At 73.5% G+C, this 56,498-nt stretch carries 49 protein-coding genes (2 of these 49 only partly in view); 19 read left to right on the top strand and 30 right to left on the bottom strand.

Translation table 11 applies throughout. From position 1 onward, the window contains the following. The 5 genes from ACIQVI_RS02040 to ACIQVI_RS02020 form a co-directional block, all read right to left on the bottom strand. Window positions 1-124 carry the 5' end (the start) of a CocE/NonD family hydrolase gene (locus tag ACIQVI_RS02040; RefSeq protein ID WP_403589955.1) on the bottom strand. It extends 1,658 nt beyond the left edge of the window, so 124 of the gene's 1,782 nt are visible here — the first part of the coding sequence; its start codon is at window positions 122-124; the stop codon falls past the left edge of the window. Between the two features lie 208 nt (window positions 125-332). Next, entirely contained in the window at window positions 333-1,292 is a 960-nt protein-coding gene (locus ACIQVI_RS02035) for an LD-carboxypeptidase (protein ID WP_403589953.1), read from the bottom strand. Beyond that, entirely contained in the window at window positions 1,289-3,286 is a 1,998-nt protein-coding gene (locus tag ACIQVI_RS02030) for an LpqB family beta-propeller domain-containing protein (protein WP_403589951.1), read from the bottom strand. Before ACIQVI_RS02030 ends, ACIQVI_RS02035 begins: the two co-directional genes overlap by 4 nt. Before the next feature lie 69 nt (window positions 3,287-3,355). Beyond that, the gene (locus ACIQVI_RS02025; RefSeq protein WP_351972106.1) at window positions 3,356-4,690 is read right to left on the bottom strand and encodes a M20/M25/M40 family metallo-hydrolase; all 1,335 of its coding nucleotides are present in this window, start codon (window positions 4,688-4,690) and stop codon (window positions 3,356-3,358) included. Beyond that, complete coding sequence (locus tag ACIQVI_RS02020; RefSeq protein ID WP_403589949.1) at window positions 4,683-5,516, bottom strand: M55 family metallopeptidase; 834 nt, start codon at window positions 5,514-5,516, stop codon at window positions 4,683-4,685. The genes ACIQVI_RS02025 and ACIQVI_RS02020 overlap by 8 nt, the downstream gene beginning before the upstream one ends. Window positions 5,517-5,731: 215 nt before the next feature. Between ACIQVI_RS02020 and ACIQVI_RS02015 the strand changes: the two genes are divergently transcribed. After that, window positions 5,732-6,979, top strand: coding sequence for a hypothetical protein (locus tag ACIQVI_RS02015; RefSeq protein ID WP_403589947.1), 1,248 nt, complete (start codon window positions 5,732-5,734; stop codon window positions 6,977-6,979). Between the two features lie 28 nt (window positions 6,980-7,007). Here ACIQVI_RS02015 and ACIQVI_RS02010 read toward each other — a convergent pair whose 3' ends face one another. Continuing rightward, window positions 7,008-9,611 carry an MFS transporter gene (locus ACIQVI_RS02010; protein ID WP_403589945.1) on the bottom strand — a complete coding sequence of 868 codons (2,604 nt, stop codon included), beginning with the start codon at window positions 9,609-9,611 and terminating at the stop codon, window positions 7,008-7,010. Window positions 9,612-9,891: 280 nt separating this feature from the next. After that, window positions 9,892-10,335: an SRPBCC family protein gene (locus tag ACIQVI_RS02005; RefSeq protein ID WP_121829080.1), complete on the bottom strand. Its 444-nt coding sequence runs from the start codon at window positions 10,333-10,335 to the stop codon at window positions 9,892-9,894. 147 nt (window positions 10,336-10,482) lie between these two features. Between ACIQVI_RS02005 and ACIQVI_RS02000 the strand changes: the two genes are divergently transcribed. Together ACIQVI_RS02000 and ACIQVI_RS01995 are read left to right on the top strand one after the other, a co-directional pair. Beyond that, on the top strand, window positions 10,483-11,532 hold the full coding sequence (locus ACIQVI_RS02000) for an Rv2578c family radical SAM protein (protein WP_403589943.1): 1,050 nt from the start codon (window positions 10,483-10,485) through the stop codon (window positions 11,530-11,532). Window positions 11,533-11,716: 184 nt separating this feature from the next. Then, window positions 11,717-13,345 (top strand): alpha/beta hydrolase, encoded by a 1,629-nt coding sequence (locus tag ACIQVI_RS01995; protein WP_403589941.1) that lies wholly within the window; start codon window positions 11,717-11,719, stop codon window positions 13,343-13,345. Between the two features lie 44 nt (window positions 13,346-13,389). Here ACIQVI_RS01995 and ACIQVI_RS01990 read toward each other — a convergent pair whose 3' ends face one another. Further along, entirely contained in the window at window positions 13,390-14,028 is a 639-nt protein-coding gene (locus tag ACIQVI_RS01990) for a HEAT repeat domain-containing protein (protein ID WP_403589939.1), read from the bottom strand. A gap of 328 nt (window positions 14,029-14,356) precedes the next feature. On the opposite strand from ACIQVI_RS01990, the gene ACIQVI_RS01985 reads away from it, so the two are divergent. The 9 genes from ACIQVI_RS01985 (at window position 14,357) to pssA (ending at window position 25,290) form a co-directional block, all read left to right on the top strand. After that, window positions 14,357-16,138 carry a 3-hydroxybutyryl-CoA dehydrogenase gene (locus ACIQVI_RS01985; protein WP_351972942.1) on the top strand — a complete coding sequence of 594 codons (1,782 nt, stop codon included), beginning with the start codon at window positions 14,357-14,359 and terminating at the stop codon, window positions 16,136-16,138. 115 nt (window positions 16,139-16,253) lie between these two features. Further along, window positions 16,254-17,099 carry a TetR family transcriptional regulator gene (locus tag ACIQVI_RS01980; RefSeq protein WP_403589936.1) on the top strand — a complete coding sequence of 282 codons (846 nt, stop codon included), beginning with the start codon at window positions 16,254-16,256 and terminating at the stop codon, window positions 17,097-17,099. Window positions 17,100-17,508: 409 nt separating this feature from the next. After that, window positions 17,509-18,870: a crotonyl-CoA carboxylase/reductase gene (gene ccrA / locus ACIQVI_RS01975; protein ID WP_403589934.1), complete on the top strand. Its 1,362-nt coding sequence runs from the start codon at window positions 17,509-17,511 to the stop codon at window positions 18,868-18,870. A 14-nt stretch (window positions 18,871-18,884) separates the two neighbouring features. Continuing rightward, entirely contained in the window at window positions 18,885-20,897 is a 2,013-nt protein-coding gene (locus ACIQVI_RS01970) for a protein meaA (RefSeq protein ID WP_351972945.1), read from the top strand. Further along, window positions 20,894-21,868, top strand: a complete 975-nt coding sequence (locus tag ACIQVI_RS01965) for a CoA ester lyase (protein WP_351972946.1) — start codon at window positions 20,894-20,896, stop codon at window positions 21,866-21,868. Before ACIQVI_RS01970 ends, ACIQVI_RS01965 begins: the two co-directional genes overlap by 4 nt. A 5-nt stretch (window positions 21,869-21,873) precedes the next feature. Then, window positions 21,874-22,398 (top strand): MaoC family dehydratase, encoded by a 525-nt coding sequence (locus tag ACIQVI_RS01960; RefSeq protein WP_351972947.1) that lies wholly within the window; start codon window positions 21,874-21,876, stop codon window positions 22,396-22,398. Window positions 22,399-22,400: 2 nt separating this feature from the next. Then, window positions 22,401-23,606, top strand: coding sequence for an acyl-CoA dehydrogenase family protein (locus tag ACIQVI_RS01955; protein WP_121829070.1), 1,206 nt, complete (start codon window positions 22,401-22,403; stop codon window positions 23,604-23,606). A 168-nt stretch (window positions 23,607-23,774) separates the two neighbouring features. Continuing rightward, window positions 23,775-24,431, top strand: a complete 657-nt coding sequence (locus tag ACIQVI_RS01950; RefSeq protein WP_121829069.1) for a phosphatidylserine decarboxylase — start codon at window positions 23,775-23,777, stop codon at window positions 24,429-24,431. Continuing rightward, window positions 24,424-25,290, top strand: a complete 867-nt coding sequence (pssA, locus tag ACIQVI_RS01945; RefSeq protein WP_121829103.1) for a CDP-diacylglycerol--serine O-phosphatidyltransferase — start codon at window positions 24,424-24,426, stop codon at window positions 25,288-25,290. Before ACIQVI_RS01950 ends, pssA begins: the two co-directional genes overlap by 8 nt. A 64-nt stretch (window positions 25,291-25,354) precedes the next feature. Here pssA and ACIQVI_RS01940 read toward each other — a convergent pair whose 3' ends face one another. From ACIQVI_RS01940 to ACIQVI_RS01915, 6 genes are all read right to left on the bottom strand, one after another. After that, window positions 25,355-26,410: a GNAT family N-acetyltransferase gene (locus ACIQVI_RS01940; protein WP_403589930.1), complete on the bottom strand. Its 1,056-nt coding sequence runs from the start codon at window positions 26,408-26,410 to the stop codon at window positions 25,355-25,357. A 147-nt stretch (window positions 26,411-26,557) separates the two neighbouring features. Further along, the gene (locus ACIQVI_RS01935) at window positions 26,558-27,823 is read right to left on the bottom strand and encodes an ABC transporter substrate-binding protein (RefSeq protein WP_351969242.1); all 1,266 of its coding nucleotides are present in this window, start codon (window positions 27,821-27,823) and stop codon (window positions 26,558-26,560) included. Then, window positions 27,820-28,923 carry a branched-chain amino acid ABC transporter permease gene (locus ACIQVI_RS01930; protein WP_403589928.1) on the bottom strand — a complete coding sequence of 368 codons (1,104 nt, stop codon included), beginning with the start codon at window positions 28,921-28,923 and terminating at the stop codon, window positions 27,820-27,822. The genes ACIQVI_RS01935 and ACIQVI_RS01930 overlap by 4 nt, the downstream gene beginning before the upstream one ends. 107 nt (window positions 28,924-29,030) lie before the next feature. Beyond that, window positions 29,031-29,921, bottom strand: a complete 891-nt coding sequence (locus tag ACIQVI_RS01925) for a branched-chain amino acid ABC transporter permease (protein ID WP_383402505.1) — start codon at window positions 29,919-29,921, stop codon at window positions 29,031-29,033. Further along, window positions 29,918-30,742 carry an ABC transporter ATP-binding protein gene (locus ACIQVI_RS01920; protein ID WP_403589925.1) on the bottom strand — a complete coding sequence of 275 codons (825 nt, stop codon included), beginning with the start codon at window positions 30,740-30,742 and terminating at the stop codon, window positions 29,918-29,920. The genes ACIQVI_RS01925 and ACIQVI_RS01920 overlap by 4 nt, the downstream gene beginning before the upstream one ends. Continuing rightward, window positions 30,739-31,557, bottom strand: coding sequence for an ABC transporter ATP-binding protein (locus ACIQVI_RS01915; protein WP_351969246.1), 819 nt, complete (start codon window positions 31,555-31,557; stop codon window positions 30,739-30,741). The genes ACIQVI_RS01920 and ACIQVI_RS01915 overlap by 4 nt, the downstream gene beginning before the upstream one ends. 198 nt (window positions 31,558-31,755) lie before the next feature. On the opposite strand from ACIQVI_RS01915, the gene ACIQVI_RS01910 reads away from it, so the two are divergent. Continuing rightward, window positions 31,756-32,955, top strand: coding sequence for a helix-turn-helix domain-containing protein (locus ACIQVI_RS01910; RefSeq protein WP_351969247.1), 1,200 nt, complete (start codon window positions 31,756-31,758; stop codon window positions 32,953-32,955). 31 nt (window positions 32,956-32,986) lie between these two features. Here the strand turns inward: ACIQVI_RS01910 and ACIQVI_RS01905 are convergent, their stop codons facing one another. Then, window positions 32,987-34,135 carry a glycerate kinase gene (locus ACIQVI_RS01905; RefSeq protein ID WP_403589923.1) on the bottom strand — a complete coding sequence of 383 codons (1,149 nt, stop codon included), beginning with the start codon at window positions 34,133-34,135 and terminating at the stop codon, window positions 32,987-32,989. A 112-nt stretch (window positions 34,136-34,247) separates the two neighbouring features. Between ACIQVI_RS01905 and ACIQVI_RS01900 the strand changes: the two genes are divergently transcribed. Continuing rightward, window positions 34,248-35,939, top strand: coding sequence for a BCCT family transporter (locus ACIQVI_RS01900; RefSeq protein WP_403589921.1), 1,692 nt, complete (start codon window positions 34,248-34,250; stop codon window positions 35,937-35,939). A 22-nt stretch (window positions 35,940-35,961) separates the two neighbouring features. On the opposite strand, the gene ACIQVI_RS01895 is transcribed toward ACIQVI_RS01900, so the two are convergent. The 6 genes from ACIQVI_RS01895 to ACIQVI_RS01870 form a co-directional block, all read right to left on the bottom strand. Next, window positions 35,962-36,165 carry a type II toxin-antitoxin system VapB family antitoxin gene (locus ACIQVI_RS01895; RefSeq protein WP_403589919.1) on the bottom strand — a complete coding sequence of 68 codons (204 nt, stop codon included), beginning with the start codon at window positions 36,163-36,165 and terminating at the stop codon, window positions 35,962-35,964. 59 nt (window positions 36,166-36,224) lie between these two features. After that, window positions 36,225-36,725, bottom strand: a complete 501-nt coding sequence (locus ACIQVI_RS01890) for a methylated-DNA--[protein]-cysteine S-methyltransferase (RefSeq protein WP_403589918.1) — start codon at window positions 36,723-36,725, stop codon at window positions 36,225-36,227. Between the two features lie 12 nt (window positions 36,726-36,737). Then, the gene (locus ACIQVI_RS01885; RefSeq protein ID WP_403589916.1) at window positions 36,738-38,213 is read right to left on the bottom strand and encodes an AlkA N-terminal domain-containing protein; all 1,476 of its coding nucleotides are present in this window, start codon (window positions 38,211-38,213) and stop codon (window positions 36,738-36,740) included. Window positions 38,214-38,292: 79 nt separating this feature from the next. Further along, window positions 38,293-38,913, bottom strand: a complete 621-nt coding sequence (locus ACIQVI_RS01880; RefSeq protein ID WP_383402482.1) for an L-threonylcarbamoyladenylate synthase — start codon at window positions 38,911-38,913, stop codon at window positions 38,293-38,295. A gap of 10 nt (window positions 38,914-38,923) precedes the next feature. Beyond that, complete coding sequence (locus ACIQVI_RS01875; RefSeq protein ID WP_403592193.1) at window positions 38,924-40,342, bottom strand: phytoene desaturase family protein; 1,419 nt, start codon at window positions 40,340-40,342, stop codon at window positions 38,924-38,926. A gap of 33 nt (window positions 40,343-40,375) precedes the next feature. Further along, window positions 40,376-41,260: an inositol monophosphatase family protein gene (locus ACIQVI_RS01870; protein WP_403589914.1), complete on the bottom strand. Its 885-nt coding sequence runs from the start codon at window positions 41,258-41,260 to the stop codon at window positions 40,376-40,378. Between the two features lie 111 nt (window positions 41,261-41,371). Here ACIQVI_RS01870 and ACIQVI_RS01865 point away from each other — a divergent pair, with 111 nt between their 5' ends. From ACIQVI_RS01865 to ACIQVI_RS01855, 3 genes are all read left to right on the top strand, one after another. Beyond that, window positions 41,372-42,427, top strand: coding sequence for a biotin/lipoate A/B protein ligase family protein (locus tag ACIQVI_RS01865; RefSeq protein WP_403589912.1), 1,056 nt, complete (start codon window positions 41,372-41,374; stop codon window positions 42,425-42,427). Between the two features lie 53 nt (window positions 42,428-42,480). After that, window positions 42,481-43,368, top strand: coding sequence for a hypothetical protein (locus ACIQVI_RS01860; protein ID WP_403589910.1), 888 nt, complete (start codon window positions 42,481-42,483; stop codon window positions 43,366-43,368). 175 nt (window positions 43,369-43,543) lie between these two features. Then, complete coding sequence (locus ACIQVI_RS01855; RefSeq protein ID WP_351969256.1) at window positions 43,544-44,353, top strand: serine protease; 810 nt, start codon at window positions 43,544-43,546, stop codon at window positions 44,351-44,353. On the opposite strand, the gene ACIQVI_RS01850 is transcribed toward ACIQVI_RS01855, so the two are convergent. The 8 genes from ACIQVI_RS01850 to ACIQVI_RS01815 all read right to left on the bottom strand — a co-directional run bounded on the left by ACIQVI_RS01850 (window position 44,307) and on the right by ACIQVI_RS01815 (window position 53,094). Then, window positions 44,307-45,836 carry an NCS1 family nucleobase:cation symporter-1 gene (locus tag ACIQVI_RS01850; RefSeq protein ID WP_403589908.1) on the bottom strand — a complete coding sequence of 510 codons (1,530 nt, stop codon included), beginning with the start codon at window positions 45,834-45,836 and terminating at the stop codon, window positions 44,307-44,309. The two genes, ACIQVI_RS01855 and ACIQVI_RS01850, sit on opposite strands and share 47 nt — an antisense overlap. Before the next feature lie 164 nt (window positions 45,837-46,000). After that, window positions 46,001-47,002: a TIGR03842 family LLM class F420-dependent oxidoreductase gene (locus ACIQVI_RS01845; protein WP_351969258.1), complete on the bottom strand. Its 1,002-nt coding sequence runs from the start codon at window positions 47,000-47,002 to the stop codon at window positions 46,001-46,003. An 11-nt stretch (window positions 47,003-47,013) separates the two neighbouring features. Next, window positions 47,014-48,417: a dihydropyrimidinase gene (gene hydA, locus ACIQVI_RS01840; protein WP_403589906.1), complete on the bottom strand. Its 1,404-nt coding sequence runs from the start codon at window positions 48,415-48,417 to the stop codon at window positions 47,014-47,016. Window positions 48,418-48,466: 49 nt separating this feature from the next. After that, window positions 48,467-49,747, bottom strand: coding sequence for an aspartate aminotransferase family protein (locus ACIQVI_RS01835; RefSeq protein WP_403589904.1), 1,281 nt, complete (start codon window positions 49,745-49,747; stop codon window positions 48,467-48,469). Then, entirely contained in the window at window positions 49,744-50,586 is an 843-nt protein-coding gene (locus ACIQVI_RS01830) for a nitrilase-related carbon-nitrogen hydrolase (protein ID WP_403589902.1), read from the bottom strand. The genes ACIQVI_RS01835 and ACIQVI_RS01830 overlap by 4 nt, the downstream gene beginning before the upstream one ends. A gap of 229 nt (window positions 50,587-50,815) precedes the next feature. After that, complete coding sequence (locus ACIQVI_RS01825) at window positions 50,816-52,312, bottom strand: UL36 very large tegument protein (RefSeq protein ID WP_403589900.1); 1,497 nt, start codon at window positions 52,310-52,312, stop codon at window positions 50,816-50,818. Between the two features lie 113 nt (window positions 52,313-52,425). Next, window positions 52,426-52,809: a PPOX class F420-dependent oxidoreductase gene (locus ACIQVI_RS01820; RefSeq protein ID WP_403589898.1), complete on the bottom strand. Its 384-nt coding sequence runs from the start codon at window positions 52,807-52,809 to the stop codon at window positions 52,426-52,428. Window positions 52,810-52,842: 33 nt separating this feature from the next. After that, a complete protein-coding gene (locus tag ACIQVI_RS01815) occupies window positions 52,843-53,094 on the bottom strand; it encodes a helix-turn-helix domain-containing protein (protein ID WP_121833151.1) in 252 nt (83 codons plus the stop codon). 33 nt (window positions 53,095-53,127) lie between these two features. Here ACIQVI_RS01815 and map point away from each other — a divergent pair, with 33 nt between their 5' ends. Then, the gene (gene map / locus ACIQVI_RS01810; protein ID WP_351969265.1) at window positions 53,128-53,895 is read left to right on the top strand and encodes a type I methionyl aminopeptidase; all 768 of its coding nucleotides are present in this window, start codon (window positions 53,128-53,130) and stop codon (window positions 53,893-53,895) included. Window positions 53,896-53,979: 84 nt separating this feature from the next. On the opposite strand, the gene ggt is transcribed toward map, so the two are convergent. Next, complete coding sequence (gene ggt / locus ACIQVI_RS01805) at window positions 53,980-55,782, bottom strand: gamma-glutamyltransferase (RefSeq protein ID WP_403589895.1); 1,803 nt, start codon at window positions 55,780-55,782, stop codon at window positions 53,980-53,982. Window positions 55,783-55,898: 116 nt separating this feature from the next. On the opposite strand from ggt, the gene ACIQVI_RS01800 reads away from it, so the two are divergent. Continuing rightward, on the top strand, window positions 55,899-56,498 hold the 5' portion of the coding sequence (locus ACIQVI_RS01800) for a hypothetical protein (RefSeq protein WP_351969267.1). Its footprint extends 153 nt past the window's final position; the window shows 600 of its 753 coding nt (coding positions 1-600); the start codon lies at window positions 55,899-55,901; the stop codon falls past the right edge of the window.

The following is a 56,498-nucleotide window of genomic DNA, read 5'->3' as shown; positions in this document are numbered from 1 at the left end:
CGGCCTCCCCGGCGCCGGCGGGCGCCGCGAGGGCGGGGGGTACGAGGGCGAGGGGCGCGGCCAGCGCCGTCGCACCGGCCAGGAAGGCGAGGAGTTTGCGGGACCGGGGCACGGCACGGGACACAGGGACCTCCACGCTGAGGACGACACCGGGCGGCCCACGGGCACGTACCGACTGGTCAGTACCAGGGCAGCGCGCCCATGGTGTGGCACGCCTCACAGACCCGTCAACGCGCGCGTCAGAGGTTGTTGACGGAGATTCAGTGAAGGCGGGCGGCTTGTGGAGGGCCGCGGTCCGTGGAGGGCCGTGGCCCGGGGAGGGGCCTCGGGCCTCAGCGCAGGGCCGGTATGTCCAGGGTGAGCGTCCCCGCGTCCGCGTCGAGCACCGCCGGTACGCCGAGGGGCACGGTGAGCGCGGTCGTGCCGTGCCCGAAGCCCAGCTCCTCCACGACCGGCACCCCGAGACCGCCGAGCCGGTCGGCGAGCACCGCCCGGACCTCCTCGTACGGGCCGCACTCCGCCCAGGAGCCGAGCGCGACGCCCGCGACCCCGTCGAGCCAGCCGGAGCGCAGGAGTTGGGTGAGGATCCGGTCGAGGCGGTACGGCTCCTCCCCCACGTCCTCCAGGACCAGCAGCCCGCCGCGCGCCGAGGGCCGGGCGTGCGGGGTGCCCAGGTCGGCGGCGAGGAGGCTGACGCAGCCGCCGAGGGTCACGCCCCGGGCCCGGCCCGGCACCAGCGCCCGCGCCGTCTCCAGGCCCAGGGTCCGTACGGACTCGGGCGCGAACAGGGTGGCCCTCAGCGACTCCCGCGTGCGCGGGTCCGAGAGGAAGGTGCCTGCGGCGGTCATCGGCCCGTGCAGGGTGGCGAAGCCCGCGCGGACGGCGAAGGCCTCGTGCAGGGCGGTGACGTCGCTGTAGCCGACGAAGGCCTTGGGCCCGGCCGCCCTGACGGCCGCCCAGTCGACGAGGTCCACCATGCGCTGGGCCCCGAACCCGCCGCGCGCGCAGATCACGGCGGAGACCGAGGGGTCGCACCAGGCCTGGGTCAGGTCCCGGGCCCGCGCCCGGTCCGCGCCCGCGAGGTACCCGAGGCCGGGGTGGACGTCCAGGACGTGCGGGGCGACCACCGGCTCCAGGTCCCAGCCGCGCAGCACGTCGAGCCCCGCCCGCAGCCGCTCCTCGGCGACGGGCCCGCTGGGGGCGACGACGGCGACCCGCGCCCCGGCCCGGAGCCGGTCGGGCCGCTCCAGGGCGCCGACGGCGAGCGGCTCCCCCGCCCCGCGACCGGTCACGTGCGGTACTCCAGGGCGGGAATGTCCGTGCGGTCGATGCCGAACACCTTCGCGTACAGGGACAGTTCGGCCTCCAGGGCGCGGACCAGGGTGTCGGCCCCCCGGAAGCCGTGGCCCTCCCCCACGAAGGCGAGGTAGGCGTGCGGGACGCCCCGGCCGGCCGCGCGGGCGAGGAGGCGCTCGGCCTGCGCGGGCGGGCAGATGACGTCGTCGAGGCCCTGGAGCAGCAGGAACGGGGCCGTGATCCGGTCGACGTGCTCGACGGGCGCGCGCTCCTTGTACCGGCCGGGCACCCGGTCGAAGGGGCCGATCAGCCCGTCGAGGTACCGGGACTCGAAGTCGTGGGTCTCGCCGGTGACCCAGCCCCGGGGGTCGAGGACGGGGTAGAGGATCGTGCCGCAGGCGTACACGTCCGTGCCGGCGAGGGAGGCGGCGGCCGTCCAGCCGCCCGCGCTGCCGCCGCTCACGGCGAGCCGCGCCGGGTCGGCCGTGCCCTCGGCGGCGAGCGCCGTCGCGACGGCCGCGCAGTCCTCCACGTCGACCACGCCCCACTGCTCGCGCAGCCGCTCCCGGTACTCGCGGCCGTAGCCGGTCGAGCCGCCGTAGTCGACCTCGGCGACGCCGATGCCCCGCGAGGTGAAGTAGGCGATCTCCAGGTCGAGGCCGAGCGGGGCGCGCCCGGTGGGCCCGCCGTGGGCCCGGATCACGTACGGGGGCAGTTCCCCGGCGGGGCCGGTGAAGCCGGGGTGGCGGGGCGGGTACACCTGGGCGTGGATCTCCCGGCCGCCGGGCCCGGCGAAGGTGCGGAGGCGGGGCTCGGGGTAGTACGCGGGGTCGACGGCGTCGGTGTGGGCGGCGCCGACCACGCGGGCGCGGCCGGTGCGGGTGTCGAGCTCGACGAGTTCGTGGGAGTGGCGCGGTCCGGCGGCGACGCCGACGACCCGGGTGCCGTGGACGGCGAGGGCCGGGGCCCACTCGGTCCAGGGGCCGACGGCGTCGACGAGTTCGCCGCGCTCGGGGTCGAGGATGCCGAGGGAGGTGGTGCCCGTGCCGTGGACGACGGCGACGAGCCCGTTCTCCAGGGGCGCGAACCAGGTGAGCCCGATCTTCCAGAGCGCGCCGCCGAACTCCTCGGGGCGGGGGCAGAGCGCGACCGGTTCGGACAGGGCGCCGTCGGCGTCGACGGCGGCCCGGTAGAGGTTCCACCAGCCGGTGCGGTCGCTGACGAGGAGCAGCCGGCCGGCCGCGTCCCAGTCGACCTGCGGGATCGACTCGGCCGGCCCGCCGGCGACGGTCCTGGCGTCCCGGAAGGTGCCGTCGGGGGCGACCTCGGCGAGCAGGACCTCGGTGCCGTCCCACGGCATCCGGGGGTGGTCCCAGCCGATCCAGGCCGCCCGGGTGCCGTCCGGGGAGAGCCGGGGGCCGGTCACGAACCGGTGCCGCTCGCCGGTGAGTTCGCGCACGGCGGTGCGGTCCCCGGCGGCCGAGCCGTCGAGCGGTACGGCGGCGGGCACCCGGCGCACGTCGGTCGGCGCGGGGCCGGTGAACTCCTCCAGGACGCACCACACCTCGCCCCGGTCCGGGTGGACCACCGGGTCGGCCCAGCGCAGTCCGCCGCCGACCGGGGAGACGGGGGTGAGCGGCCGGGGCTCCGCGCCGGGCCCGGCGTCGGGCTCGTACGCGTACAGCCGCTGGTCGGGGAAGTGGCAGAAGACCACGAGCGGTCCGCCGTCCGGGCGGTCGGCCGCCGCCCAGGGCCGTCCGCCGTACTCGACGACCCGGCTGCGGACGTTCCACGGGGCGGGCAGCGCGGTCTCCTCCGTGCCGTCGGCGCGCCGCCGCACCAGGGCCCGGCGGCCGCCCTCGGCGGGCCGTGGCGCGGTCCACCACAGCTCGTCGCCGACGGCGCCGGGATACTCGGGCCGTCCGTCGTGCGCGGCGGCGAGCGCCGCGTCGACGGGCGAGGGCCAGCTGCCGTAGGCGGCCGTGTCCATGGTGTCCGCTCCCCCTGTCACAGGTCCGTTCCCCCTCGTGTCGTTCGTGTGCCGGACGTCCCGCACGCCCTAGGCGGTCTTCAGATAGTGGTCGAGCACCCGGACGCCGAAGTGGAGGGCGTCCACGGGGACCCGCTCGTCGACGCCGTGGAAGAGCGCCGCGTAGTCGAGGCCCGGGGGCAGCTTCAGCGGCGAGAAGCCGTAGCCGGTGATGCCGAGCCGGGAGAACTGCTTGGCGTCGGTGCCGCCGGACATGGTGAACGGCACGACGTGCCCGTCCGGGTCGAAGCGCTCGACGGCGGCCCGCAGCTTGGCGAAGGTCGGCGAGTCGACGGGGGCCTCCAGGGGCACCTCGCGGTGGTGGAACTCCCACTCCACGTCCGGTCCGGTGAGCCGGTCCATCGTCTCGGTGAACTCCTCCTCGCCGCCCGGCAGCATCCGCCCGTCCACGTAGGCGACGGCGGTGCCCGGGATGACGTTGACCTTGTAGCCGGCGTCGAGCATCGTCGGGTTGGAGCTGTTGCGGACGGTCGGCGCGACGAGGGCGGCGGCGGGTCCGAGCTTGTCGAGGAGGAGGTCCGTGTCGAAGTCGGGGGCGTGGGTGTCGACCTCGATCCCGTACAGCGCGGCCAGCTCGGTGAGGGCGGCGCGGACGGTGGTGGTGAGCCGGACGGGCCAGGTGTGGGCGCCGATCCGGGCGACGGCGGCGGCGAGGCGGGTGACGGCGTTGGCCGTGTTCACCTTGGAGCCGTGGCCGGCGCGGCCGTGGGCGGTGAGCTTGAGCCAGGCGGTGCCCCGCTCCCCCGCCGCGATCGGGTAGAGGGTGGTGCCGGGCTCCGGGTGGAAGCTGAACGCCCCGGACTCGCTGATGCCCTCCGTACAGCCCTCGAAGAGCGCCGCGTGGCGGTCGGCGAGGAAGCCGGAGCCGTCGGCGGCGCTGTCCTCCTCGTCGGCGGTGTAGGCGAGGACGACGTCCCGGCGCGGCCGGACGCCCTGCCGGGCCCAGGAGCGGACGACGGCCAGGACCATCGCGTCCATGTTCTTCATGTCGACGGCGCCGCGCCCCCACACGAGGCCGTCGCGGACCTCGCCGGAGAAGGGGTGGACGCTCCACTCGGCGGGGTCGGCGGGCACCACGTCCAGGTGGCCGTGGACGAGGAGCGCGGGGGCCGTGGGGTCGGTGCCGGGGACGCGCGCCACGACGTTGGTGCGGCCGGTGGTCCGCTCCAGGAGGGTGGGCTCGATCCCGGCGGCGGCGAGCCGCTCGGCGACGTACTCGGCGGCGGGGCGCTCGCGGCAGTCGCCGCCGCCCCGGTTGGTGGTGTCGATGCGGATGAGCTCGGAGGTGAAGGTGACCACCTCGTCGAGCGCCGTCGCGTCCGGTTCCCGGACCTCCTCAGCCATACTGCTCCTCCACGGCGGCGGAGACGATGGTCGTGACCGCCTTGAACGTACGGATTGCCTCGTACATGGTCCCGCTCGTGTACGCGACGCGCCGCTCCCCGCTGCGCGCCACGCCGGGGACCACCGTGGCGGCGGCGCCCAGGTGCTCGGCGTCGAACTCGACCTCCACGGTGAAGGGGCCGCCCCGGACCGGGTCGTACCGCACGGCGAGCGCGGCGCCGGCCTTCGCCGCGGCCCGGATGTCGGCGGCGGTCCTGGCCGGGGGGCGGCACACCGCCGCGTACCGCGAGACGTGGTCCTTGACGGCGACCTTGGGCGCCTCGGGGGCGTAGCCGAGGGCGTCCTCGCAGGTCAGGTCGTCGCCGGTGACGAGGACGACGGGGACGCCGTACTCCGCGACCACCCGCGCGTTGAGCAGGCCCTCGCTCGCCCGCTCGCCGTTGAGCCAGACCCCGGTGAGGGAGTTGGCGAGGTAGGTGTGGGCGAGGACCCCTTCGGTGCCCGCGCCCGTGTGGTAGCCGACGAACGCGATGCCGTCGACGTCGCCGTGCTGCACGCCCTCGACCATGGAGAGGGACTTGTGGCGGCCGGTGAGCATCTCGGCCCGCTCGTCCAGTCTCTCCAGGAGCAGGTTCCGCATGGTCCAGTGCGCCTCGTTGATCAGCACCTCGTCGGCGCCGCCGTCGAAGAAGCCGAGCACCGCCGCGTTCACGTCGGACGTGAACATCGAGCGGCACCGCTCCCACTGGGGCGTGCCGGGCAGCACGTCGGCGGGCCAGGTCACACCGGTCGCGCCCTCCATGTCGGCGCTGATGAGGATCTTCATGCCTGGCACCGTACGCGCCGCCCGGCACCCGTACCACCCCTGTGGATAAGCACCGTTGGAGTGGACCAATGGCACGGACCGGGCGGTGGCAGGGGTCGCCCGGGGGGTTCCGGTTGCCTCCTGTGCGCCGGACCGCTGAAACGGGTGAAACTTCGCCAAGGGGTGTGTATAGGCTGTCGGCCGCAGTTCTCGTACCCGACCCTCGGAGAGCCCCGGTGACCATCGCCTTCACCCCGTCCGACACCACGCCCGCCGAGGCCGGGCCCGCCGTCCCGGAGTCCGTCGCCCCGGAGTCCGTCGTTCCCGAGTCGGTCGTCCCCGAGCCCGCCGGGCCCGTCATGACCGAGGAGCCCGAGTTCTGGGAGCCGTCGGCGCCGGAGCCCCGGGACGAGCAGGACACCGAGGACGCGCAGGACGCCGAGGGCGGGGAGACGGACCAGGACGGGGAGGCCGACCAGGACCCCGGAGAGGTCGACCCCGTCGTCGTCCGTGACGCCCACGACTTCGGCGTCTACGCCCGTACCGGCGGCTGGGCCTTCGCGCTCAAGGTGGCACGGAGCGTGCGGCCCGGTGGCCAGGCCGCCGAGGGCGACGCCCGGAGGAAGGTCTCCGCGAAGGCGTTCGCGGAGCTCGCGGGGTGCTCGCCCGAGCGGGTCATGCGCCACTACAAGGCCTGGGACATGGCGGCCGACGACGGTCTGGTCCCGCAGTTCGAGGTCCTGGTCCCCGGCGAGGACGTCGACCTGCCCGACGCGGACGTCTGGATCTCGTACTACTCCTCCCGCAACAGCGCGGCCTCCGTGCGCGGGCAGGCGATCAGCGCGGCGGCCGAGGCCGAGGGCATCCGGCCGACCAAGGCCCTGGAGGTCGCGGAGAACCCGACCGCGCTGCGGGCGGCGATCCTCGCGGACCCCGGGACGGCGGAGGCGGCGCGCGGCGCGCTGCTCGACCGGATGAAGGAGGACCCGGCCCTCCAGACGGAGATGGCCCGCGCGATCGCCCGCACCGGCGACCTGAAGAAGGCGGTGGCGAGCGAGGCGAAGGCCGCCGACCGCATCGGGTACGTCCGGCAGATCGCGGAGAAGGGCCAGTTCAAGACGCCCGCCGGGCAGACCGTGGAGGCGCCGCCCGAGCTGCGGGCCGAGGCCGAGCGGCACCTGTCGCTGCTCGACGAGCTGGACGACGCGGAGGAGGCCGGCGAGTGGGCCGGCGAGGCGTACGACGCGGTCAAGGGCCTGGCGGCCAAGGCCGTCGAGGAGGATCCGGCGCTGCGGGTCCAGGAGCGGCGGACGAAGTTCTACAACAGCCTGCAGAAGGCGACGAAGGTCTTCGAGGAGCTGACCCTGGACGAGGTCCTGGAGGAGGAGATCTTCGAGGACGACATGCTCCAGCGCCTGGAGGCCCTCCAGGAGGCGATCGGCTCCTGCATCAGCACGCTGCGCAGGGCGTCGACCGCCTCCTGACCCTCCGGGGAGGGACCTCAGTCCTGCCTCAGTCCTGGTGGCCGAGCTGGAGGTCGCGCTCGGTGCGGCCCCCGCCGGCCACCTGGAGGACGGTCGCGACGGGCGGGTACCCGGCGGCGATGACCGTGTACTCGCCGGAGGACAGGTCGATGAAGCGGAAGGTGCCGTCGGGCCCGGTGGTGAGGGTGTCGACGACGTTCCCGGCCGCGTCGAGCAGGGTGACCCGGGCGTCCTCCACCGGGCGCCCGCCGCCGGCCCGCACCGTCCCGCGCAGCACGGCCCCGCCGGCCAGTTCGATGTCCTGGCGGGTCTCCCGGGAGGCCTGGACGCTGACCGGGAGCGCGGCGGGCCGGAAGGCGGGGGCGCTGGCGGCGAGCGTGTACTCGCCCGCGACCAGTTCGGTGATGACGTACCCGCCCTCGCGTCCGCTGCGGGTGGAGGCGACGACCTCGCCGCGCACGTCGGTGAGGGTGACGGCCGCGTCCCGCACGGGCGTGCCGTCGGCGGTGACGACGCTGCCCGCGAGCCGCCCGGCGCCGCCGAGGACGACGTCGAGCTCCACCGGGCGGTCCCCGACGGTCACGGAGACGGCCTGCGGCTGGTGTCCGCCGGCCGCCGCGATCAGGACGTAGGCGCCGCCGCCGGGCACGCTCAGCGCGTACCGGCCGTCCTCGCCGCTCGCGCCGCGCCCGATCTGCCGCCCCTGGACGTCGATGAGGGTGAGGGCGGCCCGGGGGACGCGGCTGCCGTCGTGGTGCTGGACGGTGCCGCAGACCGGGAGTCCCGCGTGCGGCGGGGCGGCGGCCGGAGCGGGCTCGGGGGCGGCGTGCCGGGCGTGCGGGACCGCCCGGGTGGCGGGGTCGGTGGCCTCGGTGGTGGGGGTGGGGTGGGACACCAGCGGTTTCTCCTTGAGGAAGAAGGCGAGGACGAGGCCGAGCACGAGGACCGGCACGAGGTAGAGGAAGATGCGCGGCATCGCGTCCGCGTACGCCTGGACGTACGCGTCGCGCAGGGCGGGCGGCAGGGTGTGCACCGTCTGCGGGGTGATCGACTCGGCCGGCGGGAGCGCGGCGGGGCCGCCCTGGGGCAGGACGCCGGCGAGCCGGTCGCCGAGGGCGTCGTCGAGCCGGGAGGCGAAGAGGGTGCCGAAGATGGCGGCGCCGACGCTGCCGCCGATCTGGCGGAAGTAGTTGTGGGCGCTGGTGGCGGTGCCGAGGTCGGCGGGGCGCACGGAGTTCTGCACGGCGAGCACGAGCACCGGCATGACCAGGCCGATGCCGGTGCCGAGGACGGCCTGCCAGAGGCTGTGGTGGAGGCGCGGGGTGTCGGCGTCCATGTGGGAGAGCAGCCACATGCCGAGGACGGAGAGGGCTCCGCCCGCCACCGGATACGCCTTGTAGTGGCCGGTGCGGCTGATGAGCTGGCCCGAGACGACGGAGGCGACGACGATGCCGCCCATGAGGGGCAGCATCAGGAGGCCGGACTCGGTGGCGGTGGCGCCCTCGACCATCTGGAGGAAGCTGGGGAGGTAGCTGGCGGCGCCGAAGAGCGCGATGCCGACGACGGCGCCGACGAGGGCCGTGACGGTGAAGACGGAGTCGCGGAAGAGCCGGAGCGGGATGAGGGGCTCGGGCGCGAAGTGCTCGACGACCAGGAAGAGCAGGGTGGTTCCGGCGGCTCCGCAGGCGAGGGCGAGGACGACCCGGGAGTCCCAGGCGTACTCGGTGCCGCCCCAGCTGGTGAGCAGGACCAGGCAGGTGGAGGCGGCGGCGAGGAGCAGGGCGCCGAGGACGTCGAAGCGCGCGCGTGCGGCGGGCTTGGGGAGCTTGAGGACGGCGGCGACGACGGCGAGGGTGACGAGCCCGAAGGGCACGTTGAAGTAGAAGCACCAGCGCCAGGAGACGTGGTCGGTGAAGAAGCCGCCGAGCAGCGGTCCGGCGACGGAGGCGAGGCCGAAGGCGGCGCCGATCATGCCCATGTACCGGCCGCGTTCCCGGGGCGGGACGATGTCGGCGATGATCGCCTGGACGCCGATCATGAGGCCGCCGGCGCCGATGCCCTGGATGGCGCGGAAGGCGATGAGCTGGTCCATCGTCCTGGACCAGCCGGCGAGGCCGGAGCCGATGACGAAGACGACGATGGCGAAGAGGAAGACGCCCTTGCGGCCGAGGAGGTCGCCGAGCTTCCCGTAGATCGGGAGGCCGATGGTGGAGGTCAGCAGGTAGGCGGTGATCGCCCAGGACATCCGGTCCAGGCCCTGGAGTTCGCCGACGATCTTCGGCAGGGCGGTGGCGACGATCATCTGCTCCAGGGCGGCGAGGAGCAGGGCGAGCATGAGGCCGCAGAAGACGAGCCGGACGCGGCGGGGGTCGAGATCGGCCGCTCCGGGCCCGGGCGCGGGCGCGGTACCGGCGGACGGGACGGGGGACTGCGCGCCCCCGGCCCCCGCGATCCCCCCGGCCCCGGCGATCCCTCCGGCCCCACCGACGCTCACGGCGCCGTCGGCATCCCCGGCCCCGCCGGCGCCGTCGACACCTCCCGCACCACCGACGCCGTCGACGCCTCCGGTGCCTCCCGCACCCCCGGCGCCCGTGGCGTCCTCGGTGTTCTTCACCACGGTGACCGCACCCACGTGTCTGCTCCCCTCGTCACGGCGTCTGCGCCGCGCCATTCTTCGCATTGGGCGCGAAGGGGGAGCAAGTCGGGCGGTACGGGAGGTCAGTGGGGTCCCGGGCGGCGAACGGCCCCGGAAGGCGGCGCACTTGGGTCGCTCATCAGCGCGTTTACGAGAGGGCCCGCGCCCCCGGCGCGCGCGGGCGCGGTCACGGGAGGCGCGGGCGATCCACTCGAACCGGTGAACGCTCCGGGCGTTACTTCTCGCGCTCCGGGCGTTGTCCGTTCCGCTCCGGGTCCTACTTCTCGACCTCGGCCGCGAGCTTGGCGAGGACGAGGTCGTAGATGCGGCCGAGCCCCTTGGGCGCGAAGGTCTTCTCGAAGAAGCCGCCGATGCCCCCGGCGCCGTTCCAGACGGTGGTGACGACGGCGCGGGACTTGCCCTCGCCCGCGGGGGTGACGGTCCAGGTGGTGACCATGGAGGAGTTGCGGTCCTTCTCGACGAGCTGCCCGTCGGTGGGCTCGCTCACCTCCAGGAGGCAGTCGCGGACGCGCTTGCTGGTGGCCTGGAGCTTCCAGTGGACGAGGGTGCCCTCGCCGTCGCCGCCCTCGCGCACCTCGTACTCGCTGAAGTGCTCGGGGAGCAGCTTCGCGCGCGTGCCGCTGTAGTCGGCGAGGGCGTCGAACACCGTCTCGGCGTCCGCGGCGATGATCCGTTCCGTCGTGGCCTCGACCTGCGCCATTGACTTCCTCCAGCTCGTGGTTGCTCGGGGTTGCGGGCCAAGCGAACCACGTGGGCTCCGGCGCGCGAAATCCGGGTTGCGGCGATCAAGGGAACAAGTGTTCTATTCTGAGCGAACGGCCGGATCCGAGCGATCGAGGAGGCGTCCATGCGCTGGGACAACCTGGGTGAAAATCCCGCGAATCCCCCGGCTCTCGCCGACCTCTCCTTGTTCGGCGCGGACGCGGTCACCACCCGGACGTTCGACACCCCCGAGTTCCGGGGCGTCACCTTCCACGAGGTGCGGGCCCGCTCGATCCTGAACCGGGTCCCCGGCGCCTCCCGGATGCCGTTCGAATGGACGGTCAATCCCTACCGGGGCTGCACGCACGCGTGCGTGTACTGCTTCGCCCGCAAGTCCCACGCCTACCTCGACCTCGACACCGGCCTCGGCTTCGACTCCCAGATCGTCGTCAAGGTCAACGCCCCCGAACTGCTCGCCCGCCAGCTCGCCTCCCCCCGCTGGCAGGGCGCGCACATCGCCGTGGGCACCAACGTCGACTGCTACCAGCGGGCGGAGGGGCGGTACGGACTGATGCCGGGCGTCCTCACCGCCCTGCGCGACCGCGCCAACCCCTTCTCGATCCTCACCAAGGGCACCCTGATCCTGCGCGACCTGGAGCTGCTCGCCCAGGCGGCCCGGGTCACCGAGGTCGGCGTCTCCGTCTCCGTCGGCTTCACCGACCGGGAGCTGTGGCGCACGATCGAGCCCGGCACCCCCTCCCCGCAGAGCCGCCTCGACGTCGTCCGCGCGCTCGTCGGCAACGGCATCGACTGCGGGGTCCTGATGGCCCCTGTGGTGCCCTTCCTGGGCGACCGGCCGGAGCAGCTGCGCGCGACGGTCCGCGCGATCGCCGAGGCCGGGGCGAGCTCGGTCACCCCGCTCGTCCTGCACCTGCGGCCGGGCGCCCGCGAGTGGTTCGCGGAGTGGCTGGGGCGCCACCACCCGGGCCTGGTGCGGCGGTACGAGCGGATGTACGCGGACGGGGCCTACGCGCCGACCTGGTACCAGCGCCGGATCACCCGTCAGGTGCACGAACTGGCGGCCGAGTTCGGCATGGGACCGGCGGGCCGGGGCGGGACGCGCCGGACCGCCGCGCAGGAGGAGCCGGAGGAGCCGGGCGCGGCGACCGTCCCGGAGCAGCTCACCTTCCTCTGATTCCTCTGAGCCGCCGAAACCTCCGAAGCCCCGAAGCCTCCCGGCATCTTCAAAGCCCCGAAGCCCCCGCAGGCCAAACGGATCATCGGACCGGCCCGTCTGACACGCCGTCCGATCCCCTCCTTTCGGGTCAACTCCGGGCGGAACGGGTCCCGCCGGGGCCCGTTCGAGGCACAAAGGCCCTATGACCCCACGCGCAGGAATGCTGATCGCCGCTGGAGCGCTGGTGGCCGGGACGGTCGCCGCGCTGCCCGCCGCGCCCGCGGACGCCGTCGAACCGGCCCCCCGCCCGCTCCCCCGGCTCGCCTGGACCGACTGCGCCACCAAGGCGTACCCGAAGCTCCAGTGCGCCACCCTGGAGGTGCCGCTCGACCACGACGACCCGGCCGGGCGGAAGGCGACGCTCGCCCTGACCCGGGTCCCGCACACCGCCGAGACCTTCCAGGGTCCGCTGCTCGTGAATCCGGGCGGCCCCGGCGGCAGCGGGCGCGGCATGGCGGGGTACGTGGCGGCCTCGCTGCCCGCGGAGGTGGCCGCCCAGTACGACGTGATCGGCTTCGACCCGCGCGGGGTCGGGAAGAGCGAGCCCGCGCTCGACTGCCGGCCCGGCCACTTCGCCTCGGTGCGCCCCGACTCGGTGCCGCGCGGCTCGCGGGCCGAGCGGACCGGGGTCGACCGGGCGCGGGCCTTCGCGGAGGCCTGCGGCGAGAAGTACGCGGACGTGCTGCCGTACATCGACACCGTGAGCGCGGCCAAGGACCTGGACCTGATCCGGGAGGCGCTCGGCGCGCCGAAGCTCAACTACCTCGGCTACTCGTACGGCACCTATCTGGGCGCCGTGTACGCGCGCCTGCATCCGGACCGGGTGCGGCGCATGGCGCTCGACTCCGTCGTCAATCCGCACGGGGTCTGGTACGAGAGCAACATCGGGCAGAACTTCGCCTTCGACGCGCGGCACAAGGACTTCATGGCGTGGGTGGCCCGCTACGACGCCACGTACCGACTGGGCACCGACCCGGCGGCGGTCGAGGCCGCCTGGTACCGGATGCGCGACGCGGTGCGCGCGGAGCCGGCCGGCGGGAAGGTCGGGCCGGGCGAACTGGAGGACACCTTCCTGCCCGGCGGGTACTACGACGGCTACTGGCCCAAGCTGGCGAGCGCCTTCTCCGCGTTCGTCAACGAGGGGGACTCCGGGCCGCTGGTCGAGGCGTACGAGCGGTACGGGGAGGCCGACGCGGCCGGTGACAACGGCTACTCGGTCTACGCGAGCGTGCAGTGCCGGGACGCGGGCTGGCCGCGCGACTGGAACGTCTGGCGCAAGGACGCGTGGGAGACGCACGCCAAGGCGCCGTTCTCGTCCTGGAACAACACCTGGTACAACGCGCCGTGCGCGTTCTGGCCGGTGGAGTCCCTGACCCCGCCGGACGTCTCCAACGACCAGGTGCCGCCGGTCCTCGTCCTCCAGGCGACGGACGACGCGGCGACGCCGTACGAGGGCGGGGTGGCCCTGCACCGGCTGCTGCGCGGCTCCCGTCTGGTCGTGGAGGAGGGCGGCGGCAACCACGGCGTGACGCTGGCCGGGAACGACTGCCTCGACGGCCACCTGGCCTCCTACCTGGCCACGGGCGAGGTCCCGCGCGGCGAGGAGGGCGCCGAGGCGGACGCGGTCTGCGCCGCGCTCCCGGAGCCGGAGCCGGATCCCGTCGTCACGACCGGGTCGACGGAATCGGAGAGGAGCGGCGCGCGCGCGACCTCCGCGCGCCCGGAGCCGGCCGGCGCCACGCTGCACGGCCTCCTGGGCCACGTGCGCTGAAAGAGCCGAAAGGAGGGGCTCCGCAGAGCCGGACTTTCCTTCTCTCAGGCGCGTTCGGCCGCGCGCTCCGGGCCGAGCAGGCCCAGGGAGCGCGCGGCCGCCGCGCCGAGGCGGGGGTGGGGCAGGGCGGACTCCAGGGCGGGGCGGGCCCGGGGGTCACCGAGGGCGCCGAGGCCCTCGACGCAGGCGAGGCCGACCCGCCAGTGCGGGTCGGCGGCCGGAAGGCGCCGTTCGAGGACGGCGATCAGGGCCGGTACGGACTCGGGGGCGCGCAGCTCGGCGAGCAGCCGGACCGGCAGCAGGGCGTAGGCGGCCCGGAGTTCGTTGGTGGCGAGGGCGGCGGCCGCGCGGGCGGTGCGGGGGTCGCCGAGCCGGGCCAGGGCGTGGGCGGCGGTGACGCAGCGCTCGGGGTCGCGGTGGTTGAGGAACAGGACGAGGGCCTCGAAGGCGCGCGGGTCCCCGGCGACGCCGAGCGCGTAGGCGGCGATCTCGCGGGCCCAGAGCGGCTGTCCGGGCGCGGTGAGGACGCGGTGCAGTTCCTCGGGGTCGGCGGGCAGTTCCCCGGGGTCGCCGGTTTCCGCGAGCCGGCCGAATGCCGCCGGGACTTCTCCGGTGCCATTCCCGATCTCGTCGCGCAATCGATCGATCATCGAGCAGAATTCCGGATCCTCGGTGTATTCCATGAAACCGAGCCTATCCGCGATCCAGATCACATTTTCTCGACTTCCCGGGACTGGCGCGCTCGTTACCCGCCGGTTAATCTCAGGTGAGCGGGTCAACCCCCGCTTCTCACAACGGCCTGGTGACGCAGCCGTGGTGAGCGCACGTCGGTTCGGCAGTTTCGACGCGGCTCCGGGACAGAGCCCGTCACCCCTCTTCCACCGGGCGCCGCCCTTTTCCACGGGCCCCTTCCCGTGTGTTTCCCGCGCTTCTCCTCGCGCCCGCGCAATTCAGCGGCACCACCCGCACGCACTGCCCTCAGTCGTCACTCTTCCTCTCTGGAGTCCCCTGATGGACACCCCTCTCTCCACCATCGCCGTCGTCGGTCTCGGCACCATGGGCGCGGGTATCGCCGACGTCCTCGCCCGGGCCGGCCGCGAGGTCATCGGCATCGACGTCAGCGACACCGCCGCCGCCCGGGCCGTCGCCGCCCTGGAGGCCTCCACCGCCCGCGCCGTGGCCCGCGAGCGGATCACCGAGGAGGAGCGGCAGGACGTCCTGGCCCGCTTCCGCACCTTCTCCGACCTCCAGGCGGCCGCCGCGGCCGACCTGGTGATCGAGGTCGTGCCGGAGTCGTACGAGGCGAAGCACGAGGTCTTCCGGGCCCTGGACGGCATCGTCCGGCCCGACGCGATCCTGGCGACCGGCACCAACGCGCTCTCCGTCACCCGGCTCGCGGCCGACTCGGCGCACCCCGAGCGGGTGCTCGGCCTGCACTTCTTCACCCCGGTCCAGGCCATGAAGCTGGTCGAGGTGGTCTCCTCGGTGCTGACCGACCCGCGGGCCGTCGACGCCGTCACCCGGCTCGCCCAGGACCTCGGCAAGGAGCCGGTGGCGGTCGGGGACCGGGCCGGCTTCATCGCGGACGGGCTGCTCTTCGGCTACCTCAACCAGGCCGCCGCCATGTACGAGGCCAAGTACGCCTCCCGCGAGGACATCGACGCGGCGATGAAGCTGGGCTGCGGCCTGCCGATGGGCCCGCTCGCGCTGCTCGACCTGATCGGCGTGGACACGGCCCGTACGGTCCTGGAGGCCATGTACGCCTCCTCGCACGACCGGCTGCACGCCCCGGCCCCGATCCTCAAGCAGCTCAGCGAGGCGGGCCTGACCGGCCGCAAGGCGGGCCGCGGCTTCTACACGTACGCGGCGCCGGGCTCCGACGAGGTGGTGCGCGACGCGCTGACCCCGCTGACCTCGGCGGAGAGCGCCGGCGGGCGCGAGGTCCGCTCGGTGGGCGTCGCCGGTTCGGGCACCATGGCCTCGGGCATCGCGGAGGTCTTCGCCAAGGCCGGGTACGAGGTCGTGCTCGCCGCCCGCTCCCAGGAGAAGGCGGACACCGCCAAGGCGCGGATCGGCAAGTCCCTGGAGCGTTCGGTGTCCAGGGGCCGGATGACGGCCGAGGCCCGTGACGCCGTGCTCGCCCTGATCACCCCGGCCGGCACCCTCGACGCCTTCGCCGAGGTCGACCTGGCGGTCGAGGCGGTCGCGGAGGACCTGGAGGTCAAGCAGGACCTGTTCGCGCGGCTCGACAAGATCTGCAAGCCGGGCGCGGTGCTCGCCACCACGACCTCCTCGCTGCCGGTCGTGGCCTGTGCGCGGGCCACCACCCGCCCGCAGGACGTCATCGGGATGCACTTCTTCAACCCGGCGCCCGCGATGAAGCTGGTGGAGATCGTCCGCACGGTCCTGACCGGCGACGACGTCCACGCCACGGTCCGCGAGGTCACCGCCAAGATCCGCAAGCACCCGGTGGACTGCGGCGACCGGGCCGGCTTCATCGTGAACGCGCTGCTCTTCCCGTACCTGAACAACGCGATCAAGATGGTCCAGGAGCACTACGCGACCCTGGACGACATCGACGCCGCCATGAAGCTGGGCGGCGGCTACCCGATGGGCCCGTTCGAGCTGCTCGACGTGGTCGGCCTGGACGTCTCGCTCGCGATCGAGCAGGTCCTGCACCGCGAGTTCCGCGACCCCGGCCTCGCCCCGGCCCCGCTCCTGGAGCACTTGGTGGCGGCCGGCTGCCTGGGCCGCAAGACGGGTCGCGGCTTCCGCGAATATGCCCGACGCTGAGCCCCGCACCCCCGGTTGGGGCGGGCTCCTGAGCCCCTCGGGCACCCCCGGTGCCCCGGCGGGCTCCCCGCCCCCACCTGGGCACACTCCTCCCCCGATGCAGTACGTTCGGACCATGCCCAAGGCCGCGAAGTCACCCCGTGCCACCTCCCCGTCCGACGCTCCGGAGAGCGCGGCGGGCACCCGTGCCGCCGCACAGCGGCTCAAGATGCGCCGGGAGCTCGCCACCGCCGCGATGGAGCTCTTCGCGACCAAGGGGTACGAGGCCACCACGGTGGACGAGATCGCGGCCACGGCCGGGGTCGCGCGGCGGACCTTCTTCCGGCACTTCCGGTCCAAGGAAGAGGCGATCTTCCCCGACCACGACGACACCCTGGTGCGGGCGGAGGCGGTGCTGAACGCGGCGCCGCCGCACGAGCACCCGCTCGACACGGTGTGCCGGGGCATCAAGGAGGTCATGAAGATGTACGCGGGCTCCCCCGCGGTCTCCGTGGCCCGCTACCGGCTCACCCGCGAGGTGCCGACCCTGCGGGAGCGGGAGATCGCCTCGGTGGCCCGCTACGAGCGCCTCTTCACCCGGTACCTCCTCGGGCACTTCGACGAGCGGGACCACCACGACGGCAACGACGACCCGCTGCTCGCCGAGGTGGCCGCCTCCGCGGTCGTCACCGCCCACAATCACGTGCTGCGCCGCTGGCTGCGGGCGGGCGGCCGGGGCGACGTGGAGGCCCAGCTCGACCACGCCTTCGCGATCGTCCGGGAGACCTTCGGCTCGGGCATAGGCGCGGGCCGGCCGGCCCCGTCCGCCGCCTCCGCCGCCACGGCCCCGGAGGCGCGGGAGGAGACCGCCCCCGCCGTCCGGGCCTCCACCACCGGTGACGTGGTGGTCGCGGTGGCACGCACGGACGCGCCCCTCGACGAGGTCATGCGCACCATCCAGAAGGCGCTCGGCACCGCCTGAGCCGCTTCCCACCGCATGGGCCGTTCCCGGGATCCGGGGACGGCCCTCGTCGTGTTTGCCCAGCTCGGAGCGCGTTTGAGGGCATGATTCGATCGATCATCGCTCATGTGTGACCGCCGGATTGCATCTGAGTGAAATTGTTGGCACCGAGTGCCTTGTCAGGTGACACGGCGTGCCATACGTTGATGTTGTCCGGGCGGCCGGCGCGCAGAGACCAACCTCGTGCGCCGGCTGTCCCCACAAGCCGACGGCTCGTGTGCCCGGACGCCTGCGTCACAGGCAACCCCGCGCCCGACCGGCGCCGCGCCACCGCACCACCCAGCCGAACCGACGGCACACCTCCACAGCAGCATTCACCGCCGTAACCCTCAGGCGTCCTCCCTCGGACGCTCACCGCCGGAGGCAACCCGTGAAGGAAATCCTGGACGCGATCCAGTCCCAGACTGTGACATCGAGCGGCTCCGCCGCGGTCACGTCCGCCGACTTCGCGAACATCAAGCTCCCCGAGTCGTACCGCGCCGTCACCGTCCACAAGGACGAGGCGGAGATGTTCACCGGACTCGCCAGCCGCGACAAGGACCCGCGCAAGTCGCTCCACCTGGACGACGTCCCGCTGCCCGAGCTCGGCCCGGGCGAGGCGCTCGTCGCCGTCATGGCCTCCTCGGTCAACTACAACTCGGTGTGGACCTCGATCTTCGAGCCGGTGTCGACCTTCGGCTTCCTGGAGCGCTACGGCCGCCTCTCCGAGCTGACCAAGCGCCACGACCTGCCGTACCACGTCATCGGCTCCGACCTCGCGGGCGTCGTCCTGCGCACCGGCCCGGGCGTCAACTCCTGGAAGCCGGGCGACGAGGTCGTCGCGCACTGCCTCTCGGTCGAGCTGGAGTCCTCGGACGGCCACAACGACACCATGCTCGACCCCGAGCAGCGCATCTGGGGCTTCGAGACCAACTTCGGCGGCCTGGCGGAGATCGCCCTCGTCAAGTCCAACCAGCTGATGCCGAAGCCGGACCACCTGAGCTGGGAGGAGGCGGCGGCCCCGGGCCTCGTCAACTCCACCGCGTACCGCCAGCTGGTCTCCCGCAACGGCGCCGGCATGAAGCAGGGCGACAACGTCCTGATCTGGGGCGCCAGCGGCGGCCTCGGCTCGTACGCCACCCAGTTCGCCCTGGCCGGCGGCGCCAACCCGATCTGTGTCGTCTCCTCCCCCGAGAAGGCCGACATCTGCCGGTCCATGGGCGCCGAGGCGGTCATCGACCGCAACGCCGAGGGCTACAAGTTCTGGAAGGACGAGCACACCCAGGACCCGAAGGAGTGGAAGCGCTTCGGCAAGCGCATCCGCGAGCTCACCGGCGGCGAGGACATCGACATCGTCTTCGAGCACCCGGGCCGCGAGACCTTCGGCGCCTCCGTGTACGTCACCCGCAAGGGCGGCACCATCACCACCTGCGCCTCGACCTCCGGCTACATGCACCAGTACGACAACCGCTACCTGTGGATGTCGCTCAAGCGGATCATCGGCTCGCACTTCGCGAACTACCGCGAGGCGTGGGAGGCCAACCGCCTGATCGCCAAGGGCAAGATTCACCCGACCCTGTCGAAGGTCTACTCCCTGGAGGAGACCGGCCAGGCGGCCTACGACGTCCACCGCAACCTCCACCAGGGCAAGGTCGGCGTCCTCGCCCTCTCGCCCGAGGAGGGCCTGGGCGTGCGCGACCCGGAGCTGCGGGCCCAGCACATCGACGCCATCAACCGCTTCCGCAACATCTGAGCCCGGGACCATAGATGACTGAGCGCCAGAAGGACCGTCCGTGGCTCATGCGGACGTACGCCGGTCACTCGACCGCCGAGGCGTCCAACGAGCTGTACCGGCGCAACCTCGCCAAGGGTCAGACCGGCCTCTCGGTCGCCTTCGACCTGCCGACGCAGACCGGATACGACCCCGACCACATCCTCGCCCGCGGCGAGGTCGGCCGGGTCGGGGTCCCCGTCTCGCACCTCGGTGACATGCGCCGGCTGTTCCAGGACATCCCCCTGGAGCAGATGAACACCTCGATGACGATCAACGCCACGGCGATGTGGCTCCTGGCGCTCTACCAGGTGGTGGCGGAGGAGCAGGGCGCGGACGTCACCAGGCTCCAGGGCACCACCCAGAACGACATCGTGAAGGAGTACCTGTCGCGCGGGACGCACGTCTTCCCGCCCGGCCCCTCCCTCCGCCTCACGACGGACATGATCACCTACACGGTGAACAGCATCCCGAAGTGGAACCCGATCAACATCTGCAGCTACCACCTGCAGGAGGCCGGGGCCACTCCGGTCCAGGAGATCTCCTACGCGATGTCCACCGCCATCGCGGTGCTGGACGCGGTCCGGGACTCCGGCCAGGTCCCGGAGGACCGCTTCGGCGAGGTGGTCGCCCGCATCTCGTTCTTCGTGAACGCGGGCGTCCGCTTCGTCGAGGAGATGTGCAAGATGCGCGCCTTCGGCCGCATCTGGGACAAGGTCACCCTGGAGCGGTACGGCATCGAGAACGCCAAGCAGCGCCGGTTCCGCTACGGCGTGCAGGTCAACTCGCTCGGCCTGACCGAGGCCCAGCCGGAGAACAACGTCCAGCGGATCGTCCTGGAGATGCTGGCCGTCACCCTCTCCAAGGACGCCCGCGCGCGGGCCGTCCAGCTCCCCGCCTGGAACGAGGCCCTGGGCCTGCCCCGGCCCTGGGACCAGCAATGGTCGCTCCGCATCCAGCAGGTGCTCGCCCACGAGTCCGACCTGCTGGAGTACGAGGACATCTTCGCCGGCTCGCACGTCATCGAGGCCAAGGTCGACGCCCTCGTCGAGGAGTGCCTGGCCGAGATCGACCGGATCCAGGAGATGGGCGGCGCGATGGCCGCCGTCGAGTCCGGCTACCTCAAGTCGCAGCTCGTCTCCTCGCACGCCGAGCGGCGCGCCCGGATCGAGGCCGGCGACGAGAAGATCGTCGGCGTCAACATCTTCCAGTCGACCGAGGAGAACCCCCTCACCGCCGACCTGGACACCGCGATCATGACGGTGGACCCGGCGAACGAGGCGCGGGTCGTCGCGGCCCTCCACGAGTGGCGCGACAACCGCGACGAGAACCGCGCCCAGGAGTCCCTGGCGGCGCTGAAGGCGACGGCGGCCGGCGACGGCAACCTCTTCGCCGCCACCCTGGAGTGCGCGCGTGCGGGCGTCACCACCGGGGAGTGGTCCTGGGCGCTGCGGGACGTCTTCGGCGAGTTCCGCGCCCCGACAGGCGTCTCCTCCGCCCCGGTCGCGGTGACGGCCGAGGCGGGCACGCCGCTGGCCCTGGTGCGCGAGAAGGTGGCGCGGACCGCCGAGGAGCTGAACGCCGGACGGCTGCGGCTGCTCGTCGGCAAGCCCGGTCTCGACGGGCACTCCAACGGGGCCGAGCAGATCGCCGTACGCGCGCGTGACGCCGGTTTCGAGGTGGTCTACCAGGGGATCCGGCTGACCCCCGAGCAGATCGTCAACGCGGCCCTGGCCGAGGACGTGCACTGCGTGGGCCTGTCGATCCTCTCCGGCTCGCACGCCGAGCTGGTCCCGGACGTCCTGGAGCGCCTGCGCGAGGCGGGCGCCGCCGACATCCCGGTCATCGTCGGCGGGATCATCCCGAACGCCGACGCCGCAGAACTGAAGCGCGCGGGTGTGGCCGCCGTCTTCACACCGAAGGACTTCGGTATCACGGAGATCATCGGCCGTATCGTCGACGAGATCCGGAAAGCGAACAAGCTCGATCCCCTGGAGGTCCCCGCATGACCAGCCCCGCGTCCCCCGTGAACCGGCTGCGCCCCCGCCGTTCCTGCCTGGCGGTCCCCGGCTCCAACCCGCGCTTCCTGGAGAAGGCCCAGGGCCTCGCCGCCGACCAGGTCTTCCTGGACCTGGAGGACGCCTGCGCCCCGCTGGCCAAGCCCGAGGCCCGGCACACCATCGTGAAGTTCCTGAACGAGGGCGACTGGACCGGCAAGACGCGCGTGGTCCGCGTGAACGACTGGACGACCCACTGGACGTACCGGGACGTCGTCACGGTCGTCGAGGGCGCCGGCCAGAACCTCGACTGCATCATGCTGCCGAAGGTCCAGGACGCGCAGCAGATCGTCGCGCTCGACCTGCTGCTCACCCAGATCGAGAAGACCATGGGCTTCGAGGTCGGCAAGATCGGCATCGAGGCGCAGATCGAGAACGCCCAGGGCCTGACCAACGTCAACGCGATCGCGCAGGCCTCCCAGCGCGTCGAGACGATCATCTTCGGCCCGGCCGACTTCATGGCCTCCATCAACATGAAGTCGCTGGTCGTGGGCGAGCAGCCGCCCGGCTACCCGGCGGACGCGTACCACCACATCCTGATGAGCATCCTGATGGCCGCCCGCGCCAACAACCTCCAGGCGATCGACGGCCCCTACCTCCAGATCCGCAACCAGGAGGGCTACAGGGCCGTGGCCCAGCGGGCCGCCGCCCTGGGCTTCGACGGCAAGTGGGTGCTGCACCCGGACCAGGTCGCCGCCGCGAACGAGATCTTCTCGCCCTCGCAGGAGGACTACGACCACGCCGAGCTGATCCTCGACGCGTACGACTACTACACGTCCGAGGCCGGCGGGAAGAAGGGCTCCGCGATGCTCGGCGACGAGATGATCGACGAGGCCTCCCGCAAGATGGCCCTGGTCATCTCCGGCAAGGGCCGCGCCGCCGGTATGCAGCGCACCAGCAAGTTCGAGATCCCGGAGGCCTGAGTCCCATGCAGTTCGGCCGCACGTACGAGGAGTTCGAGGTCGGTGCCGTCTACAAGCACTGGCCCGGGAAAACGGTCACCGAATACGACGACCACCTCTTCTGTCTGCTCACGATGAACCACCATCCGCTGCACATGGACGTGAACTACGCGGAGAACACGACGGACTTCGGCAAGAACGTCGTCGTCGGCAACTACATCTACTCGCTGCTGCTCGGCATGTCCGTGCCGGACGTCTCCGGCAAGGCCATCGCCAACCTGGAGATCGAGTCGCTGCGGCACGTGGCGCCGACCTTCCACGGCGACACGATCTACGGCGAGACGACGGTCCTCGACAAGACCCCGTCGAAGTCGAAGAACGACCGCGGCATCGTCTACGTCGAGACCAAGGGCTACAAGCAGGACGGCACCCTGGTGTGCGTCTTCCGCCGCAAGGTGATGGTCCCCACCGAGACGTACATCAAGGAGCGCGGCGGGGAGCAGCCCGGCCGCCCCACGCTCGTCGAGCCCTCCAAGAAGACGGAGAAGTAGTCATGGCGCGACTCGCCCAGACCCACGGTCTGACCGACGTCCAGCAGGAGATCCTCGCCACCGTCCGGGACTTCGTCGACAAGGAGATCATCCCGGTCGCGACGGAGCTGGAGCACCGCGACGAGTACCCCCAGCAGATCGTGGACGGGCTCAAGGAGCTCGGCGTCTTCGGCCTGATGATCCCCGAGGAGTACGGGGGCCTGGGCGAGTCGCTGCTCACCTACGCGCTGTGCGTGGAGGAGATCGCCCGCGGCTGGATGTCGGTCTCCGGCATCATCAACACCCACTTCATCGTGGCGTACATGCTCAAGCAGCACGGCACCCAGGAGCAGAAGGAGTACTTCCTTCCGCGGATGGCGGCCGGCGAGACGCGCGGCGCGTTCTCGATGTCGGAGCCGGCCCTCGGCTCGGACGTGTCGGCCATCACGTCGAAGGCGGTGAAGGACGGCGACGAGTACGTCCTCAACGGCCAGAAGATGTGGCTGACGAACGGCGGTACGTCCTCGCTGGTGGCCGTTCTGGTCCGGAGTGACGAAGGACACCCCGAGGGCACCGCGCCCCACAAGTCGATGACGACCTTCCTCGTGGAGAAGGAGCCCGGCTTCGGAGAGGTCCGCCCCGGCCTCACCATCCCCGGGAAGATCGACAAGATGGGCTACAAGGGCGTCGACACGACCGAGCTCATCATGGACGGACTGCGCATTCCGGCCAATCGTGTACTCGGCGGGGAAACCGGCCGAGGGTTTTACCAAATGATGGACGGTGTCGAGGTCGGGCGCGTGAATGTCGCGGCCCGTGGCTGCGGCGTCGCTCAGCGTGCGTTCGAGCTGGGTGTCTCGTATGCCCAGCAGCGTCACACTTTCGGCAAGCCGATCGCCCAGCACCAGGCGATCCAGTTCAAGCTGGCCGAAATGGCTACCAAGGTCGAGGCCGCTCATGCGATGATGGTCAACGCAGCACGCAAAAAGGACTCCGGAGAACGAAACGACCTCGAAGCGGGGATGGCGAAGTACCTCGCCTCCGAGTACTGCAAGGAGGTCGTCGAGGACGCCTTCCGCATCCACGGTGGATACGGGTTCTCGAAGGAGTACGAGATCGAGCGCCTCTACCGCGAGGCGCCGATGCTGCTCATCGGCGAAGGTACCGCCGAGATCCAGAAAATGATCATTGGTCGTCGGCTGCTCGAGGAGTACCGATTCCAGGGATGATTGTCGCTTTTGAGCCGGTAAGGCCGCGAAGAAGATCACACCCTGTGTTCGTCTTCCGGCCTCCGACTCGGTTCCTGGCTTGCCCAGTTGCGCCCCGCAACCGATAGCATCGCCGGAAAGCCGCCGTCCCCGTTGCCTGCGCGGCATCATCCGCTACGAAGGTCATCCATGCCCCACAGCCAAACCTCTGCACACCGCGACAGCCTCAAGGGCGTACGCCTCGCGCGCGGAGCATCGCCGTGGCTCCTGCCGACCGTCGCCACCGCGGCGCTCAGCCTCGTGCGCGCCCGCGGCTCGCGGCGCGCCGCGGCCATCGCCGTGCCGACCACCGCTCTCGCGGCCGGCATGTTGTGGTTCTTCCGCGACCCCGAGCGCGAGATCGCTCAGGGCCGGGTCATCTCCCCCGCCGACGGCGTGGTGCAGAGCATCATGCCGTGGAAGGACGGGCGCACCCGGGTCGCCATCTTCATGAGCCCGCTGAACGTCCACGTCAACCGCGCGCCGCTGGCCGGCACGGTGACGTCCGTGGAGCACGTCCCCGGTGGGTTCGTCCCGGCGTTCAACAAGGAGAGCGAGAACAACGAGCGCGTCGTCTGGCACTTCGACACCGAGCTCGGCGACATCGAGATGGTGCAGATCGCGGGCGCCGTCGCCCGGCGCATCGTGCCGTACGTCCCGCAGGGGACGAAGGTGGAGCAGGGTGACCGCATCGGCCTGATCCGCTTCGGCTCGCGCGTCGACATCTACCTCCCCGAGGGCGTCGAGGTCGCGGTCGAGGTCGGTCAGGTCACCACGGCGGGGGTGACTCGCATTGACCGTGATTGACCCCGACACACGGGCGGCCGACTGGGCCGCCGACACCGGGACCGAGTCGGCCGAAGAGGCCGAGGAGATGCCGCTGTCGCTGAGGCTGTCCATAGCGGACGCCCTCACGCTCGGTAACGCCACGTGCGGCTTCATGGCGGTGTACTTCACCACCACGGGCATCCTCATCCCGCACCTGACGGGCAGCAGCGAGACCGGCATGGCGCGCAACAGCGCCGCCACCGCCGTGATCCTCATGCTGTGCGCGGCGATCTTCGACCTCTTCGACGGGATCGTGGCGCGCAAGCTCCGCTCGTCCCCGATGGGCGCCGAGCTGGACAACCTGTCGGACCTGATCAGCTTCGGTCTGGCCCCGGCCTACTTCGTGCTCGTGTACGGGATGGTCGCGGACGACGCGCAGCAGAAGGTCTCGGCGGTGGCCGCGATCGTGGTGCTGCTCGCGGTGGTCCTCAGGCTGGCGAGATTCTCCTGCGTGACCATGAAGGACGGCATGTTCCAGGGGATGCCGAGCCCCTTCGGCGCGCTGACGGTCGTCTCGATCGTGCTCCTGGAGCTCCCGTTCATCCCGACGCTGCTCGCGATCATCGGGGTGGCCTGGCTGATGGTGAGCCGGGTCGAGTACCCGAAGCCGCGCGGCGTGCTCGCGGTGGCGATGCTCAGCTGGATCGTCGGCGCGATGGGGATGCTGGCGGCCTGGGCGTTCGACGCCCCGGGCGGGCAGTTCCTGCTCCAGACCGGCTGCGCGCTCCAGGTCGTGATGGGCGCGGTCATCCCGCTCTTCGCGACGGCCCGCCGGGTGAACACCTTCCGCGGCAACCGGCGCGAGAGCCGGGAGGCGCGGGCGGCACAGCTGCCGTAGCGGACGGTACGCGTACGAAGGGCCCCGGGAGGCGATACGGCCTCCCGGGGCCCTTTCGCGTGCCCTAGGGCCTGCCCGGCCCCGATCCGCCGGACAGGCCCTGGCCGAGCCGCTTGTAGTACAGCGTGGTCGCGCGGAGGACCCCGGCCGGGTCGGCGGCGTACTCCGGGACCGTCCCGGCGGCGGTCCAGCCCGCGCCCCGGTAGAGGCGCTCGGCCGGGCTGCCGGTCTGCGTGTCCAGGACGAGCAGGGTCAGGCCGGTGGCGGCGGCGTGCGCCTCGGCCGCGGCGAGCAGCCGCCGTCCGAGGCCCCGGCCCCGGGCGGAGCGGCGGACCAGGAGCCGGGCGATCTCGCCCCGGTGCCGACCGTTGGCGGCGCCGGTACGGACGAGGGTGACGGCTCCGGCCGGGCGCCCGTCGCCGTCCAGGGCCGCCCAGACATCCCGTACGCCCTCCTCGGCCTCCTCGGCGGCCCTGAGCCACCAGGAGGCCGCCTCTGCGGTGTCCAGGGGCGCGAGGAAGCCGACGGAGGCCCCGCCGTCCACGGCGTCCACGAGGAGCGCGGCGAGGCCGTCGGGGGCGTGGGCGCGGACGGCGTCGGGGGTGAGGCGCGCGACGCGGTCGGCCGCGAGCGGCTTCTCCAGGCAGAGGAGGTCGGGGCGGGCGTCCCAGGAGGGGACGGTCTCGAAGCCGAGGCTCCGGTAGAGGGCCAGCGGCTCCCGCCGCCAGTTCCAGACCGTGAGGCGCACGGCGGGCGCTCCGAGGGCGGCGGCCCGGCGCAGGGCCTCGGCCACGAGGGCCCGCGCGAGGCCCTTCCGGCGGGCCCCGGGCTCGACCCAGAGGCGCTTGACCTCGGGCGCGCGCCCCTCGCGGGGAGCCTTCAGGACGACGCAGCCGACCGGCCCGTCCCCGCCGGGCGGAATGACGAGCAGGACCGTGTCGGCGGCGAACGCGGCGGCCGGGTCCTCGGCCTCCCCCCGGTATACGGCCGGGAGCTCGGCGACCGCCGCCACGGGCGTGCCCTTCTCCGCCTGGTTGGCCAGGTGGTAGGCGCCCAGCAGGCCGGCGAGGCGCGGGTGGGAGCGGTTCTCCTCGATGAGCGGAGCGATGTGCGACTTCATGGGCCCGAGCTTCACACCCGTGTGTTTCCGGGAGGTGACGGTCCGCCCGGGGCTTCGGGGCCGGCGCCCGTGCGCGTACGGGTCGCGGACGCGGTGGGCCCGGGGCGCGGTGGACGCCCCGGGCCCGGGTGCGCGGCCGGACGGGCCCTACGGGGTGTAGCTCTTCGCCGCGTCCGAGACGAAGGGCTGCCGGACCGTGCGCATCCCGCCGGGGACGGACTTGTCCGGCTGGATGATGACGGACTCGCGGGACGAGGGCGCCTTCGGGTCGCCGAGGTCGTGGGTCATGCCGAAGCCGGCGTCGTGGGCGGTCAGGGTGAGCAGGGCCTTGCCGACGCCCTCGCGGGTGAGGTCCTTGTCGGCGCAGGCCTTCTTCAGGGCCTCGCCGAAGACGCTCGCGGCGGTCCAGCCGGCGACGACGCCGTTGTCGAGGGCCTCGCCCGGGTAGGCCGCCCCGTAGTCGGTCACCAGCTTCTTCGCGGTCGGGGTGTCCGCGCCGACGGGCAGGCTCGGGGAAGCGAACCAGTACATCTTCTCCAGGGCGGGTCCGGCCTGGGTGCCGAGGAGCTGCGGGGCGAAGGCCGAGTTGTTGCCGACGACCGGGACCCTGAGGCCGGTGGCGGCGGCCACGCCGACGAGGGAGGCGGCCTGGCGGGGGCCCGCGCTGATGACGACGGCCTTGACCCCGGCCTGCTTGAGCGCCGCGACCTGCGCGGACATGTCGTTGTCGGTGGGCTTGATCTTCTGCTCGACGACGGTCAGGCCGGCCTTCCCGGCCGCGTGCTTCGAGCCCTTGAGGGCGTTCTCGCCGTAGTCGCCCTCGAAGTAGACGTGGCCGAGCTTGTCCCCGGCCTTGAGGCCCTTCTCCGTCAGGAGGAAGTCGACGGCGTTGATCGTCTCGACGTCGTACGTGGCGCCCAGGACGCGGATGTACGGCGAGCCGAGCAGCGAGGCGGACCAGGCCTGCGGGAGGACGAGGCCCTTGTCCTGGGAGTCGACGCGCTGCTTGACGGCGGCGACGAACGGGGAGCCGATGAACTGGGCGTAGCCGACGACCTTGGGCTCCAGCTCGGTGTAGGCGGCGAGCGCCTTCTGCGGGTCGTAGCCGTGGTCGCGGACCGTGAGCTCCAGCTGCCGGCCGCAGATCCCGCCGGCGGCGTTGACCTGCTTCACGTACAGCTGCTGGGCCTGGGTGACGCTCTTGCCGAGGGTGGCGTACACGCCGGTCATGTCGGTGAGCGCGCCGACCGCGATCGTCTTGTCGGTGACGCCCTCGCCGGTCTTCACCCCGCCCGCGCCGGTCTGCTCGCCGCCGCCGGTCTTCGCCTTGGAGCTGCATCCGGCGGCGGTGAGGGCGACCAGGGCGGCGAGCGCGGCGGCCAGGCCCCGCACGGCCTGTCGTCTGTGGTTCATCGTGTCTCCCCTGAGGGTTCGGTGGACGTGGGGGTCTTCGGTGCCCGGGGCGTCCGGGCGGCCAGGCGGGCCAGGCCGCCGGGCAGGAACAGCACCACCGCGACGACGGCGGCGCCGTACAGGTAGCGGGCGGCCTCCCCCGGCGCGATCCCGCCCGTGCCCGGGGCGGAGACCAGGGGCAGGGCGTCGCTGTAGCGGGTGAGGAGCTGGGGCAGGAGGGAGACGAAGACGCCTCCGGCGACCGCCCCGGCGACCGAGCCGAGGCCGCCGATGACGATCATGGCCAGGTACTCCAGGGAGAGCGCCATGCCGAAGTACTCGGGGACGGTCCGCTGGAAGACCAGGGCGAGCAGGACGCCGGCCAGGCCCGCGTACATCGAGGACAGGACGAAGACGGCGGCGCGGTGGCGGGCCACCGGGATGCCCATCACGCCGGCGGCGATCCGGTGGTCCCGGATGGCGTTCATGGCGCGCCCGGGGCGGCCCCCGAGGACTCCCCTGGCGAAGAGGACCCCGCCGAGGAGCAGGGCGAGGCCGAGGTACCAGAGCTTCTCGACGGCGCCGAAGGGGACCTGGGCGACGAGCAGCTCGCTGTCGTCGAAGGTGAGGCCGAAGAGGGAGAGCGGCGGGACGGCGCGGCCGTTGTAGCCGCCGGTGAGGTCGTGGGCGTTGAAGAGGACGTGCTGGCCGATGAAGATCAGCGCGAGGGTGGCGATGCCGAGGTACGCGCCGTGCAGCCGTCCCGCGATCGGGCTGAACACCCCGCCGGCCAGGCCCGCGAGGGCGACCGCGAGGACGGCGGCGAGCCAGCCGGGCAGGCCGAGTCCGGCGAGGCCGTCGGTGCCGTCCCCGGCGAAGGCGCAGTAGCCGTAGGCGCCGACGGCCAGGAAGAAGGCGTGTCCCATGGAGAGCTGGCCGGTGGCGCCGGTCAGCAGGTTGATCCCGATGGCGCCGAGGGCGGCGGCCATGGCGAACAGGCCGGCCTGGAGCCAGAAGCGGTCCAGGTAGAAGGGCAGGGCGAGCAGGACGAGTCCGGCGGCGGCCCCTCCGTACACCGCGGGGCGGACCCGGAGGCCGGGGCGGGCGAGGGTCTCAGACACGGGCGGGCTCCTTCGGGCCACCGGGGTGGACGGGCTCCCCGGACGCGGACGCGGACCGGTTGTCTGGGACCTCCGGGCGGGCGGCGGCGTGCGGAGGGGCGGGGATCTCAGACACGGGCGAGCTCCTTCGTGCCGAAGAGGCCGGCCGGGCGGATCAGGAGCACCGCGACCATGACGAGGTACGGGGCGAGGTCGCCGATCCCCCGGCCGAGGAACGCCAGGTCGCCCTGGTAGCCGGTGGCGAGGGACTCGGTGACGCCGACCAGGAGGCCGCCGACGAGCGCGCCCGTGGTGGAGTCGAGGCCGCCGAGGATCGCGGCCGGGAAGGCCTTGAGGGCGGCGAGCGAGGTGGCCCGCTCCAGGCCGGGGGTCGGGAAGACGGTGAGGAAGAGCGCGGCGACGGCGGCGAGGCCCCCGGCGACCGCCCAGGCGCCGAGCGAGACCCGGCCGAGCCGGATGCCCATGAGGGCGGCGGTCTCCTGGTTCTCGGCGGCGGCCCGCATGGCGACGCCCCAGGAGGTGTAACGGAAGGCCAGCAGGAAGGCGGTGATGAGGAGGGCCGCCGCGAGGAGGGCGGCGATCCGGGTCTGGGCGATCGTGACCGGCCCGACGGTGACGACGGCGTCGCCCCAGGGGTCGCCGAGGGCGAGGATGTCGGTGCCGATCCGGCGGGTCAGCTCGGTGGCGAGCAGGATGTCGACGCCGATGGTGACGATGGCGAGGACGCTGTGGTCGGCGCCCCGGTGGCGGCGCATCACGAGGAACTCGACGGCCGCGCCGACCACCGCCGCGCCCGCGATCCCGGCGAGCAGGGCGGGCCAGAAGCCGATGTCGTCGTGGAGGACGGCGGTGACGTAGCCGCCGGCCAGGAGGAGGGAGGCGTGGGCGAAGTTGACGACCTCCGTGGCGCGGAAGATGACGACGAAGCCGAGGGCGATGAGGGCGTAGATCGAGCCCAGGGAGACGCCGTTGATCAGGAACTCCGCGAAGGTGCTCACGCGGCGGACTCCTCTCCGAGGTAGGCGCGGACGACCGCCGGGTCGTTCTGCACGTCGGCGGGCGCCCCGTCGGCGATCCGGCGGCCGAAGTCGAGGACGGTGACGGAGTCGGCGAGCCGCATCACCAGGCCCATGTCGTGCTCGACGAGGAGGACCGAGATACCGAGGCCGTCGCGGACCCCGGCGATGACGGAGGCGGTGCGGCGCCGCTCGTCGGCGGTCATCCCGGCGACGGGCTCGTCCAGGAGCAGGAGCCGGGGCTCCGTGCAGAGGGCGCGGGCGAGTTCGGCGAGCTTCTGCTGTCCGTACGGGAGGGAGCCCGCGGGCCTGGAGAGCTGTCCCTCCAGGCCGACGAAGGCGGCGATCTCCCGGACCCTGGCCCGGTGCCGGGCCTCCTCGCGGGCGGCGGAGGGGAGCCGGAGCCCGGCGGCGAGGAAGCCGGTGCGGGTGAGCCGGTGGCGGCCGAGCATCAGGCTGTCCTCGACGGTGGCGCGGGGCGGCAGGGCCAGGTTCTGGAAGATCCGGCCGACGCCGAGGTCCGCGATCCGGTGCGGGGGCAGGCCGGTCAGCTCCTGCTCCCCGAGGCGGACGGAGCCGGAGGTGGCGCGGTAGACGCCGGAGAGCACGTTGAAGCAGGTGGACTTGCCGGCGCCGTTGGGGCCGATGAGGGCGTGGACGGTGCCGGGCCGGACGGTGAAGCCGACGGCGTCGAGGGCGGTGAGCCCGGCGAAGCGGACGGTCAGGTCGCGGACGTGGAGGGCGGGGACGTCGGGAGCGGGTGCGGGTCCCACCGGTGGGGGCTGTCGTGGCTGCGGTCTCATCGGGTCTCCTCCCAGCGGGTCAGGACCGGGTGGGCGGTGGCGGCGCGGGCCGCGTCGGCGGCGGCGTCCTCGTCGACCACGCCCAGGTAGCGGCGGCGCACCTCGTCGGAGGCGGCGAGTTCGGCGGCGGGCCCGGAGAGGGTGACCTCGCCGACCTCCAGGACGTACGCGAGGGAGGCGAGCCGCAGCGCGAGCGCCGCGTTCTGCTCGACGAGGAGCACCGCCGTGCCCTGGGCGTTGATCTCGCGGACGGCGTCCGCGATCCGGGCCGCCATCAGCGGGGCGAGGCCGAGGGAGGGTTCGTCCAGGAGGAGCAGGCCCGGCGCGGCCATCAGGGCGCGGCCGACGGCGAGCATCTGCTGTTCGCCGCCGGAGAGCAGTCCGGCGGGCTGGCGGGCGCGCTCGGCGAGGACCGGGAAGAGCTCGTGGACCCGGCGGAGGGCGGCGGCCCGGGAGGCCCGGCCGCCGCGCCGGCCGAGCGCCCCGGCCCGCAGGTTGTCCTCGACCGTCATCCGGGCGAAGACCTGGCGGCCCTCGGGCACCTGGGAGACCCCGGCGGCGACGACCCGGTCGGGCGGCAGTCCGTCGAGGGGCAGTCCGTCGCGGCTCACCGTGCCGGAGACCACGGCGCCGCCGTGGAACCGCAGGGTGCGCGAGACGGCCCGCAGCAGGGTGGACTTGCCGGCTCCGTTGCCGCCGAGGACGGTGACGACGGCGCCCGCGGGCACGGTCAGCGACACCCGTCGCAGCGCGCGCACCGGTCCGTATCCCGCCGTCAGGTCCGTGACCTCCAGGGCGGGTGCGGTACCTCCCATGGCTCCCCTTTCCCGGGCCGCCCACGTCGGTCCGGCCGTTCGGTGGCGCTCACCCCAACACCGCACCGGACCGCGCGTCCACGCCCGGCGGCCGAATCGCTGCCGTTGACCAGCGGGCGCGGCGGCGGGCTGTGCACGCGCACAACAGTGCGCGTCAGGGGGTGTGCGAAGGGGACCCGGGCAGGGGATCCTCCCGGCATGGGACGGCGCAGAAGGCGGACCGGTGACGACTGGAAGGTGCTCGCGCGGGCGTGCGCGGAGCTTCTGGAGCGGGTGCCGGAGCTGGTGGACGAGCACCTGAGGGAACTCCACGCGTACGAGCCCGCCTACGGGCGGATCCTGCCGTACGACCAGCACTGGCAGGAGGCCCACGAGGCGATGCGGATCGGGATCGAGATGATCTCGGCGCCCCGGAACTCGCCCCGGCGGGACCTGGAGCACGCCGACGGGATGGGCCGGCGGCGGGCCGCGCAGGGGATGCCGCTCGAACTGGTCGTGCACGCCTACCGGCACGCCGGGCACCTGGTGTGGGACGCGCTGATCGAGAGCGCGGGGTCGGACGCGGCGCACCTGGCCGCCCTGATGCAGTCGGCGACGACGGTGTGGTCGGCGGTGGACGCGCAGGCGGACACGGCGTCGGAGGCGTACCGGGAGACGGAGCTGGAGCTGCGCAGCCGTACGGACGAGCAGTTGCAGGCGCTCCTGGACGCGCTGCTCCAGGGGCAGCGCTCGCCGGAGCTGGTGGCGCGGGCGGCGGCGGGCCTGGACCTGCCGGAGCAGGGGCGGTACGCGGTGGTGGTGCTGCGCTACGACCGGCGGGAGGAGCGGGAGGCGTTCCACCGGCAGGTGCAGGGCGAGGGGGTGCGGTTCCTGTGGCGGATGGGCGCGGACTGCGAGCTGGGGGTGGTGGCGCTCGCCGGTGACACGGGTCTGGACGCCCTGTCGGAGCTGCTCGACGGGCGGTGTCCGGGGCCGGGCGGGATCAGTCCGGTGGTGGTGGGCCTGACCGAGCTGGGCCGGGCGCGCCGTCTCGCGGAGCTGGCGCTGCGGACGTGTCCGCCGGGCAGCCGGCAGATCGTGCGGCTCGACCGGCGGATGACGGGGGCGCTGGTGGTGGGCCAGCCGGAGATGGCGAGCCTGCTGGTGTCGGACGTCCTCGGCGGTCTGCTCGAGCTGGATCCGGCGGACCGGGCGGTGCTCCTGGAGACGCTGGACGCGTGGCTGGAGTGCGAGGGGTCGGCGGGGCGGGCGGCCGGGCGGCTGTACTGCCACCGCAACACGGTCTTCAACCGGCTGCGGCGGCTCGAACAGCTGACGTCCCGGTCGCTCTCCCGGCCGCGGGACCTCACGGAGATGACGCTGGCGCTGGACGCGTTCCGGCTGACGGGGCCGGGGTGACCGGGCCCCGTCCCCGTACGTCTAGGGGCAACTACTGCAGGAAGTCCCGGGCGATGTCCGCCGCGGCCTCCTCCAGGAGCGGGCCCGCGTTCGCCATGGACTTCGCGGGGTCCGGCTCCAGGGCGGCGAGGGGGTAGGCGCGGCGGATGCCGGCCCGGCCGAGGGCTTCGGCGGGGAGGGCGAGGCGGCCGCAGACCGCGACGACCTCCTTGCCGGCCGCGCGGGCCGCCGCGGCGACGCCCGCCGGGGCCTTGCCGTGGAGGGTCTGCTCGTCGAGGGAGCCCTCGCCGGTGATGACGAGGGTGGCGCGCTCCAGGGCGGGGGCGAAGCCGAGGACCTCCAGCATCAGCTCGATGCCGGGGCGGAAGCTCGCGCCCAGGACGAGGGCGCCGTAGCCGATGCCGCCGGCGCCGCCCGCGCCGGGCGCGAGGGCGGCCTCGGCCGCCTTGGGCCCGATGGCCTTCTCCAGGACGGTGGCGAAGTGGGCGAGGGCCGCGTCGAGGGTGCGGACGTCGTCGGGGGTGGCGCCCTTCTGCGGTCCGTAGACGGCGGGGGCGCCCTTGGGGCCGGTGAGCGGGTTGTCGACGTCGCTCGCGAGGATCAGGTCGACCCCGGCGAAGCGGGGGTCGAGGCCGGTGAGGTCGGCCGTGGCCAGGTCGGCGAGGGGCGCTCCGCCGGGGCCGACGGGCTCGCCGGCCGCGTCGAGGAAGCGGGCGCCGAGCGCGGCGAGCATCCCGGCGCCGCCGTCGGTGGTGGCGCTGCCGCCGACGCCGAAGACGACGGTGGTCGCACCGGCGTCCAGGGCCGCGCGGAGCAGTTCGCCGGAGCCGTACGTGGTCGCGGTCAGCGGGGCGAACTCGCCGGCCGGGAGGAGCTGGAGCCCGGAGGCCTCCGCCATCTCGACGACCGCGGTGGTGCCGCGCAGCGCGAACGCGGCGGTGACCGGCTCGCCGAGCGGCCCCGTCACCGTCACCTCGTGGCGCTCGAATCCGGCCGCGACGGCCGCCGCGACGGTGCCGTCGCCGCCGTCCGCGACGGGCAGTGTCTCCACCTCCAGGTCGGGGACGACCCGTCGCAGGCCCGTCGTGACCCGCTCGGCGACCTCCACGGCCGTGAGCGAACCCTTGAACTTGTCGGCCGCCACGAGCACGCGAGCGACCGTTGCTGCTCCGTCCGTCACCTTGCATCCCTTGCTTTCGAACGTGCAGTCGCGCCGCCGCCGACCCTATCCGGAGCCCCGGACGGCGTGCCACCCCCTGATGTGCGGATATTCCGCACCATAGTGGGGTCGCATGAGCACGGAACCGAGTGAGCGCGCCCCGGCGGATCCGGACGGGCGGTACGCACCCGACGGCAAGGTCATCGGGATCGGGGTCGCGGCCGTCGTCGCGGCCGTGGCCTGGGCGGCCCTGGGCGAGGACTCCTTCGACAGCGCCTCGTCCACGGCCCTGGAGTGGGTTCTCGCCAACTTCGCCTGGCTGTTCGTGGTGGCGGCGGACGTCTTCCTGGTGCTGTGCGTGGTCATCGCGCTGAGCCGCTTCGGCCGGATCAGGCTGGGCCGGGACGACGACGAGCCCGAGTTCACGACCCTGGCGTGGATCGCGATGATGTTCAGCGCCGGCATGGGCATCGGTCTGATGTTCTACGGGGTCGGGGAGCCGCTCCAGCACTTCCTGGACCCGCCGCCGGCGAGCGGCGCCGCGGCGGGGACGGGCGCGGCGGCCCTCAACGCCATGGAGTACTCGTTCTTCCACTGGACGCTGACCCCGTGGGCGATCTACGGCATCACGGGGCTCGCCCTGGCGTACGCGGGCTTCCGCAAGGGCCGGGGGAACCGGCTGAGCTCCGCCTTCGTGCCGCTGATGGGGGAACGCCGGGCGGACTCCTGGCCGGGCAAGGCGATCGACCTGCTCGCGGTGTTCGCGACCGTGTTCGGCACGGCGACGAGCCTGGGGCTCGGGGCCCTCCAGGTCGCGGAGGGGCTGAACCTGACGGCGGGCGTGGAGAACACGACGGGCGTCCAGCTGATCATCATCGTGTCGCTGTCGGGGGCCTTCGTCCTGTCGGCCTTCTCCGGCCTCCACAAGGGCGTGAAGTGGCTCTCCACGCTGAACATCGTCCTCGCGGCCTGTCTGATGCTCTTCGTGTTCCTGCTCGGGCCGACCGTCTACGTCCTGGACACCATCCCGGCCTCCGTCGGCGGCTACCTGCACGAGCTACTGCCGATGGCGAGCCGGACCGGGGCGTTCACCGACCCCGACTGGCTGGGGACGTGGACGATCTTCTACTGGGCGTGGTGGCTGTCCTGGGCGCCGTTCGTCGGCACGTTCATCGCCCGGATCTCACGGGGCCGGACGGTCCGGGAGTTCCTGGTGGGGGTGCTGCTGGTGCCGTCGGGGGCGACGGTGGTGTGGTTCTGCGTGATGGGCGGCACGGCGATCCGGCTGGAGTCGACGGGCGCCGCGGACCTGGCGGCGACCGTGAAGGACGGGGCGGAGGCCTCGCTGTTCGGGATGCTGGAGGCGCTGCCGCTGGGCACGGTCACCTCGGTCGTCGCGATGGTCCTGGTGATGACGTACTTCGTCACGAGCGCCGACTCGGCCTCGCTCGTGATGGGTTCGCTGACGAGCCGGGGTTCGCTGCACCCGCCGACCTGGCTGGTGGTGATCTGGGGCGTCCTGATGGCGGCCGTGGCGGCGGCGCTGCTCGTGGTGGGCGGTCTGGACTCGCTCCAGACGGCGACGATCCTGGTGGCGCTGCCGTTCGTGGTGGTGATGCTGGTGCTCTGCTGGGCCCTGGTGAAGGAGCTGCGGGAGGACCCGGGGGCGGGCCCGGCCCGGCACCACGCCCTGCACGGGCTGCGGGACGCGGTGCGGTCCATGGTCGGCGAGGCGATGACCGAGCAGGGCGGCGACCGCCATCCCCGGCTGCGGCGGGCGGCGCGGGCCCGCAGCGACGCCGAGCCCCCGGAGCGGGAGGACTGAGGACTCCCCCGGGCCGGTGGCCTCAGCCCTGCTGCGGCTCCGGCGGGACGGTCTCCCCGGTGCGGACCGGCTCGTCGCGGCCGGCGACCCGGGCCTCGGTGCGGTGGCCGCGGGCGATGTAGTCGCGGACGACCGCCTCGACGGCGTCCTGCGGGTTGTTGACCCCCGCGAGGACCATGACTTCCACGACGAGTTCGGCGTCGAGCGCGATGTTCACCTTGGCCATGCGGGGAACCTAACACCCCGGCGGGGGAAGGGCATCGGGTTCGGAAAAGGGCGCCGGGCTCAGAAGAGGGCGTCGGGTTCCCGCGTGCCCGACTCGAAGGCCAGGAGCCGCTGCTTGCGGTCGAGGCCGCCGCCGTAGCCGGTGAGGCCGCCGCCCGCGCCGACCACCCGGTGGCAGGGGACGATGATGCTGACGGGGTTCTTGCCGTTGGCGAGGCCGACGGCCCGGGAGGCGCCGGGACTCCCCAGCTCCTCGGCGAGTTCGCCGTACGTCCGGGTCTCCCCGTACGGGATGAGGCTCAGCCGCTCCCAGACGCGCAGCTGGAACGGGGTGCCGATCAGGTGGAGCGGCAGGTCGAACGCGGTGAGGTCGCCCGCGAAGTAGGCGTCGAGCTGGCGGACCGCCTCCCCGAAGGGGCGCGGGTCGGGGTCGCCGAAGGTCTCCTCGGGCGGGCGGTGGCGCTGGCCGGTCATGTGGACGCGGCTGAGGACGCCGTCGACGGCGACGAGGGTCAGCGGCTCGTACGGGCTGTCGACGACGGTGTGCTGGACGGTGGGCACGGCGTGACCTCCTCAGGAGGGCAGGTGGTTGATCGGGTGGGAGTCGGTGGCCCAGAGGTACTGGACGGCATAGGCGCGCCAGGGGCGCCAGTGGGCGGCGCGGGCGGTCAGCGCGGCCGGGGTGGCGGGCAGGCCGAGGCCTTCGGCGGCGCGGCGGACGCCGAGGTCGCCGGGGAGGAAGGCGTCGGGGTCGCCGAGGGCCCGCATGGCGATGATCTCGGTGGTCCAGGGGCCGAAGCCGGGCAGGGCGAGCAGCCGGGCGCGGGCCTCCTCGCGGTCGTCGGCGGGGCCGAGGGGGAGGCTGCCGTCGGCGAGGGCCCGGACCAGGGTGAGCAGGGTGGCGCGGCGGCTGCGGGGCAGCGCCAGGGTCTCGGGGTCGAGGGCGGCGAGCGCGGCGGGCTCCGGGAAGAGGTGGGTGAGGCCGCCCTCGGGGTCGTCGACCGGGGTGCCGTGGGCGGCGACGAGCCGGGCGGCGTGGGTGCGGGCGGCGGTGGTGGAGACCTGCTGGCCGAGGACGGCCCGTACGGCGAACTCGGCGGGGTCGACGGAGCCGGGCACCCGGCGGCCGGGGGCCGCGTCGACGAGCGGGGCGAGCAGCGGGTCGGCGCGCAGCCGCTCGTCGACGGCGACGGGGTCGGCGTCGAGGTCGAGGAGCCGGCGGCAGCGGCTGATCGCGTGGGTGAGGTCGCGCGGGTCGGTGAGGGAGAGCCGGCAGGCGATGTGGTCGGCGCGCGGCGCGAGGGCGACGGTGCCGTGCCCGTACGGGAGGTTCAGGGTGCGGCGGTAGGCGCCGTCCCGCCACTCCTCGACGCCGGGGACGGCGGTGGCGGCGAGGTGGCCGAAGAGGTTGGAGGGTTCGAGGGGCGCGCGGAACGGCAGCCGGAGGGTGATCGCGCCGGAGGCGGGGGCCCGGTGGCCGGCCGGACCGGCGGCGCGGGCGCGCAGCTCGCCGGGGGTGAGGGCGAAGACCTCGCGGACGGTCTCGTTGAAGGCGCGGACGGAGGAGAACCCGGCGGCGAAGGCGACCTCGCCCAGCGGCAGGGGGGTCGTCTCGATGAGGACCCGGGCGGTCTGGGCGCGCTGGGCGCGGGCCAGGGCGAGGGGCCCGGCGCCCAGCTCGGCGAGGAGCTGGCGCTCGATCTGGCGGGTGGACCAGCCGAGCCGCCGGGCGAGGCCGGGGACGCCCTCCCGGTCGACGACGCCGTCCTGGATGAGCCGCATCGCGCGGGCGACGGCGTCGGCCCGGACGTTCCACTGGGGCGAGCCGGGGCTGGTGTCGGGCCGGCACCGCTTGCAGGCCCGGAAGCCGGCGCGCTGGCAGGAGGCGGCGCTGGGGTGGAACTCCATGTTCTCGGGCTTGGGCGGGACGACCGGGCAGCTGGGCCGGCAGTAGATCCGGGTGGTGCGGACGGCGGTGAAGAACACGCCGTCGAAGCGGGCGTCCTTCGACCGGACGGCCCGCACGCAGCGCTCGGTGTCGGTGTGCATGTCTCCATGATCGGGGGCGGACGGCGCCGGGGCTGGCGGAAAAACGACATGGCCGTCCGGCCCCGGGCCACCGGGGCTCCTACTCGAAGCGGGTGGTGTCCCCCGCTCCCCGGCGGACGACCTCGGGCTCGCCGCTGGAGAAGTCGACGACGGTGGTGGGCTCGGTGCCGCAGTCGCCGGAGTCGAGCACGGCGTCGACCTGGTGGTCGAGGCGCTCCTTGATCTCCCAGCCCTGGGTCAGCGGCTCGTCCTCGTCGGGCAGGAGGAGGGTGCTGGAGAGCAGCGGCTCGCCGAGTTCGGCGAGGAGGGCCTGGGTGGCGACGTGGTCGGGGATGCGGACGCCGACGGTCTTCTTCTTGGGGTGGAGGAGCTGGCGCGGCACCTCCTTGGTGGCGGGCAGGATGAAGGTGTACGGGCCGGGGGTGGCCGCCTTGACGGCGCGGAAGACGTCGTTGTCGATGTGCACGAGCTGCCCCAGCTGGGCGAAGTCCCGGCACATCAGGGTGAAGTGGTGGCGGTCGTCGAGGTCGCGGATCGCCCGGATGCGGCTGATGCCGTCGCGGCTGCCCATGCGGGTGCCGAGGGCGTAGCAGGAGTCGGTCGGGTACGCGACGAGCGCCCCGTTCCGGATGCTGTCGGCCACCGCGGAGATGGTGCGCGGCTGCGGGTTGTCGGGGTGCACGTCGAAGTACTTGGCCATGGGGGCCAGTCTAATTTTCGCGGGCGGGGGCGCGCAGCCGCCGCCAGACCGCCTTCGCCGCGTTGTGCCCGGACATGCCGTGCACGCCGGGGCCGGGCGGGGTGGCGGAGGAGCAGAGGAAGACCGCGGGGTGCGGCGTGGCGTAGGGGTGGAGCGACAGGGTGGGGCGCAGCAGGAGCTGGAGGCCGCGGGCGGCGCCGCAGGCGATGTCGCCGCCGACGTAGTTGGCGTTGTGCGCGGCGAGTTCGGGCGGTCCGGCGGTGGCGCGGGCCAGGACGCGGTCGCGGAAGCCGGGGGCGAAGCGCTCGATCTGGCGCTCGATCGCCCCGGTGAGGTCGCCGCGCCAGCCGTTGGGCACGTGGCCGTACGCCCAGAAGACGTGCTTGCCGCCGGGGGCGCGGGAGGGGTCGACGAGGCTGGGCTGGGCGGTGATGAGGAAGGGGGCGCCGGGGGCGGTGCCGGAGGAGGCCTGGTGCAGGGCGGTGCCGATCTCCCCGGCGGTGGGGCCGATCTGGACGGTGCCGGCGCGCCGGGCCTCCTCGGCGGTCCACGGCACGGGCCCGTCGAGCGCGTAGTCGATCTTGAAGGCGGCGGCGCCGTACCTGTAGTGGTCGTAGTGGCCGCCGAAGCCGGCGATCCGGGCGAGGGCGGTGGGCGAGGTGTCGAAGACGTAGGCGCGGGCCGGCGGCAGGTCGTCGAGGCGCTTGACCTCGAAGTCGGTGTGGACGGCGCCGCCGAGGTCCTTCAGGTACGCGGTGAGGGCGTCGGAGATGGACTGCGAGCCGCCCCGGGGCAGCGGCCAGCCGCCGGCGTGGGCGGCGAGCGCGAAGACGAGGCCGACGGCGCCGGTGGCGAAGCCGCCGAGCGGGGCCATGACGTGGCCGACGAGCCCGGCGAAGAGGCCGCGGGCCTTCTCGTCCCGGAAGCGGCGCATCAGCCAGGTGGAGGGTGGCAGTCCGGCGAGGCCGAAGCGGGCGAGGGTGACCGGGTCGCGGGGCAGCGCGGTGAGCGGCAGCTGCATGAAGTCCGCCGCCAGGGTGTCCCACTTGCCGAGGAAGGGGGCGACGAGCCTGCGGTACGCCCCGGCGTCGCGCGGCCCGAAGGAGGCGGCGGTCTCGGCGACGGAGCGGGCGAGGACGGCGGCGGTGCCGTCGTCCCAGGGGTGGGCCATGGGCAGTTCGGGGTGGAGCCACTCCAGGCCGTACCGGTCGAGCGGCATGGTCTTGAAGACGGGCGAGCCGGCGCCGAGGGGGTGGACGGCGGAGCAGGGGTCGTGCCGGAAGCCGGGGAGGGTGAGCTCCTCGGTCCTGGCGCCGCCGCCGACGGTGGACTCCGCCTCGAAGACGGCCACGGAGAAGCCGCGCCGGGCCAGTTCGACGGCGGCGGTCAGTCCGTTGGGTCCCGCCCCCACGACGACGGCGTCGAGCATCGGCGTCCTGTGCGTCACCTGCGGGCTCCTTCGTCAGCCGGTGGCCGGGGTCTCAGGATAGGCGGACGGGTGCGGCGGTCTCACCGCCCCCCCGAGGAGGGTCCGTATCCGCTCGGCGGTCGCCGCGTCCCGGGCCGCGGTGAACGGCAGCGCGTTGCCGCCGGTGACGCGGAACGGCTCTCCGGCGACCGTGGTGTCCGCGCCGCCCGCCTCGGCGACCAGGAGGAGCCCGGCGGCGTGGTCCCAGGCGTACTCCCAGGAGAAGGCGACGCCGGAGAGCGCCCCGCGCGCCACGGCCAGGTATTCGAGTCCGGCGGAGCCGCAGGGGCGGGGGCGGACGCCGTCGACGGCCAGGCCGAGCAGGGCGCGCTTCTGCTCCGGGGTGGTGTAGTCGGGGTGCGAGGAGGCGACCTCCAGGACCTCGCCGGGCGCGGGCGCGCCGGAGCGCAGCGGCTCGCCGTTCAGCGTGGCGCCCCGGCCGCGCACCGCGACGGCCATCTGCTCCAGGGCGGGGGCGTAGGTCCAGGAGGCGAGGACCTCGCCGTGCCGGGCGAGGGCGACGAGGGTGCAGAAGGCGGGGTCGCCGTGGACGAACTGGCGGGTGCCGTCGACTGGGTCGACGATCCACACGGGCGCGTCGCCGCGCAGCGCGTCGTAGACCGCCGGGTCGGCGTGGACGGCCTCCTCGCCGACGACCACGGAGCCGGGGAGCAGCGCCGTGAGGGAGGCGGTGAGGTGCGCCTCGGCGGACCGGTCGGCGACGGTGACCAGGTCGTGCGGGCCGTTCTTCTCGACGATCTCGTGGGCGGCGAGCTGCCGGAAGCGCGGCGTGATCTCGGCGGCCGCGGCCTTGCGGACCGCCTCCTCCACCTCGGTCGTGCCGCCGGCGAGGACGTGCTCAAGGAAGTCTTCGATCATGCGTCCAGCCAATCACGGCGCTCTGACAACCGGTACGGCGCATCCGTCACCCGCCGTTTCCCCGGGGAGTACCCTTTGGCCGAGTTCATCCCTTACCCGCGGGAGGGTTCCGTGCACGGCGAGTACAAGGTCCCCGGTGGAAAGCTGGTGGTCGTCGACCTCGACGCGGAGGACGGCGTCCTGCGGAACGTGCGGGTCGCGGGCGACTTCTTCCTGGAGCCGGACGAGGCGATCCTCGCGATCGACCGGGCCCTGGAGGGCGCCCCGGCCGACACGGACGCCGCCGGGCTCGCGGCGCGGATCGACGCGGCGCTGCCGCCGGGCACGCAGATGTTCGGCCTGACGTCGGAGGGCGTCGGGATCGCGGTCCGCCGCGCCCTCGCGCACGCCACGGACTGGACCGACTACGACTGGCGGCTGATCCACGAGCCGCCGCGGTCCCCCGCCCTGCACATGGCGCTCGACGAGGTCCTGACGGACGAGGTGGCGGCCGGCCGCCGCCCGCCGACCCTGCGGGTGTGGGAGTGGGGCGCCCCGGCGGTGGTGATCGGCAGCTTCCAGTCGCTGCGCAACGAGGTGGACCCGGAGGCGGCCGAGCGGCACGGGATCCGGGTGGTGCGCCGGATCAGCGGCGGCGGGGCGATGTTCATCGAGCCGGGCAACACCATCACGTACTCGCTCTCCGTCCCCGACGCCCTCGTGCAGGGCCTGTCCTTCGCCGACAGCTACGCCTACCTGGACGACTGGGTGCTCGGCGCGCTCGGCGACATGGGGGTCCGGGCCTGGTACCAGCCGCTCAACGACATCGCCACGGACGCCGGGAAGATCGCGGGCGCCGCGCAGAAGCGGGTCGTGGCGGGCGGCGGCGCGGTCCTGCACCACGTGACGATGGCGTACGACATCGACGCGGACAAGATGACGGAGGTGCTCCGGATCGGCCGGGAGAAGCTCTCCGACAAGGGGACGAAGAGCGCGAAGAAGCGGGTGGACCCGCTGCGCCGTCAGACGGGACTGCCGCGCGAGGCGGTGATCGAGCGGATGATCGCCTCCTTCCGGAACCGGTACGGCCTGACGGAGGGCCGCCTCACGGAGGAGGAGCTGACGCGGGCGGAGGGGCTCGTGGAGAGCAAGTTCGGCACGGAGGAGTGGACGGCCCGGGTGCCGTGACCGCCGCCCGTGCGCCACGGACCGCCGTCCGACCGCCCGCGTAGGGTGACGGGATGCGCGTCGAGGAGCCGGTGAAGCCCGGTCTGCGGATGGAGTGCGCCGACGGACGCCGTCTGGTGCTGGTGCAGGGGTCCGTCCCGGTGCTGTTCGCCCGCCAGCGGGTCACCCGCTACGGGGTGCACTACGCGCGGACCGGCCGGTACGCCTCCCCGCTGGCCCCGCTGCGGGCCGAACGGGCCCGCGCCTTCGCGGAGTTCGCCGAGCCGGGCTCGGAGGAGTGGACGGCGCGCTGGGCCGCGCACGCCGGGACGGAGCTCCGGGCGGCCGCCCGGGGCCCGCTCCACGAGGGCGAGTGGCGGCTCGGGCCCGACGTGAACCGCTGGTTCGTGGAGGCCAATTGGCCGAAGCTGCTCGCGCACGACCCCGACCGGGGCCATCTGACCTGGTTCGGGTACGGCGACCCGGTCGAGGACGCGCGCGACCTGCTGCCGCTGCGGGCGCTCTCGCCGGTGGAGGCGCCCCGGGTGCGCGCGTACCGCCGCCAGTACCGGGAGGGGGTGCTGCCGCCGGTGTTCGCCTGGTGGATCAGCGGGCTCCACTCCCCCGTGGTCCTGGACGGCCACGACCGTCTGACGGCGGCGCTGGCGGAGGGCGGCCGACCGAGGGTGCTGCTCCTCTCGCGGGCCGTGGACGCCGCGTGGGTGGCGCTCTGCGCGGCCCCTCCCGTCCGGGCGTACAAGGAGCGGATCGCCGTCCTGGGCGACCGCCCGGACGCCGCGTCCCGGGTCGCGTACGAGAGCCGCCGTCTCGCGGACGCCCTCCGGTCGCTCGTCGCCGCCCCGGACACGACCCGGGCCTGGCCGTTCCCTGGCGGTGTCCCGGCGTGGGACGCGGCGGCGGCCTCGTACGTGCCGGGCTGGAGCCCGGACGCGGACCGCTGAGCGGCTGGCTTCCCGCCCCGCCGCACACCAGTCCGGACCGTGTGCCCCGGTGACCGGATCCCGCCCGGTTCGTTGATGCCCACGCGGGCCGGAACGTGTGCGCGGGACGGGCAGAGGAAACGTCTTTGCACGCCGACGGCCCGGGGAAGACGGTGCCGACAGTTCGGAGTTCTCCATGGGATGGGCGCGGAAGCTCGTGGCCGCGGTCGCGGGTGTGGTGATGGGGGCGAGCCCGCTCGGGATCGCGCCGGCGTACGCGGTCGTCGGCGGCCAGGAGGCGCGGCCGCACCAGTACCCGTTCATGGCGGGGCTGGTGGACCTGAGGGAGCGGCGGGTGATGTGCGGCGGGGCGCTGATCGGCGACCGGTACGTGCTGACCGCCGCGCACTGCCTGACGGGCTCGTACGGCAGCACGGCGCGGGTGGGCGTGCTGCTCGGGGACCACGACCTGACGGCCGGGGACGACAGCCCGCACGCGCTCCTCGCCGCCCCGGCCCGGTTCCTGACGCACCCGGAGTACGACCCGGAGACCCAGCGGAACGACATCGCGCTCGTCCGGCTGGCCGAGCCGGTCGCCTTCAACCGGGACGTGCGCCCGGTCGCCCTGCCCACCGCGTACGCGCACGGCGCCTTCGACCACACGCAGGTCGAGGCCCCCGGCTGGGGCGCCACCTCGTTCGGCGGACGCGCCTCCGACGTCCTGCGGACGGTGACCCTCGGCACCATGAACAACCGGACGTGCGTCGACCGGGGCATGTCCCGGGTGACGTCCGCCCAGCTCTGCACGTACGCCCCCGGCCGGGACACCTGCCTGTACGACTCCGGCGGCCCCCTCGTCCACACGGCGGCCCGGAAGCCGTACCTGGTCGGTCTGGTCTCCTACGGGCGGGGGTGCGCCACCGACACCCCCGCCGTGAACACCCGCGTCTGGTCGTACCTCAGCTGGATCGGACGGGTGACGGGGCTGCCGTCCCGCGCCTCATGAGGGCGGTGTAGAGGAGCAGCGAGGCGGCGAGGCCCACCGCCCAGCCGTAGTCGGCGAGCGGTTTCAGGAAGGGGATCAGCCCGTCCTCGGGGAACGGGCCCGTGCCCGGGGCCGAGTGCGAGCCGCCGACGGCGAGGATCCCGCCGACCGCGAAGGCGAGGACGGCGACCGGGTTCCAGCCGCTCCGGTACCAGTAGGGGCCGTCGGCCCGGTAGAGCCCTTCGAGGTCGAGGACGGTGCGGCGGACGAGCCAGTAGTCGGCGATGAGGATCCCGGCGACCGTGCCGAGCAGCCCGCCGACCAGACCGAGCCAGGTGAAGATGTACAGCTCGGGGGTGGCGGTGAGCTTCCACGGCATGATGACCACGCCGACGACGCCGGTGATCAGCGCGCCCGTGCGGAAACTGATCAGCTTCGGGGCGAGGTTGGCGAGGTCGTACGCCGGGGAGACGACGTTCGCCGCGATGTTCACCGACAGGGTGGCGACCAGGACCGTCACCAGGGCGAAGAGCAGCCCGAAGACGTTGTCGGTCTTGGCCGCGAGCGCCACCGGGTCCCAGACGGGCGCCCCGTACACGGCCTGGGAGCCGGAGGTGACCAGGACGGACAGCAGCGCGAAGAGCGTCATGGTGGTGGGCAGGCCGAGGGTCTGGCCCCACACCTGGGCGCGCTGGCCCGCGCCGAAGCGGGTGAAGTCGGGGATGTTGAGGCTGAGGGTGGCCCAGAAGGCGATCATGCCCATCAGGGCCGGGAAGAAGACGGGCCAGAAGTCGGCGCCCCAGCCGAGTTTCGAGGGCTGGTCGAGGAGCGGGCCGAGGCCGCCGGCCTTGGCGGAGACCCAGACGAGGAGGACGAGCGCGCCGACGATGACGAAGGGCGCGGCCCAGTTCTCGAAGCGGCGCAGGGCCTCCATGCCCCGGTAGATGATGGCGAGTTCGAGGGCCCAGAAGAGGACGAAGCAGAGCCACAGGGTCCAGGGCTGGCCGCCGACGCGGGACGCCTCCGCCCAGCCGCCGAAGACCTTGTCGAGCAGGACGAAGACGCCCTGGCCGCCGATCCAGGTCTGGATGCCGAACCAGGCGCAGGCGACCCCGGCGCGGATCAGGGCGGGCAGGTTGGCGCCGCGCAGTCCGAAGGAGGCGCGGGCCAGGACGGGGAAGGGGATGCCGTACTTGGGTCCGGCGTGGCCGGTGAGCAGCATCGGGAGGAGGACGATCACATTGGCCAGGGCGATCGTCAGGACGGCCTGTTTCCAGTCCATGCCGAGGGCGACGAGACCGGAGGCCAGCATCCAGGAGGGGATGTTGTGGGCCATGCCGACCCAGAGGGCGGTGAAGTTGTACGTGGTCCAGCGGCGCCGTTCGACGGGGACGGGGAGCAGGTCGTCGTTGACGAAGCGGGGGTCGGCCGGGACCGTGCCGGGCGCGAGCTCGACACGGTCGTCGGCTATGGCGGGTCTTCCCGCGGGGGTGGTGGCGGTCATGGCGGCGGAACCCTTCGTTCGTTCGGCGGGGGGACGGAACGAGCCGTGCGGGGCGTGGGGGGTCCGGGAGGGGCGGGGTTTACGGGAGGAAGCGGGTCCGGAAGGGGCGGGGTTCACGGGCGGAGGGGGCCCGGGAGGGCCGGGGGTTTACGGGCGGAGGCGGGTCACGGGGTGAGGGCCGGGATGATCTCGGAGCCGTACGCGTCGATCGTGGCCTCCTTGGCGTCGTGCATCGCGTACACGGCGAACTGGTCCACGCCCATGTCCCGGAGCCGTCGCAGCTTCTCGACGTGGGCCTCGGCGGGGCCGAGGAGGCAGAAGCGGTCGACGATCTCGTCGGGGACGAAGTCGGTGGAGGGGTTCCCGGCGCGGCCGTGGTGGCTGTAGTCGTAGCCGTGCCGGTTCTTGATGTACGCGGTGAGCTCCTCCGGGACCATGCCCGAGTGCTCGCCGTACTTCTCCACCAGGTCGGCGACGTGGTTGCCGACCATGCCGCCGAACCAGCGGCACTGGTCCCGGGCGTGGGCCAGGTCGTCGCCGACGTACGCGGGGGCGGCGACGCAGATCGTGAGGGCGTCGGGATCGCGGCCGGCCTCGGTGGCGGCCTGCCGGACCGCCTTGACCATCCACTCGGTCAGGAAGGGGTCGGCGAGCTGGAGGATGAAGCCGTCGGCCTTCTGCCCGGCGAGGGCCAGGGCCTTGGGGCCGTACGCCGCCATCCACACCGGCAGCTTGCCGTTCTTGATCCAGGGGATGCGGATCGGGTTGCCGTCGACCTCGGCCTCGCGGCCCTCGGCGAGGTCGCGGATGACGTCGATGGCCTCGCCCAGGCGGGCCAGGGTGTTCGGCCTGCGTCCGGCGACGCGCATGGCGGAGTCGCCGCGGCCGATGCCGCAGACGGTCCGGTTGCCGAACATGTCGTTGAGGGTGGCGAAGGTGGAGGCCGTGACCTCCCAGGTGCGGGTGCCCGGGTTGGTGACCATGGGGCCGACGTGGAGCTTGGTGGTGTGTTCCAGGATCTGGCTGTAGACGACGAAGGGTTCCTGCCACAGCACGGCGGAGTCGAAGGTCCAGCCGTAGCGGAAGCCGTTGCGTTCCGCCCGGCGCATCAGGCCGACGACCTGCGAGGCGGGCGGGTCGGTCTGCAGGACGAGTCCGAAGTCCAAGGCGGGGTCTCCTAGTTCAGGTATTGACAGGTGGAGCGGGGGGTGAAGACCCCGTGCCCGGCGCGGCCGACGTACTTCCGCTGGTCGATGACGGGCTCGCCGCGCGAGAGGACCGTCTCGACCCGCCCGGTGACGGTCCTCCCCTCGTACGCCGAGTAGTCGACGTTCATGTGGTGGGTCTCGGCCGAGATCACCTGGGTGGCGTGCGGGTCGTAGATGACGACGTCGGCGTCGGCGCCCGGCGCGAGCGTGCCCTTCTGCGGGTAGAGGCCGAACATGCGGGCCGGGGCGGCGCAGGCGATCTCGATCCAGCGGCGCCGGGAGATGTGCCCGTCGACGACGGCCTGGTGGAGGAGGTCCATGCGGTTCTCCACCCCGGGAAGGCCGTTGGGGATCTTGGAGAAGTCGCCCCGGCCGAGGTCCTTCTGTCCGGTGAAGCAGAAGGGGCAGTGGTCGGTGGAGACCACTTGGAGGTCGTTCGTCCGCAGCCCCCGCCAGAGCGCCGCCTGGTGGTCCTCGGGCCGCAGGGGCGTGCTGCACACGTACTTGGCGCCCTCGAAGCCGGGCTCCGCGAGGTTGTCGGTGGAGAGGAAGAGGTACTGGGGGCAGGTCTCGCCGAAGACGGGGAGCCCCTTGTCGCGGGCGGCGGCCAGCTCGGCCACCGCCTCCTGGGCCGACACGTGCACGACGTACAGCGGGGCGCCGGCGACCCGGGCGAGCTGGATCGCGCGGTGGGTGGCCTCCGCCTCCAGGAGGGCCTTGCGGACCTCGCCGTGGTAGCGGGGGTCGGTCTCGCCCCGGGCGAGGGCCTGTTCGACGAGGACGTCGATCGCGATGCCGTTCTCGGCGTGCATCATGATCAGCCCGCCGTTCTCGGCGGAGCGCTGCATGGCGCGCAGGATCTTCCCGTCGTCGCTGTAGAAGACGCCGGGGTAGGCCATGAAGAGCTTGAAGGAGGAGATCCCCTCCTGGACCAGCTTGTCCATCTCCTTGAGCGTGTGCTCGTTGACGTCGGAGAGGATCATGTGGAAGGCGTAGTCGATCGAGCAGACGCCGTCGGCCTTGGCGTACCAGGCGTCGAGCCCCTCGCGCAGGGTGTGGCCCACGCTCTGGACGGCGAAGTCGACGATGGTGGTGGTGCCGCCCCAGGCGGCGGCGCGGGTGCCGGTCTCGAAGGTGTCGGAGGCGAAGGTGCCGCCGAAGGGCAGCTCCATGTGGGTGTGGGCGTCGACGCCGCCCGGGATGACGTAGCGGTCGGTGGCGTCGATGGTCCGGTCGGCGGTCCAGCCGGCCGCCGCGTCCGAGCCGTGGGCCGCGAGGGCGGCCACGCGGCCGTCCTCGATCAGCACGTCGGCGTGGACCTCGTCGGCGGCGGTGACGACGAGACCGCCCCGGATGAGGGTACGGGTGCTCACGGGACTCTCCCTGGTCGCTGAGTCGGAACTGCGGGGGCGGCTGACGGGGCTACAGGGAGCGGAGGGCCGCTTCGAGCAGGGCGGCGCCCTCCTCGGCCTCGGAGACGGTGAGGGAGAGCGGCGGGGCGATGCGCAGGGTGCTGGTGTCGTGTCCGCCGCCCTTGCCGATGAGCAGGCCGTTCTCGCGGGCCGCCTCCAGGACGGCGGCGGCCGCGTCCGGGTTCGCGCGGTCGGTGCCCGGTTCGGTGAGTTCGATGCCGATCATGAGGCCGCGGCCGCGCACCTCCCGTACGGCGGGGACTCCGGCGCACGCGGCCCTGATCCGTTCGATCAGGAGGCCGCCGACCCGGCGCGCGTTGCCCTGGAGGTCGTGCTCCAGGAGGTACGAGAGGTTGGCGAGCCCGGCGGCCATGGTGACCGGCGAACCGCCGAAGGTGGAGATGGAGTTGGCGTCGAGGCAGTTCATGACCTCGGCGCGGGCGACGACCCCGCCGACCGACATGCCGTTGCCGATGCCCTTGGCGAAGGTGAGGATGTCGGGCGGCCCGGCCTGGCCGTGGGCCTGCCAGCCCCAGAAGTGCTCGCCGGTGCGGCCCCAGCCGGTCTGCACCTCGTCCGCGATCCACAGGATGCCGTGCCGGTCCAGGACGCGGCGGAAGGCGGCGTACAGGCCGTCGGGCGGGGAGGTGAAGCCGCCGACGCCCTGGATGGGCTCCGCGATGAGGGCGGCGACGTTCCGGGTGTGGCCGAGGAGGTCTTCGAGGTCGGCGACGCAGGCCTCGACGAACCGCTCGTCGGTGTACTCGGCGTAGGGGCCCCGGGTGCGGACGCCGCCGTGCACGTAGAGCGTCTGGAGCGGGGAGAGGCCGGTGGGCGACCAGGCGCGGTTGCCGGTGATGCCGACGGTGGAGAAGGAGCGGCCGTGGTAGCTGTTGCGCATCGCCAGGATCTGGTTCGAGCCGCGGTACGCGGTGGCCAGGAGGAGGGCGGTGTCGTTGGCCTCGGTGCCGGAGGTGGTGAAGAAGACCCGGGCGTCGGGGATGCCGGAGAGCCCGGCGATCCGCTCGGCCAGCTCCACCATGGGCCGGTTGAGGTAGAGCGTCGAGGAGTGGATGATCCGCCCGGCCTGCTCGGCGACGGCCTTGGTGACCTCGGGCAGGGCGTGGGCGGTCATGGTGGTGAGGATGCCGCCGAAGAAGTCGAGGTACCTGCGCCCCTCGGCGTCCCAGACGTGGCGGCCCTCGCCGTGGGTGATCTCCAGGGGGTCGCGGTAGTAGAGGGCGACCCAGTCGGGGATGACGGCCCTGTGCCGGTCGTAGAGGTCGTTCACGGCTGCACCAGCCCGTCGTACGCGTCGGGGCGTCGGTCCCGGTAGAAGGCCCACTGCTGCCGGACCTGCTCGATGAGGCCGAAGTCGAGGTCGCGGACGACGAGCTCCTCGGCCTTGTCGGAGGCGACGTCGCCGACGAAGCGGCCGCGCGGGTCGACGAAGTAGCTGGTGCCGTAGAAGTCGTTGTCGCCGTACTCCTCGACGCCGACGCGGTTGATGGCGGCGACGAAGTACTCGTTGGCGACGGCGGCGGCGGGCTGCTCCAGCTGCCAGAGGTGGGCGGAGAGGCCGCGGTGGGTGGCGGACGGGTTGTAGACCAACTGGGCTCCGTTGAGCCCGAGTTCGCGCCAGCCCTCCGGGAAGTGGCGGTCGTAGCAGATGTAGACGCCGATCTTGCCGACGGCGGTGTCGAAGACCGGCCAGCCGGCGTTGCCCGGGCGGAAGTAGTACTTCTCCCAGAAGCCCTTGACCTGGGGGATGTGGTGCTTGCGGTACTTGCCGAGGTAGCTGCCGTCGGCGTCGATCACGGCGGCGGTGTTGTAGTAGAAGCCCTCGCCCTCGATCTCGAAGACGGGGACGACGATCACCATCCCGGTCTCGCGGGCGAGGTCCCGCATCCGGCTGACGGTCGGTCCGTCGGGGACGGGCTCGGCCCAGCGGTAGTGCTCGGCCTCCTGCACCTGGCAGAAGTAGGGGGCGTTGAACACCTCCTGGAAGCCGATCACCTCGGCGCCCTGGCGGGCGGCCTCCCGGGCGTACTCCTCGTGTTTGGCGATCATGGATTCGGTGTCGCCCGTCCAGGATGCCTGGACGAGCGCGGCGCGTACGACGTCGGTCATGAGCTGCTCCTTCGGCACGGCGTCAGAGAGCCTCTACGCACGTAGACGCGATGCGTAGGAGGAGAACGTAAGCCCCGTCACACCCCGGAGCAAGACCGCCGCCGTGAACCGGCCGGGTCGATCATGTTTCATACCCGAGTGGTCCACATCGGACACGTACCGACACGTGGGGAGGCGTACGGGTACGCCCACCGGTCCCGTACGGTCCGGCTCCGGCGGTCGCGGCCGCTCAGGCGCCCGCCAGGCCCGCCACGCGGAAGGCGTGGAGGAGGTCGCGCTCGCGGGAGCCGGACACCGCGCGGGCCGCGTCGAGGAGTTGGGGGACGAGGCCGCGCGGGTCGGCGCCCGCGAGGCGGGCCGCGTCCTCGGGGGCGCGGACGCGGACGAAGGCGGTCAGGAGGGCGTGGGCCTCGCGGTGGTGCTCCTCGGCGTGCAGGGCGGCGCAGGCCCCGGCCAGTTCCTCGACCGGGCGGGCCACGCCCTGGCGGAGGAGCTGCTCGCAGTCGGCCGCCCGGCCCGCGTCGGCGAGGACTCCGGCGACGGCGGCGAGCCGGTCGGGCGGTAGCGAGGCCGCCTCCCAGAGCAGGGTGGCCCAGTCGGCGTCGAGCCCGGCCCGGTGCAGTTCGTCGGCGAGGGCGGGCAGCCGGGCGGGCGGGCCGCCGAGCGCCTCGCAGAGCAGGACGTGGGCCTCGCCGCTGCGGCCCCGGGCACGGAGCCTGCGGAGGGCGTAGACGGCGTTCGCGGCGGCGCGGGCCGCCTCGGCGGGGTCCTCCGCCGGGCCGACGACCGGTCCCCCGCCCGGCCCCTCGGACCCGGCGCCTCCGAAGCGGGCACCCCGGGGTGCGGCGCCCCCTGCGGGGAGCACGGGAACGGGCGCGGGCTCGGGTACGGCCTCCCGCGCCTCGTCGCCCTCCTCCAGCCAGGCGTACCGGGCGCCCCGGGGGCGGCGTCCGGCCTTCCCGGCCTTCGCCGACCGCTCCGGTTTCGACGGGGGGCCGGGGGCGAAGGCCGGAGACGCGGCGGCGGGTGCCGGGGACGCGGCGGCGGGTGTCGCCGAAGCCGTCGCGGCCCGGCCGGCCTCAGGCGCCGAGGCCCAGTCGGCCGGAGCCGTCGTGATCCAGTCGGCCTCGGCCGTCGCGGCCCGCCCGGCCGCAGGCGTCGGGGTCACCGGCGGAGCCGGAGCGCGGCCCGCCGGGGCCCCGCCCTCCGGGATCGGCCCCCGTCCCCGCTCCCCCGTCCCCGCGAGCCGTGCCGTCAGTTCCGTGACGCGGGCGACCGCCCTGGCCCGGTCGTCGTGGGTCCAGGCGAGGTCGTGCTCCAGGCGGGCGGCCTCCTCGGGGTCCGGGCCCGGGACCGCGCGGAGCCGTTCGAGCAGTTCGCGGGCGCGGGACTCGGCGTACCGGCGTTCGCGCTCCATGAGTTCCCGGCGTTCGGCGAGCGCCGCCGCCGCGCCGGGCCGGCGGTCGTGGGCGCCCGCGGCCGCCGCGTACAGGGCGCGGCCCCGGGCCGCGAAGGGCCCGCCGGCGGGCTCCCCGGCGTCCTGGAGCAGGGACGAGACGACGTCCCAGGGCAGCAGTTCCGTACCGTCGAGACAGGCGCGCAGGCCCTCCGGGTCGCGCGCGGCGAAGACCCCGTACCAGCCGTCGTCCGGCCGGAGGCGGGCCGTGAGGCCCGCCAGCCAGTGGGTGAACTCGGCGACTTCCACCGGCTGCTGACTCACCGTCATGCGTTACGCACCTGCCCCGCGGTCGACTGGAACCGTACGGTCCGCGGGTATTGGACCGCAGTCGTGTTACGGGACGACTACGGACCGTTTTCGTGCGGGTGCCCGCCCTCCCCTCACGGGAAGCGCACGACGATCCCGGTGTGCGGGCGCTTGCCGAGCCGGAAGACGGTGGCGGGCACGTCGATGAACCAGAACTGCCAGGTGTACTTGCGCAGGAGCAGCTTCCGGACGCGGCGCAGCTCCTCGCCCGTCACGAGGCGGGCCTCGCCGGTCACGCGCGCGGCGCCCTCGGGGACTTTTCCGCGCACGTCGCAGACGGCGGCCTCGACCCGGGGGTCGTTCCGCAGCCGCTTGACCTTCCAGGAGTCGGTGCGGGTCCAGGCGTACAGCTCGGAGCCCTCCACCGCGTACCAGACGGGCGTCGCGACCCCCGTGCCGTTCTTCCGGAAGGTGGTGAGACTGACGTAGCGGCCGCGCCGCAGTTCCTCGGGAATCATGCCCGGAGCCTAAGCCCGGGGGTGTTCCGCCGCTCAGACGGGGACCGGGACGCAGTGCGCCACCAGTTCGTCCATGGAGAGGTCGAGGACTCCGGCGAGGGCCGCGACGGTGAAGAAGGCGGGGGTCGGGGCCCGGCCGGTCTCGATCTTGCGGAGGGTCTCGGCGGAGAGGCCGGCGGCGGCGGCGATCTCGGCCATGGACCGCTCGCCGCGCGCCGCGCGCAGGAGCAGGCCCAGGCGCTCGCCGCGCTCGCGCTCTTCGGGGGTCAGGGGTGTGCGCACCATGGGGACCATTCTAATACCGGTATAGTAATTGGCATGGTGGAGATCAAGACGAACGAATCCCTGGCGGCCATGCGGGAGGCCGGGCGGGTGGTGGCCCGTGCCCTGGCGGCCGTGCGGGAGGCGGCGGCGCCCGGTGTCCGGCTGACGGACCTCGACCGGGTCGCGCGCGAGGTGCTGGACGGGGCGGGCGCCGCCTCGCCCTTCCTCGGCTACCGCCCGGAGTGGGCGCCGGTGCCGTTCCCGGCGGTGGTGTGCCTGTCGGTGAACGACGCGATCGTGCACGGCGTCCCGGACGACACCCGGCTCGCGCCGGGCGACCTGGTGTCGGCGGACTGCGGGGCGCTGCTCGGCGGCTGGGCGGGCGACTCGGCCGTCAGCTTCACGGTCGGCCGGGCCCGGCCGGAGGACGCCCGGCTGATCGCCACGGCGGAGGAGGCCCTGGAGGCCGGCATCGCGGCGGCCGTCGTCGGCAACCGGATCGGGGACATAGCGCACGCGATCGGCCGGGTCTGCCGGGCCGCCGGATACGGCATCCCGGACGGCTTCGGCGGGCACGGCATCGGCCGCACCATGCACGAGGACCCGGGCGTCCCCAACGAGGGACGCCCGGGCCGGGGCATGAAGCTGCGCCACGGGATGACGCTGGCGATCGAGCCGATGCTCGTCGGCGGCGGCACCGACGACTACTACACGGCGCGGGACGGCTGGACGATGCGCACGGTCGACGGCTCGCGCGCCGCCCACGCCGAGCACACGGTGGCGATCACGGACGACGGCCCGCGCGTCCTGACGGCGCTGTAGGCGCCGCCGATCACCGCCCCGCCAGTCAGCGCCCTGCCAGTCACCGCGCCACCGATCACCGCCCGCCAGTCACCGCGCCGCCGGTCACCGCCCCGCCGGCCGGACCACCATCGCGGAGCCGCCGCCCCGGCGGACCTTCTCCGCCGCGGCCACCCAGCGGCCGTCCGGCAGGCGCTGGACGCCGGTCGCCGCGCCGATCTCCGGGTTCTGCCGGAAGCCGTGCCCGATCGCCTCCAGATCGGCGCGGACGGGGCTGTTCCACAGGCCGGGTTCGAGCTCGGTGGTGGTCTGGTTGCGCTGGCTGGCGCGCGGCGCGGCGATCGCCTCGACCAGCGGCAGGCCCCGGTCGACGACCCCGGTGAGGGTCTGCAGGACGGTGGTGATGATGGTCGCGCCGCCCGGCGAGCCGAGCGCGAGGACGGGCCGGTCGTGACGGTCGAGGACGATCGTCGGGGAGATCGAGGAGCGCGGCCGCTTGCCGGGGCCGGGCAGGTTCGGGTCGTGCACGGCCGGGTTCGCCGGGGCGAAGGAGAAGTCGGTCAGCTCGTTGTTGAGCAGGAAGCCCCGGCCGGGCACGGTGATCCCGCTGCCGCCGGTGGACTCGATGGTGAGGGTGTAGGCGACGACGTTGCCCCACTTGTCGGCCACCGTCAGGTGGGTGGTGTTCTCGCCCTCGTACGTGGTCGGGGCGGCGGTCCCGCCGGGGGCGCAGGCCGCCGGGTCGCGCGGGTCGCCGGGCGCGAGCGGGCTGGTCAGGACGGCGTCGTCGCGGATCAGGCAGGCGCGGGAGTCCGCGAACCGCTGGGAGAGCAGGCCGCGCGTCGGCACGGACTCGAAGGCCGGGTCCCCGACCCAGCGGCCCCGGTCGGCGAAGGCGATGCGGCTCGACTCGATGAAGCGGTGCAGGTAGCGGGCCTGCGACGCGCGGGAGAGGTCGGTGCGCTCCAGGATGTTGAGCGCCTCGCCGACGCTGGTGCCGCCGGAGGAGGAGGGGGCCATGCCGTAGACGTCGAGCCCCCGGTACGCGACCTTCGTCGGCGTGCGGAACACCGTCCGGTACGAGGCCAGGTCGCGCTCCGTCAGGTCGCCGGGGCGGACGTTCCGGGTGGCCCCGGGCCGGACGGGGGGCGTGCGGACGGTGGTGACGATGTCCCGGGCGAGCGGCCCCTTGTAGAGCGCGCCGACGCCCTCGCGGCCGAGCTTCTCGTACGTACGGGCCAGGTCCGGGTTCCTGAAGCGGGAGCCGACCGCGGGAAGTTGCCCGCCGGGCAGGAAGAGGGCCGAGGAGGCGGGGAAGTCGCGGAAGCGGGCCTCGTTGGCGGCCGTCTGGGAGCGGAAGGTCTCGTCGACGGTGAAGCCCTCGCGGGCGAGGCGTTCGGCGGGTGCGAGGAGGGTGGAGAGGCGCTTGCTGCCCCAGGCGTCGAGGGCGGACTTCCAGGTCGCCGGGGTGCCGGGGGTGCCGACGCCGCGCCCGCTGGTCATGCCCTCCTCGAAGGGGATGGGGACGCCGTTCTCCCTGAAGAGGTTCGCGTCGGCGGAGCGGGGCGCGGTCTCGCGGCCGTCGACGGTGTGCACGCTGCGGCTCTTCGCGTCGTAGTAGACGAAGTAGCCGCCGCCCCCGATGCCGGCCGAGTAGGGCTCGGTGACGCCGAGCGCGGCCGCGACGGCGACGGCGGCGTCGACCGCGTTGCCGCCCTTGCGGAGGATCTCGATCCCGGCGGCCGAGGCGTCGGCGTCGACGCTGGCGACGGCTCCGCCGTAGCCGGTCGCGACGGGCTCCTTGAGGGGCGGTTTCGCCACCGCCGCCGGTGGCGCGGCGGCGCCCATCGAGAGGACCGTCGCCGTGACGGCGAGAACGGAGACCTTGCCAGCGGCGGAGCGACGCATTCGTACCTCCAGTCAACAACCGTCCGCGCAGCGTAACTTCCTCCCGCCCCTCCCGTCAGGAACGCCTCGAACGGGATCTCGAACCGGAAGCCGGACGGCCGCTACCATGCGCGCCCATGAACGAAGACGTGCGCAACATCGTGCTCGGGGTGCTCGCCACCGGCGTCAGCGCCACCCTCGGCTGGCTCGGCCGTACCTACCGGTGGCGGCGCGGGCTCCGCCGCAAGCAGGCGTTCTTCGGGCTGCCCGGCGGCTCGGAGTGCCTGCTCGTGGTCAACAGGGAGTCCGGCGGGGACAACGTGGTGCACCGCTACGACGTCTTCGCGATGCTCGAACTCTCCGCGCTGATCAAGGACTGCGGCGCGCAGGCCCGCATCCTGCCGCAGGACCAGACCCACCAGGGCTTCGGCGACCGCACCGAATTCTGCGTGGGAGGCCCGTATTCGAACAGGCGCATGGCCGCCCACCTGACGACCCTGCTGCCGGGCGTGCAGGTGAACGTGGACGTCGAGCCGTCCGAGGTGCGGGGCTCGATCACGATAGGCGGCGAGCGGTACCTGATGGAGAAGGGCCTTTCGGAGTACGTGATCCTGGCCCGGCTGACGGCCGGGGAGGGCCACCGGCCGGTCTTCCTCTTCTGCGGCCAGCGGGCGATCACCAACCAGGCGGCGACCCGCTATCTGGCCCGCCACCACGAGACCCTGGCCCGCCGTCAC

It is taken from the genome of Streptomyces sp. NPDC098101 (assembly GCF_044760185.1).
Lineage (GTDB): Bacteria > Actinomycetota > Actinomycetes > Streptomycetales > Streptomycetaceae > Streptomyces.
This window is presented reverse-complemented; position numbering and strand designations above follow the sequence as displayed.

Coding starts and splice junctions, on each gene's coding strand:
- ACIQVI_RS01935 (WP_351969242.1), bottom strand. CDS start 27,823: ATGAACCACAGACGACAGGCCGTGCGGGGCCTGGCCGCCGCGCTCGCC.
- ACIQVI_RS01820 (WP_403589898.1), bottom strand. CDS start 52,809: ATGATTCCCGAGGAACTGCGGCGCGGCCGCTACGTCAGTCTCACCACC.
- ACIQVI_RS01920 (WP_403589925.1), bottom strand. CDS start 30,742: ATGAGACCGCAGCCACGACAGCCCCCACCGGTGGGACCCGCACCCGCT.
- ACIQVI_RS01995 (WP_403589941.1), top strand. CDS start 11,717: ATGACCCCACGCGCAGGAATGCTGATCGCCGCTGGAGCGCTGGTGGCC.
- ACIQVI_RS02020 (WP_403589949.1), bottom strand. CDS start 5,516: ATGAAGATCCTCATCAGCGCCGACATGGAGGGCGCGACCGGTGTGACC.
- ACIQVI_RS01970 (WP_351972945.1), top strand. CDS start 18,885: ATGACTGAGCGCCAGAAGGACCGTCCGTGGCTCATGCGGACGTACGCC.
- ACIQVI_RS01960 (WP_351972947.1), top strand. CDS start 21,874: ATGCAGTTCGGCCGCACGTACGAGGAGTTCGAGGTCGGTGCCGTCTAC.
- ACIQVI_RS01980 (WP_403589936.1), top strand. CDS start 16,254: ATGCCCAAGGCCGCGAAGTCACCCCGTGCCACCTCCCCGTCCGACGCT.
- ACIQVI_RS01855 (WP_351969256.1), top strand. CDS start 43,544: ATGGGATGGGCGCGGAAGCTCGTGGCCGCGGTCGCGGGTGTGGTGATG.
- ACIQVI_RS01830 (WP_403589902.1), bottom strand. CDS start 50,586: ATGACCGACGTCGTACGCGCCGCGCTCGTCCAGGCATCCTGGACGGGC.
- ACIQVI_RS01940 (WP_403589930.1), bottom strand. CDS start 26,410: ATGAAGTCGCACATCGCTCCGCTCATCGAGGAGAACCGCTCCCACCCG.
- map (WP_351969265.1), top strand. CDS start 53,128: ATGGTGGAGATCAAGACGAACGAATCCCTGGCGGCCATGCGGGAGGCC.
- ACIQVI_RS01875 (WP_403592193.1), bottom strand. CDS start 40,342: ATGCTCGACGCCGTCGTCGTGGGGGCGGGACCCAACGGACTGACCGCC.
- ACIQVI_RS01910 (WP_351969247.1), top strand. CDS start 31,756: ATGGGACGGCGCAGAAGGCGGACCGGTGACGACTGGAAGGTGCTCGCG.
- ACIQVI_RS01880 (WP_383402482.1), bottom strand. CDS start 38,913: ATGGCCAAGTACTTCGACGTGCACCCCGACAACCCGCAGCCGCGCACC.
- ACIQVI_RS02000 (WP_403589943.1), top strand. CDS start 10,483: ATGCGCTGGGACAACCTGGGTGAAAATCCCGCGAATCCCCCGGCTCTC.
- ACIQVI_RS01915 (WP_351969246.1), bottom strand. CDS start 31,557: ATGGGAGGTACCGCACCCGCCCTGGAGGTCACGGACCTGACGGCGGGA.
- ACIQVI_RS02030 (WP_403589951.1), bottom strand. CDS start 3,286: ATGGACACGGCCGCCTACGGCAGCTGGCCCTCGCCCGTCGACGCGGCG.
- ACIQVI_RS01850 (WP_403589908.1), bottom strand. CDS start 45,836: ATGACCGCCACCACCCCCGCGGGAAGACCCGCCATAGCCGACGACCGT.
- ACIQVI_RS01990 (WP_403589939.1), bottom strand. CDS start 14,028: ATGGAATACACCGAGGATCCGGAATTCTGCTCGATGATCGATCGATTG.
- ACIQVI_RS01965 (WP_351972946.1), top strand. CDS start 20,894: ATGACCAGCCCCGCGTCCCCCGTGAACCGGCTGCGCCCCCGCCGTTCC.
- ACIQVI_RS01900 (WP_403589921.1), top strand. CDS start 34,248: ATGAGCACGGAACCGAGTGAGCGCGCCCCGGCGGATCCGGACGGGCGG.
- ACIQVI_RS01885 (WP_403589916.1), bottom strand. CDS start 38,213: ATGCACACCGACACCGAGCGCTGCGTGCGGGCCGTCCGGTCGAAGGAC.
- ACIQVI_RS01870 (WP_403589914.1), bottom strand. CDS start 41,260: ATGATCGAAGACTTCCTTGAGCACGTCCTCGCCGGCGGCACGACCGAG.
- ACIQVI_RS01955 (WP_121829070.1), top strand. CDS start 22,401: ATGGCGCGACTCGCCCAGACCCACGGTCTGACCGACGTCCAGCAGGAG.
- ggt (WP_403589895.1), bottom strand. CDS start 55,782: ATGCGTCGCTCCGCCGCTGGCAAGGTCTCCGTTCTCGCCGTCACGGCG.
- ACIQVI_RS01815 (WP_121833151.1), bottom strand. CDS start 53,094: ATGGTGCGCACACCCCTGACCCCCGAAGAGCGCGAGCGCGGCGAGCGC.
- ACIQVI_RS02005 (WP_121829080.1), bottom strand. CDS start 10,335: ATGGCGCAGGTCGAGGCCACGACGGAACGGATCATCGCCGCGGACGCC.
- ACIQVI_RS01985 (WP_351972942.1), top strand. CDS start 14,357: ATGGACACCCCTCTCTCCACCATCGCCGTCGTCGGTCTCGGCACCATG.
- ACIQVI_RS01895 (WP_403589919.1), bottom strand. CDS start 36,165: ATGGCCAAGGTGAACATCGCGCTCGACGCCGAACTCGTCGTGGAAGTC.
- ACIQVI_RS02025 (WP_351972106.1), bottom strand. CDS start 4,690: ATGGCTGAGGAGGTCCGGGAACCGGACGCGACGGCGCTCGACGAGGTG.
- ACIQVI_RS01825 (WP_403589900.1), bottom strand. CDS start 52,312: ATGACGGTGAGTCAGCAGCCGGTGGAAGTCGCCGAGTTCACCCACTGG.
- ACIQVI_RS01950 (WP_121829069.1), top strand. CDS start 23,775: ATGCCCCACAGCCAAACCTCTGCACACCGCGACAGCCTCAAGGGCGTA.
- ACIQVI_RS01860 (WP_403589910.1), top strand. CDS start 42,481: ATGCGCGTCGAGGAGCCGGTGAAGCCCGGTCTGCGGATGGAGTGCGCC.